This is a genomic window from Shewanella electrica, from assembly GCF_022321485.1.
Taxonomy (GTDB): Bacteria; Pseudomonadota; Gammaproteobacteria; order Enterobacterales; family Shewanellaceae; genus Shewanella; species Shewanella electrica.
In genome coordinates this window covers 57,672-115,342 of record NZ_JAKOGG010000010.1, presented here as the reverse complement: position 1 = coordinate 115,342, position 57,671 = coordinate 57,672, and the positions used below count along the sequence as shown (strand labels likewise).

The window sequence follows — 57,671 nt, the reverse complement described above, 5'->3', positions numbered from 1 at the left end:
ATTTCATTCATCCAAGGATGTAACATCGCGCCCGTGCGTGTCAGAAAAGAAACTACTACGTCCATTATCAATCACTGTTGAGAAAACATCGCTCGACAGCATAAAGGGGAAGCCAATGCCACACAAGCTGTTGTTACTGACGCGAGAAAACGCCATTTATCACCAGTTAATCACCGCACTGGCACTACCTGAGTTAGAGATTGTGGACGAGCAACCCGCGCACGTGGCCGAAGCAGATATCTGGCTCGCCGAACCTGCCATGGCGGCCCCGCTGATCCCAGTGGCACACTCGCTCAAGTGGCTCCAAAGCACCTTTGCTGGGGTCGATAAACTAATGCAATTAAAACGACCACTCACCTGCCAACTCACCAATGTTAAAGGGGTATTTGGCCCGCTGATGAGCGAATATGTGTTTGGTTATCTGCTCAGCATCTACCGCCAGCAGCGAGAATATGCCGCGCAGCAAGCTGAACGACGATGGCAAGAGGGGCGATATTGCACTCTGCAAGGCAAAACCTTGTTGGTATTAGGCACCGGTTCCATCGGCAGCCACTTGGCACAAACGGCACATCACTTTGGCATGAGCGCCATCGGTGTCAGCCGTCGCGGCCGTCCCAATGCACATTTCGATGCAGTGTATGACATCAGCCAACTAACAAAATTAGTCTGTCGTGCTGATGTACTGGTGAATGCCCTGCCGCATACACCACAAACCGTGCATCTGATTGATGGTGAACTGCTAGCGCAACTGCCACGCCACGCGAGCTTTTTCAATGTCGGGCGCGGCTCGGCCGTCAAGTTGGATGAGCTGTATCAACTGCTGCAACAGCGCGCCGATCTCACTGCCGTGCTTGATGTGTTTGAGCAAGAGCCACTGTCAGCCGAGCACCTCATTTGGCAGCAAGCCAACGCCATCATCACGCCACACATTGCTGCACCCAGCTTTCCTGAGCAGGTGGTACAAATTTTTGCTGAAAATTATCAGTATTTTTGCCAAGGCCAGCCATTGGTGAATCTGGTGGATGTTAATGCAGGCTATTGATTTACAAAGCATGCTATTCAAGGCCAAAACAAGAGCACTAACACAGATGTGATGAAGTTTAAAAAATCCGCAAAACAGAGTTGTGAATGAGAATAGTTTTCACTTATAATCCTATCCACAACGATGAATTTGATTTTCACTGCGGAGATATCGCCATGTACGTCTGCCTGTGTCATGCAATTACCGACACCCAAATTAAGCAGGCCGTTAGTCAAGGAGATACCAGCTTAAAGGATGTAAGAAAACGGCTGGGTGTAGGTGATCAATGCGGCAAATGCACCAAGATGGCTGCCATTATTATTGAGCAGCAGTTAGAGCTAGAACCCAATTATTACGAAGTGGCATAAGCCTGCACAGCATTGTGTAAACGGCTCAAGCCTAGGTGAGCGTTTGACGAACTTAGGTTTATCTCCCAAGTCACTGAGCAAAACATCCTTTACAACAAAAAGCCCCGACATGCGGGGCTTTTTGTTGTCTATGAGACAGATAACAGCAAGTTATTCCTCACTGTCTGGCGTTGGCGCGGCAATATCTGCACTTGCTTCTACAGTCACTTCCACACTATCAACGCGTTGCAAGCCACGAGGCAACTTACTACCACGGCGACCACGTTCACCACGATAATGCTCGATGTCTGATGGCTTGAGGGTCAACTTACGCTTACCAGCCCACAAGGTCACACTGGCGCCTTGTGGCAACAGCTGTAAATGGCTAAGCAACTCTTCGCGGTTAGCGGCACGTTCCGATGGAATACCAATAATCTTGTTGCCTTTACCTTTGCCTAACTGTGGCAAGGCGGCGACATCAAACACCAACATGCGGCCTTCATTGGTGATGGCGAGAATATCGTTCGGCACCGAATTATCTAGCTGCTTAGGCGTTAGCGCTTTGGCATTTTTAGGCAGGCTCAACAACACCTTACCCGCTTTATTGCGCGATACCATGTCTTTGTATTCGCAAATAAAGCCATAACCGGCATCACTGGCTAGCAAGTAGCGGCTGCTATCATCACCAAGCAGCACATGCTCCATCTGCTCACCTGGTGCGAGGTTAAAGCGGGTGGTGATTGGTTCACCCTGGCTACGCGCCGATGGCAAGGTATGCGTGTCAGTAGCAAAAGCACGGCCAGAACTGTCAATAAACACCGTTTGCTGATTGCTGCGTCCCGGTGCTGCACAGAGGAACTGGTCGCCAGCTTTGTAAGATAGCGCAGTGGCATCAATGTCATGCCCTTTGGCGCAACGTACCCAGCCTTTTTCCGACAGAATGACAGTCACTGCTTCGGTCGGTACCAAATCTTGCTCAGACAATGCCTTAGACTCGGCGCGTTCAATCAGCGGTGAACGGCGGTCGTCACCATAGGTTTCGGCATCTGCTTTTAACTCTTTCTTAATCAGCGTTTTTAGACGACGTTCGGAGCCTAGCAGTTGCTGCAATGCGTCACGCTCTTTGGCTAATTCATCTTGTTCGCCTTGGATTTTCATCTCTTCCAATTTGGCGAGATGACGCAGTTTTAACTCAAGGATCGCTTCGGCTTGCTTGTCACTGAGGTTAAAGCGACGCATCAACTCCGCTTTTGGGTCATCGTGGAAGCGAATAATCTCAATCACTTCATCAATGTTGAGGAAGGCGATCATCAAGGCTTCAAGAATATGCAGGCGTGACAGTACTTTGTCTAAGCGGAACTCTAAGCGGCGACGTACCGTTTGAGTACGATATACCAGCCACTCGGACAGCATCTGTTTTAAGCCTTTCACCTGCGGGCGGCCATCTAGGCCCAGCACGTTGAGGTTAATGCGATAGTGCTTTTCTAGCTCAGTGGTGGCAAATAAGTGCGCCATCAACTGCTTACAATCGATACGGTTAGAGCGCGGTACGATCACCAAGCGCACGGGGTTTTCGTGGTCGGACTCATCACGTAAATCTGTCACCATCGGCAGCTTTTTAGCCTGCATTTGCGCAGCAATCTGCTCGATGATTTTGGAAGAGCTGGCTTGGTGCGGCAACGCTGTTACCACAATTTCACCATCTTCCATGGTGTACACCGCCCGCGCTTTAACCGAGCCGCGGCCAGTTTCATAAATTTTGGCAATGTCTGCCGAAGGTGTGATGATTTCCGCCGCCGTTGGATAATCCGGCCCAGGCACAATCTCCATCAACTGCTCAAGGCTCGCATTAGGATTGTCGAGCAGCTCGATACAAGCGGCAGCGACTTCACGTGCGTTATGTGGCGGAATATCGGTCGCCATACCAACCGCAATACCGGTGATACCATTAAGCAGAATATGCGGCAGCCGTGCTGGCATGGTTAATGGCTCTTTTAAGGTGCCATCAAAGTTGCTGCCCCACTCTACCGTGCCTTGCCCCAGCTCACTGAGCAGCACTTCAGAGAAACGCGACAGGCGCGATTCGGTATAACGCATTGCCGCGAACGATTTCGGATCGTCTGGCGCGCCCCAGTTACCTTGCCCATCCACCAGCGGATAGCGATAAGTAAATGGTTGCGCCATCAATACCATGGCTTCGTAACAAGCGCTGTCACCGTGCGGATGGTATTTACCCAGCACGTCACCCACGGTACGCGCCGACTTTTTGTATTTGGCAGTGGCCGATAAACCCAGCTCACTCATGGCGTAAATGATACGACGTTGCACCGGTTTCAGGCCGTCACCAATATGTGGCAAGGCGCGATCCATGATGACGTACATCGAGTAGTTCAGATAGGCATCTTCGGTAAAGCGCCGAAGTGGCATCTGCTCAACGCCATCCATGCTTAGATCAATTGAATCACTCATTTAATTGTTATTCCTGTCGGTGCTTGGTACCGCTTAGTCCTGACTTTCTTGTTCGCTATCTTCAGCGCTGTTGCCTTTGTAATACAGACGATAAATATTGCCTTTCAGATCGTCTGATATATACACCGATCCGTCGGGTGCCATCGCCAAACCATAAGGCCGCGCCATTGGAAACTCACCATCAAGGAAACTCAGCACTGTGGTGCGTTCAACCACTTTCTCGCCCGCCATTTTCAACATAACCACTTGATAGCCGACCTTGCTAGAGCGGTTCCACGAACCATTCTCCGCCACCAGTAGTTGGTTATGGTATTCCTCAGGGAATTGCTGACCGCGATAAAATAGAATATCCCGCGGTGCGACATGGGCGGGTAGTTCAAACACTGGCGCCACTGTTTTGAGACTTTTTGGCATCTCGTACGCTGGCTCTTCAATATCTTTACCGTGGATGTACGGGAAACCAAAGTTACTGCCCGGCGCATCAATACGATTGATCTCATCCGGTGGAATATTGTCACCCATCCATTCACGGCTGCTATCTGCAAACCATAACTTGTTGTTTTGCGGCGACCAATCCATGCCGACAACCTGACGAATGCCGGTGGCGATTTGGCGCGCTTCGCCCCCACGCTGTAAATCGATCGCAATAATACTGCCAAATGGCGATACCGGTTCACAGACGTTACACGGCGCCCCAATAGCGACATAAAGTCGACCGTCAGGACCAAACTTCATACCGCGGACACTCTTCTTTGCCTGGCTTGGTAGGCGGTCGTAAACCTCTACCGGACGTACCGGACGCCTAAGACGTTGTTCAATATTATTGAACACCACGATTCGATCATTCACGGCCGCATAAAGATTGCCGTCGTGAAACGCTAACGCCTCTGGAAAATCCAGATCTTTGGCCACTAAGTAACGGCGATCAACGCGACCGTCATTGTTACTATCCACTAGCGCAGTGATTGAGCCACTTTTATGGGAACCAACAAACAGCGTGCCGTCATCTCCGACGGCAATCTGTCTGGCGTCACCAAGATCAGTGGCGTACAACGTCACACCGAAGCCTTTGGTAACGGTAATAATGACCGATTGCGCTGCAGCGACGGTCATGCTCATTAATGAGGTTCCAAGCAGTAACAAACCCGCACCGGCCTGTAAGCCAGTTCTGTTACATAGATTCTTCATACCCCAGCCTTGTGATGGTTCTAACGCAATTAAAACTGGGCTAAGTCTCCCTTAGCTTCCAGCCACGATTTGCGATCCCCCGCTCGCTTCTTAGAGAGCAACATATCCATCAACGATGCGGTTGCTTCAGCATCATCAATGGTCAGTTGCACCAACCGTCGAGTGTTGGGATCCATGGTCGTTTCCCGTAATTGCAATGGGTTCATTTCGCCCAGACCTTTAAAGCGGGTCACTTGGACTTTGCCCTTTTTCTTATCTGCTGCAATACGGCCTAGGATGCCTTGTTTTTCCTCTTCATCGAGGGCGTAAAAGACTTCCTTACCCAGGTCAATTCTGAACAATGGTGGCATGGCAATGTAGATATGGCCTTGCTCCACTAACACTTTAAAGTGTTTTAAAAACAACGCACACAACAAGGTGGCGATGTGCAAACCGTCGGAATCCGCATCGGCCAGCACACAAATCTTGTCATAGCGTAGTTCAGAAATATCATCACTGTCAGGATCACAACCGATAGCCACCGAAATATCGTGCACCTCTTGTGAACCTAACACTTGCGAAGCGTCAACTTCCCAAGTATTCAAGATCTTACCGCGCAGCGGCATGATCGCTTGAAATTCTTTATCCCGTGCTTGTTTCGCACTACCACCCGCCGAGTCACCTTCCACCAAAAACAGTTCGGTGCGGTGATTATCTTGGCTGGTACAGTCAGTCAACTTGCCCGGCAACGCAGGGCCAGCGGTGACCTTCTTACGCGCGACTTTCTTGGCCGACTTCAACCGGCGTTGCGCATTGCTAATGCACATATCAGCCAATAATTCAGCTTGGTCGGTGTTCGAGTTCAGCCACAATGAAAACGCATCTCGCACCACGCCAGCAACAAAAGCGGCACATTGGCGGCTGGAAAGCTTCTCTTTGGTTTGGCCGGCAAATTGCGGGTCTTGCATCTTTACCGATAACACAAATGAGGCTTTATCCCAAATATCATCAGGGCTTAACTTCACACCGCGAGGAATAAGATTGCGGAATTCGCAAAATTCGCGCATTGATTCCAGCAATCCTTGACGAAAACCATTTACGTGGGTGCCACCAAGCGGAGTTGGGATCAAGTTAACATAACTTTCGTTGAGGCATTCACCGCCTTCGGGTAACCAAGTGATGGCCCATTCTGCGGCTTCTATTTGACTAGAGAAACTGCCCACGAACGGTTCGGCAGGTAAACATGGATTGTCGCTGACCGACTCTTTGACATAATCGGTCAAACCGGCCTCATAGCACCACTCTTGCTGTTCATTATTTTGTTTATTAACAAAGGTGATTTTTAGGCCGGAACACAGCACCGCTTTGGCGCGTAATAGATAAGTTAACTTAGAGACAGAGAAATTTGCCGAGTCAAAATACTTTTCATCAGGCCAAAAACGCACCCGCGTACCGGTATTACGACGACCACAGGTACCGCTGACACGCAGTTCTTCCACGCGGTCACCGTGTTCAAAAGCGATGTCATAGACTTGCGCATCACGACGGACTGTGACTTCAACGCGTTTAGAAAGGGCGTTGACCACTGAAATCCCCACCCCGTGCAAACCGCCTGAGAACTGGTAGTTTTTGTTAGAAAACTTACCGCCCGCATGCAGTTTGGTCAGAATAAGTTCTACGCCTGGGATCTTCTCTTCTGGATGGATATCCACTGGCATACCACGGCCATCATCGATGACTTCTAACGAGTTATCGGTATGCAGAATGACATCGATCTTAGTTGCATATTTAGCTAAAGCTTCATCGACGCTGTTGTCGATAACTTCTTGGCCGAGGTGGTTGGGACGAGTCGTATCGGTATACATCCCCGGACGTCGTTTGACAGGATCAAGTCCATTAAGAACTTCAATGGCATCGGAGGTGTATTGATTGGTCATAGCGCGTACTTGTTATTGTTTCAGGCCATGTTGGGCCGCGATGGTTTGAATGTCAAGATAAGCCTAAAAAACGGCAGACATCTGCTAATTGGTGTTCGAAGCCGTCAAAACTGTGGTTTCCCCCAGCCTCAACCAGCATGCGACAACAGTGATATTTATGCATAGCTTGTTGGTAATCAAGCACTTCATCACCCGACTGTAATAATACAAAAAATCGGTCAGGATTGAATATTATCGGTGTATCAAAACGTAACAGTTGTTGCTGATGCTCAGCCACTATTTGATAGTGTTCGCCAGTGTAGGGGTTTATCTGCTCGCCCAAGTAGTCTTTAAACAATTCATAGGGCTTTACTGCGGGGTTGATAAGCACCGCTTTGCCACCGTACTGCTCCGCTAAATAGCTCGCGAAATATCCCCCCAAAGACGAACCGATAAATCGTAATGGCTCACCAGCGGCAACCGCCGCCGTAACACGTTGAGTTAACAGCGCGACGGCATCTTGTGGTGTACTGGGAAGCTGAGGGATCTCCAGTCGCTCATCAGCATGGTGCTCAGCAAAATACGCTTTAGTCTGCTGCGCTTTATCTGATAGCGATGAACTGTTAAAACCATGGATGTAGAGCAGCATAATCCCTCAATAGTCAGCCACTCTGATGAAGACGATTTAGTAGCCGCTGGATTGTACGTCCGGAGAGAAACGCTCGCCGGGGACACGATAAACATTAGTGATAATGCTACCATCGGCGCGTAGCTCCAGCAAACGATAGCCCGGCTGCACCATGTCTAACGCAAAATAACTCGATTGCGGTTTGAATTGAATACAAGTGGATGGCGTAGCCATGAGCTTAATCATGCCATCTTGGCTTGGGTAGTGCTTATCAAGCTGCTGATGCACATGGCCCCAAAGCACCCCTTTAATTTGCGGGTACTGCGCCAGCTCGGCCAGTAGTTCATCACCATTATCTAACCAATGCTGATCTAGCCATGCACAGCCCACTTTAATCGGGTTATGGTGCATCACGATCAACACATGGCGATCAGGCTCGGCAGCAATGGCATCGCGGATCAATTGCCACTCAGCGTCGGCTAAATGCCCTCCCGGCTTACCACGCACGGTAGAATCAAGCAGCAGTAATTGCCAGTTGCCGATGAGAATGCGTTGTTGACCATAGATGCGCTCACCTTGCATATGCAGGTGCATAATTCGCGGATCATCATGGTTACCGGGCAAGTAGTGACAAGGAAGTTGCAGCGGTTGGATCGCTTCAACAAAATTACGATATGAACTCGCAGAAAAATCTTGGCTAATATCGCCAGTGGCTAACAGCAGATCGGCAGGATAACTCAATGCCTTCACGGTACTGATAACCGCTGCAAGGCTATTGGCAGTATTAACGCCTAAAAGATGTCCTTCATCATCAGCAAACAGATGAGGATCGGTGAGCTGCACCAAACGGACATGTTGATCTCTTGCAATACTGTAGGTGATAGCCTCTTTCAGCACATTGATTACCCAAAACTGTGACTGGCATGAAGCGACGCATGGCAGTCAATTTTTAATAAATCTTCCAGAAACGCATTTACCTGATATTTTTCATCAGGATGATGCATACGCAGATTTGGGTAATCATACACTGCCTTAAGCCTGAAGATCTGTTGACTGCTTAACACTTCTGCTAATTGAGCATCGTGATAAACACGAACGGTTACTTTAGGTACAGGTACTATACCTTGTGTATCAACGGTTCTAGTGATACTGACTAACTGGGTGTAGGGAGTATTTTCGAGCAGTTCAACATCTAAACGACCAAAATTGCCACTAACCTGCCACTTATCACCCAAGGCGCATTCATCGGGCAACCACCGCTGGATCAGCGCATAGTTACGCCCACACAACGCCAGAAATTGGTTGACGTTAGGTTGGTAGCGTTCTTTTAAAGCCGTTTTAGCCATGTTCACCCAGTATATTGTTGATAATTTAGCTGTAGCCACTGAATGCCTAACACCGTGGAGGCGTTATCAATGGCACCATTTTGTGTCATCTCATACGCTTGTTGCCGAGGCACCACCAGCACGCGAATATCTTCATGTTCTTCTACCAGCCCGTGAATACCCTGCGCTTGGTTGGCATCCACTAGCGCACAATAAAGATAGTAGCGTTCGGTACAACCACCAGGGCTAGACAACAAGCTGCTAATAAAATGCAGTGATTTGGCTTCTAGGCCACTCTCTTCCTGCAATTCACGCAGCGCAACATCCTCAGGCGCTTCATTAGGCTCAAACATGCCCGCCACCAGCTCATACAGCCAAGGATGTTCACTGGTTTCACAGGCGGGAAAGCGCAGCTGTTCAATGAGGACAACTTGATCCGTCACGGGATCATAAGGCAACACCACCACCGCGTGACCACGCTCAAACACTTCGCGACGAATCTCACCACTCCATCCTCCCGCAAACAAACGGTGACGGAAGCGGTATTCTTCCATAGAAAAGAAGCCCGAATAAAGCGTTCTTTTTCCTAAAATCTCTACATCTGCCTTAGAGAATTTTTTATCTTCCATAACAACCTCCTAAACGCTGTGCGCCATCATACCTTGATGTGGCGAAGGTTTCACTGTGTGAAATATTCACTTAACTGATTAAACATAAAATCTGTTACACTTAGGAGTTGACTATAAATTGGTTCATTTTTAGTATTTTGACCAACAAGTTTTGCTGTATCAGGAAGCGTCGGGAAGCGCGAACCGCCTTAATTTAAGGCATTGAACAGTCTAACAAAGTTAAACAGCCCTTTCAGGGTGTTTGTCTATAAGGACAGCTAATGAAATTCAAGATCCGCACGTTATGTGCTGCGTTGGCTTTCGCAGCATCGGCAAATACGGCGTCTGCTGACGATTTGCTCCAGATTTATCAGCAAGCCCTGACCAACGATCCTGTTGTATTGCAGGCAAAAGCTAGACGTGATCAGACCTTTGAAGCTATCGAAGAAAACCGCGCTCCTTTGCTACCAACCGTTAGTGCTCAAGTGGGTTATAACAAGGGTTGGCAAGATCCAGGTAATGACACTCGTGGCTTATCCGGCACCGTGAACCTTAATCAAGTGATCTATGATCATTCTGCTTGGGTTGGTTTGAATCTGGCAGAAAAAGCCGCTTCGCAAGCTGATACTGTCTATGCAGCATCACTGCAACAACTGATTATTCGTGTGACTACCGCATATTTTAATGTGCTGTCAGCCAAAGATACCTTTGAATATCAACAAGCTGAAAAACGCGCTATCGAACGTCAGTTGGAACAAACCAAACAACGCTTTGCCGTGGGTTTAACTGCAATTACCGACGTACACGAAGCACAGGCGCAATATGACTTGGCTACCGCTGCGGTAATTGCTGCGCAAAACGATCTGACCAACAGCTATGAAGCGTTGCGTGAAATTACCGGTATCGATCATAAAGATCTGAAAGTGCTGGATACCCAACGTTTCTCTGCCTCAAAACCAGCGCCAGAAATGCCAAATGAGTGGCAGAAACTGGCTGAAGATAACAACTTATCTATTTTGAGTAACCGCTTGGCGAAAGACATCGCCAAAGAGACAATCAAGTTACGTGAAGCAGGTCATTTGCCATCGCTGAGCTTGAATGCATCTTACTCAAAAGGCTTAGATCGTAATATTGATGGTGTTTCACAACCAGATTTAGACGACAGCTCCGTTGGCGTGATGTTAAGTGTGCCAATCTTCCAAGGTTTCTCAGTGACTTCGCAAGTAAAACAAGCGAAATACGCTTTTGTTGAAGCAAGCCAAGCACTAGAGCAAACACATCGTGAAGTGGTGCGTAGCGTACGCAGTAACTTTAATGATGTGACGGCATCAATGAGTTCTATCAGAGCTTATGAGCAGTCAGTTATCTCTGCTGAAAGTGCGTTGAAAGCAACTCAAGCAGGTTTTGAAGTGGGTACACGTACCATTGTTGACGTGCTGAACAGCACCTACAACCTGTACAATGCTAAACGTCAGTTGTCTACTGCACGTTACAGCTACATCAACTCTATCCTAGCGTTGAAACAAGCAGCGGGTACCTTGACCGAAGCTGATGTCACCAACATCAACAACGGTCTGACTGAAGAAGTGGCACCGCAATCTTAATTGCAGTGTTTCACGCATAAAAAAACCGCCGATTGGCGGTTTTTTTATGTCAGTTCACGATGCAGTGGCAACGCATTGAGCGGCCACACCACGCTGGGCTGTTAAGCAGGTGATTAAAACACCAACTCAACACCAGCGAACACGCCGTCGATATCCACGTTAGCTTTCACGCCAGAGAACGAGTTATCTTGGAACTGCAGTTTGCGGTAGCCCACACGCACACGTGTATCAATGGCAACACCATCGAATTGCCAACCTAAACCCGCTTGATAATCAACGATGTCGCTATGGTCAACACCGGCCAACACGTCGGCAAAACCATATAAACCGGTACCGATAAGACCCACTTCGGCACTAAGATAGCCCATCAGTACGCCGTCATCGATATCAATACTGTCACGGTAGCTGCTACGAGAAACTTCCAACGAGCCATTGAACTTCTTATAAGCCGCACCAGCATCAAGCGACAGAATATCGTTGTCGAACAGTTCGTAATACAAGACAAAGTCGGTGTTGGACAGATCGATGTTGTTATGCACCACGTCTGTCAGATTAACGCCACGGAAGCTAAAGTTAGCGTCAGTTAACACGCCGTTGGCTTCAAAACGGTTTTCACGGACCTTCAGGTTCGGCAGAAATGGCACAGGATGCTCAACGTTAAACCAAACGCTGTATTGTGCTTTGTTATCATAGCTAAATTTTGGGGTGTCGCCGCCCTGTTGTCCGGTGGTACCAGAAGCATCGGCGTGCATCGCATCAACACCGACCTTAAAACCTAATACTGTGGCAGCTTGCGACGGCAATGCCACCATCGCTGCTACGGCTAATGCTGCTAAACTGAGTTTTTTCATGCGTCCTTACCTTACCCTTGAGAAAGTAGATTAGTCAGATCGATCACTGCGGCGTTAGCGCGTGAGATGTAATTTGCCATCACCAGTGAATGATTTGCCATGAGGCCAAAACCTGAGCCATTGAGGATCATCGGGCTCCAAACGGTTTGTTGCGTGCCTTCCAATTCACGAATGATCTGGCGCAAGCTTACCTCGGCATTTTTCTTTTGCAAAACATCGGCGAAATCAATTTCGACCGCCTTCATAAAATTCAATAGCGCCCAAGTTGACCCACGTGCTTCATAAAACACATTGTCAATTTGCCACCAGCTGGTTTTGATCTGGGTGCTGCTTTCGGTAGGGGTAGATTGTCTATTGGCGCTATCCCCCACTAAATCTAAATTTAACCGTTCTTGTCCCACACTGGCCGACAAACGTTGTGACAAACTACCAAGGCGCTTTTGTACCTCTTTGAGCCACTCATTGAGGTTGTCGGCGCGGGCATAAAACTGTGCATCTTTGTTGTTTGGATCAGCCATACGCGCGCGATAGAGTTTCAGTAACTTGATGGCATCGCGGTATTGGCTCTCAGCACTTGGCACCAACCAACTGGTATGGCCGATATTCAGCTTAGAATGTGCATCTAGCAGATCTTTGTCCGCAGTAGATTGCGATTGTGAGCGGCTAAACTCCTTGCGCATCACCAGCGCCATATCGCGGATCTGCTCTAACGCGCCAAATTCAAATGACGGCATATTATCCATCAACACTGACGGCGGCATAATATCGTTAGCGAGCCAACCGCCCTGCTTGTCCAATAGCGTTTCCATCGACTCGATCATTGCCGTTGTGGTTGCATAACCAGTCAAAGGTTTACCATCTGCCGAATTCATCGTTTTTGGCGTTAATACATCAGGCTCAACGCTCCACCAAACACTCACCGCATATAACGCAATAACCAGCGCGACTATCGTGGTTATCAGATATTTCGAATTCCATTTTACTTGCATACACACCTCCACACGCAGAGAGATATTAATTGGCATGGGCCATTAACTGGACACATCCTACCATCATTGTGTCCACATAAAAATTAAACACACGTTTGAATTGTACCGATATTGTCATACACTGCCATACTTATCGTTTGAATTGCTATGCAGGTGGTTCCTATGTCGTCAATTAACGTGACCGATACCGACGGTATCCGCGTCTTACAGTTTAATCGCCCAGAGAAACTCAACGCGCTGAATTTGGATATGTACCAACAACTCAATCTCGCACTCCACAGTGGTGATAACGATGAAAGTATTGGTGCCTTTCTCCTTTGTGGCACGCCCCACTGTTTTACTGCTGGCAATGATATTGGCGACTTCCTCAACAGTGAAAGCTTGGATGCAGAACATCCCGCTATCAAGTTTCTGTTTACGTTAGTCGATCTAAAAAAACCGTTAATTGCTGCCGTCAGCGGCCCGGCCATCGGTATCGGCACCACCATGTTGCTGCACTGTGATTTGGTTTTCGCCGATACCACCGCAGAGTTCCAACTGCCGTTTGTTGATCTGGCACTGGTGCCCGAGGCAGGGGCCAGCATGTTATTGCCAAAAATCATGGGATATCAACGGGCAGCCGAATTACTGCTGACAGGAGAGCGCTTTAGCGCCATGCAAGCCAGAGGTTATCGCATCATTAATGAAGTGATTGATGATGAAGAGTTGCAAACACATGCCTTTAATAAAGCGAAATTGATTGCCAGTAAATCTGCCGCAGCGGTGCAGCAAACCAAAGCCCTCATGAAGCCTTGGCGTACCCAACTGCGCCAACATATGCAGCTGGAACTCACCTGCTTTGAAAAACGTTTGCAGAGTGATGAAGCTAAAAAAATCTTTCAGCACTTTTTGCTCAAGCAGTAATGTCTGAAACGGTAAACATACACGCGACGTAGTTAACATGGCAGCCTGTTAAACGCCCTTGCTAAAAGGTATTAAACAGGCCGTCATGACTGTTGTAAGGCGCGATTAAAGCCCCATAAAGCCAGCAGAATGAGTGCTAGCGGCCAGAGTAGATTGGCACTGACGGCTGCCGCAGCGCAAACTAAGGTCGCCAACGCCAATAAACTAAATACCACGGCACACCAAACCATCAACAGCAGCGCCGCTACTCCAGCGATGCTCAGCCCCCAAGTAAACTCATCTACAACCATTAAGGGAGAACTCAATACCCAAGACAACATAGCAGGTTGGGTAATGATAAAAGCTAGCGTAATCAACAAAGCAACCAGTGCCCACACCAACAGCTGCGAACTACGCCGATAACGTCGATAGTGTTGCATCAGCGATTCCTTATCCATGGATAAACCGCGCTAACGATGGCATAGGCCAGCACTGTGGTTACTGGCTGGATAATACCTAAGACGATCCAACCCAACCGAATCAGCGTGACTGACCATGCAAAATCTTGCGCCAGCTTGCTACTACTTCCAAACACTAATTTGCCTTGCTGACGCATACGTTCCGCAATTGTCATCCTTAGCTCCTTAGTGATTATCTTGAGCAACAATCACATCAGTGCTCACACGTGTCGCAGTGCCAGCGGCAGTATCACCAGCTATCAAATTAACAGCAACGTCACTGGAAGCCTTTGTCGCTGCCGCAAGTTGATGCAATTGCTGTTGTACTGACGCCAGAATTTCTGCTTTGGCACCATAGTACATTTCGTTTGCCTGCTGTTTTATACCGGTACTGATAGTACTCACTAGCTGTTGTTCTACGCTGGTATTGGTATCAGCGGCAAATGCGCTATGAGTAAATAATGCACTCGCCATTAATAGGCTGCTTAGCAGTGTTGAAGTTACGGTTTTCATGTTGAATCATCCTTTTATTCAGTGCTGAACCATTCAGCTTTCGAGCAAGGTAATTCAAATGATGTGCCAACATTAAAAATAAAATATAACAGTATGATTTTGTTATATTTTAACTCTAAAGCTGCAAAGAATTTCTACAGAACTGTAGCGATTTATCGGTGAGAATATTCAGGAAAGTTAAACAGTGGTGAATCTCACCACTGTTGTAGTATTTTTAGCCAACTGAAGGAGGAAATGAACTCACACTATCACGTGCGGCTAACACAACCTCGATGCCAGCGTCAGCTTTATGCGCATTTTCACTCAAATAACGGCGCCAGCGACGACCACCCGCAATGCCTTGGTACAACCCCGTCATATGGCGGGTAATGTGATTTAAGCGGCCGCCTTGCTGCAGGTGACGCTCAATATAAGGCAGCATCAAATCCACCACTTCATCACGGGTTAATGTCGGCTTGTCGATGCCATACAAACGCTGATCAACCTCCGCCAACAGATAGGGATTTTGGTAAGCTTCACGCCCGACCATTACCCCATCAAGTTGTTCGAGGTGAGTCGCCATCTCCTCAAAACTCTTTATGCCGCCGTTAACACTGATATTTAGCTGCGGGAAATCCTGCTTCAACTGATACACGCGCGGATAATCCAACGGCGGAATTTCCCGGTTTTCTTTTGGGCTCAAACCGTTCAACCACGCCTTGCGCGCATGGATAATAAAGGTGTTACAACCCGTGGCACTGACGGTGTCGATAAAGTCAGTCAGAAATGGGTAGGAATCTTGTTCATCAATACCAATGCGGGTTTTCACCGTCACCGGAATATCCACCACATCTTGCATCGCCTTGACGCAATCAGCCACTAACTGTGGCTCCGCCATCAAGCAAGCCCCAAAGCGCCCATTCTGTACCCGATCGGATGGGCAACCTACGTTGAGGTTGATTTCATCATAGCCTCGCTCAGCGGCAAGTTTGGCGCACTGCGCTAATGCTTGCGGATCGCTACCGCCAAGCTGCAACGCCAACGGATGTTCCTCTGTGTTGTACTCAAGGTAATCGCCCTTGCCAAACAGGATCGCCCCCGTGGTGACCATTTCGGTATACAACAAAGTTTGTGACGACATCAGCCGCGCAAAATAGCGGTAATGACGGTCGGTCCACTCCAGCATCGGTGCAATGCTAAAACGGCGATAGTGATGTAAAGGCTGTGGCAATTTCACTCGTTATCTACCTGTATGGTGCTTGGTATTCGCCACTTGCAGTAACACAAGCGACATCAAGATTCGGGCGGGCGATTATACACAGGAAAGCAAACCAGCTCAAAATTGCGCTAAGTCTACAAATAAATGAGGGGAATTTTGTTTAAAACCTCTCAGCGAGTAACTATTCATGAATAGCGACTTGGTCAATCTACGCCGCCACTTAGCGATAAATTTGTTTAGTTAAGGTGGAAGCCGTTGGGGAGCAGGCAAAGAAAAACCCGGCACAAGACCGGGTTTTGCAAAGCTTAGTTAGCTGAAATTAGAAGGTGTATTTAACACCGACTTTCAGGTACCAAACTGATTGGTCATCGTCAAAATTGTTCTCAGTTCTAAAGCCTGAGTTCGGACTATATATTGTAGTACCATCAGGCAAATAGTTAGCGTCAGCTAACGTCTTATAACTGTTGCTAGTATACTCTTGACGTCCCCATTTTTTATTCAACAAGTTAGCAAAGTTCTGAACTGTCAGGTAGATTTGCCCCTTATGACCTTCCATAAACCCAGGGATTTCTTGAGAAACAGAAATATCCAAGGTCGTTACCCAAGGAACATTGGCAGACATTTTAGGAACATAACCACCAGCATATTTACCCAGACCAGCAGGAATCACATAGTCATTCATGAACTGCTCATAAGAGAAGCCATCAGCATACGTTACACTAGGATCATTCGGCCCTGTAGGAATGTATGGAGCATAGTTACCATATACGCCATTTTGGTCACCGATTGCATAAGCATTTTGATATGTCAAGTTGTTACCATTCGCATCTTGGTAAGCACCACCCATCAACCAACTATATGGCAGACCTGAACGGCGTTCAAAGAAGGCATTGAACTTAGTAGCATAGCCAGAGAAGAACTCATGGGTGTAACCAAGCGTTACTTTGAAGCTATGTTCAATCTCGTAATAACCGTTACCAATATAATCATCGTTTCGGTTAATAACGTGGTTAAATCTCCAATTAGATGCCGCTTGTGAACTGGTGCCAAAATTGCCTTCTTCGATATCTTGATGGGTATATGACATAGTCAAATCAACGCCACTTTCCCAAGATTTAGCTAGGCTAGTGGTAAAGATCTTAGACTTACCATCTTTATCAGCATTCGTTAGCAGAATATCAGGCGAGTTACGACCAGCATAGTTGGCATAGATAATACGGCCATCAGTTGCACGTTCGCCGGTATCATAGCGGTTAAGATCGCGCCACGCTAAGTCATCTTGTTTTTTCACATAGATGAATTCACTTGACCAAGTGAAGCCGTCACCTAGAACAGGCAAATCAAATTGATAATCAAAACCTACGCTAGCGCGCCAGTCGGAAGGGATCTCAAAGTCAGGGTCAATAGCGTCGGTTTCACCACGGTTACCTGTTGCCAGCATATCTTGATATACCGGAGCAACAGTAGTGATATCTGAATTGGGGATAACTTGTCGACTAGAGTTTAAAGAGAAGTCGGAGACAGTGACGCCATCTTTACTGAATGAGTTAGATACCCATACGTTAGGCTTGCCACCCGCAAAACGACCGACACCACCGCGAACGGTCAACGCATCAGTTGCATACCACTGAATACCTACGCGAGGCAGCCAAATATCTTTACCATCTAAGTTCTCTTGGTTAGAGAAACCATAGGTAGTTTCAAAACCTTCGTTATATGCTGGTTTATCGTTTGAGAAGGTACGCTCATAACGCACACCATAGGTCAAATCGATACTAGAACTCAGTGCCCATTCATCTTGAATATAAGCAGCATAAGTGCCCATCACCAAATCAGCAGCACCATCATTAACATTATTCGTTACCGCATTGCGGTATTCAAATGCCGATGGATTACCATTTTGGAAATCTGCAAAATTGTTAAAGGTCCACACACCTAGCGAACTGTTAACGAACAGATTGAAGATATCCAGTCGCTCATAAGACGCACCAAAACCTAACTTATGATCCGCCAAAAGATAGGTAGCATCGATAGAGGCATTGAAATTCTTCGTCTCTAGATAGTTGGCATGACGGGCGCCATCAGCACCGAAGTTGATAGCATGTCCATCTCTACCCGCGAAGTTTCGAATAGTCACGTCACCCATCGCACGAGTATTGGGCTCAGAGATTGCTTCGTTGTGCTTGTAAGACAACGCCATTTCAGTTGAAAAATCAGAATTCCAATCAGAATACAATTGCAGAGAATATGCATCCATCTTGTTTTCACGGGTGTACCAACTTGAGGTTGGGTTTAACGTGTTGCGACTGCTAGTCATACCATAAGCTTGACTATCACGGCCGCGTTTGTAACTGAATGCCAAGCGCTGATCTTGGTTGATGTTCCAATCCAGCTTAACCAATGCATTTTTGCTATCTTCTTCTGGAGAAGCGTTCCAGTCACCAATATCAACACCGTAGCGTTCTTGAGTAAAATCTCGAACTTGGGTGTACTCGTCCGTGGTCATTCGGGTGGTATTAGGCGCACCGCTGCCATCTGGTCCCCAATCAGCTACCAAAGGTTTATTGTACTTTTCGTAGTTAACGAAGAAGAACAACTTGTCTTTGATCAACGGACCACCAACATTAAATGCCCAAGTATCGCTGTCGATACCTTGCACTTCGGTTTCATTACCGGTGTATGGGTTTTTCGCTTTACCAGCCCAGCTATCATCGGTACGTTCGTAAGTCACGCCACCGTGGAATTCGTTAGTACCAGACTTAGTTACCGCGTTGATACGTGCGCCACTGAAACCGCCGTATTGTGCTTTGTATGGATTGGTTTCAATAGACAGCTGATCAATAGCATCAATACCAATTGGAGAACGGTTAGTTGGGTAACCATTTGAACTCAAGCCAAAGTCATCGTTTAGGCCTACACCATCAACGTTGATACTGTTATAACGTGGGTTTTGCCCCGCAACAGTCAAGGAATTACTGCTTCCACCAAGAGCATTCGCCAATGGATTCTGACGAATAATATCTTTCATATCACGATTGAATGATGGCGAGTTCTCAATTGCATCACTGCCGAAAGTACTAGAACTACCAGCATTTGAAGTATATGCAACGCGGCTACCAGTTACAGTAATACGTTCAACATTTTGTGAAGCTTGCAACTGCTCGTTCAAACGGAAGGTTTGACCCAGTTGCAGATAAATATCGCTTTCAACTGTATCTTGGTATACATCTGAATCGATAATAATCTGATAAGGACCGCCCACACGCAGACCTGATGCACTGAATGCGCCAGCTTCGTTGGTGGTGACTTCGGTCACGGTACCAGATGGTTGGTGAATCAGTGTAATTTTAGTATTAGGAGCTGGTTGACCCTCTGGGCCAACGATTGTGCCACGCATAGCAGACGTCGTGTCAGCAGCGTAGGCCATTGAAGATGCGCCAATGGCAAGTGTCAGTGCCAAGGCTAAACGGCTTTTGGTAAATCCCTGAATCATCATTTGATCCCCTGAGTTTTTATATTGATGTTTGTTACGTAAACCGTTACGTTCGTAACTAAACCTCCGAAGGCCACGGGTACTTCCGGCCAACGAGGGCGTGTTATACCACAAAAGCGTTACACTTTTGTTTAACACTGCATAATCATACACACAATTGTTGCATTTTTGAGCGGAAAATTTTTCTTACGCACAATTGCTGTTCGATCTTTCGATGAGGCTCCCAATGAAACCGGCTTGGTTAACTTCCCTTAAAATTACTTTACTGTTTTTATTATCTTTTATTGGCATGAATACTTTTGCAGCAACTGAAAAACACATAAAAATAGCTACCTTCAACGTCAGTATGGAAGGCAGTAACTACTTAGAAAAAGGTCAGAAAACACCTTCTGCGGATAAATTACAAAATTTGTTACAAAATGATGACAACCAGCAAATACGCAATATCGCGGAGATTCTGCAACGGGTACGTCCAGATATTGTGCTGTTGAATGAATTTGACTACATCGCCGATGCAGATAAAGGCGTAAAAGCCTTTATCAAACGTTATCTGAATCAATCACAAAATGGCGCTGAGCCAATTGATTATCCCTATTTCCATATCGGCCCCGTCAACACTGGCGTTCCATCACCGTATGACTTAGACCATGATGGCGTCGCCTCTGGTGTAGGCGGCGATGCTTGGGGTTTCGGTTTCTATCCGGGGCAGTACGGCATGGTGGTGTTGTCACGTTATCCTATAGATGATGAACATATTCGTACCTTCCAGCTGTTGAAATGGTCGGCGATGCCCAATGCTCAGCAGCCAATCGACCCTGCCAGCAATCAACCTTGGTATAACACTGAGCAATGGCAAGCACTGCGTTTATCTTCCAAGGCGCATTGGGATATTCCAGTCAATGTTGACGGCGAATGGTTGCACGTGTTGGCCGCGCATCCAACGCCACCAGTATTTGATGGCCCAGAAGATCGCAATGGCAAACGCAATCATGATGAAATCCGTCTGTGGGCTGATTATCTGACGGGCGGTACGGCAGCGTCATATATTGTTGATGACCAAGGGCGCCAAGGTGGTTTTAGCCAGAATGCTCGCTTTGTATTGCTTGGCGATATGAACTCAGCCCCGTATCCAACGGCCGATCAAAGTGGTGCGGTTAGACAGCTGATTGACCATCCGTTAGTGAATGGCAGCTTTGTGCCTATGAGCCAAGGCGGCGCTGAATATGTACCGGATGTGGAAGAATCCAAAAGTTATACCGCCTCTTGGAAAGAACGCGCAGACTATGTATTACCGTCCAAAGCGGGTATGAAAGTGTTAGATGGCGGGGTGTTCTGGCCTGAGAAAGCTAGCCCGTTATATCGCTTGATTAAAGATCGCAGTGACTCTTCTGATCACCGTTTAGTGTGGCTATCGGTTGCGCTAGCGCCAATCGACAAATAGCACTGCGGTTAAAGCATAAGTAGTAAAAAACCCCGAGACATCGGGGTTTTTTAATGGGCGAGCAGGCGTGATATTAAGTTTCAGCAAGCCCGATCAAGCTCGCACAATACCGCGGTGCACGTTACGCCGTTATTTCTGCTGCCAAGGCTTGAGGCTTTGCTCACGCACCCGCACTTTGTCGGCATCATTCAACTGATAATAACCTTTGGTCAAACCTGGCTCCCAGTCGCCGTATGATGGGTTCGGCAGCATAATAAATTTATGGCCAAAGGCATCCTTGTTGGCATCAGCAACGGCGTTACGGTCTTGGTTTAGCTGATGGTAAGTGTTTAGCTCTGGGAAGTCGTTCAGGTTATCGCCCATAAACACCACCACGTTATAACCATCATCTTTGATGGTTTGCAGACGAGGCGCTTTGTTAGAGGTGTCTTTTTTCAGACGCAGGGTAAAATCGGTAACGTTTGGGAAACCCAACTTTTGCAGGTTTTCTTTAGTCGCTGCAAAGGTACGTTCTGAACGGTTAGACACATAAAACATGGTGCCGCCCTGTTCGGTCACATAGTTAGCTAACTCTACCGCACCGGGTAACGCGGGCGTTTGTACGCTGTTAACCCACTCATCCCAACCTTGGTCGGTAAAACCTTGATGATGCAGAATTTGCCACGCAGCATACGGTGAGTTATCCACCATGGTTTCGTCCAGATCGACCATCACCGCCAACTTGCCTTGATGTTGGCTCTTTGCCAAATCAAATGCCATTTTGGCAGTGTTATACGCTTGATAACACAATGCACGGTACTCGCCCGCGTTTTGCATCCACACCACGCTTTGGGTGTTTTGTGCGACCAGTTCCATGGTGGAGTGATTCACTGGCGCTTCGGCATGCACCGCAGTTGCTAGCAAGGCCAGCGGCAGAAAGAACTTAACTGCTTTCATAGTTTCCTCAAAAAAACTCAAAATAGTCGTTTACGGCTTATTTGCTAAGCGCTGGTAACAACGAGTTAATAGTGCCATCAACTGGCGTGTGTAATGGCAGACCTAAAATATGGGCAACCGCTGGATACACATCCACATTATCAAACGGCGGTAGCGTCACTCCGCGTTTAAAGGCTGGACCTTCAGCAACAAACAAGGCGCCCATCTCTTTGGTGTAACTAAAGCCGTGCGCACCATGGTTGTCACGTTCGGCCAGTGTTTTTTTAGTGAAGAATGCTGGGGCATCCACTTCCAAAATCACATCGGCGATACGTGGGCTATCCACATAATGGCGCGCAGCTAAATACGCTTGATCCAGCAGACGATAACGGCCGTTGGCGGCATCACTCAGTTGCTGGCGTAGTTTGTCGATATCGGCGGCGGAGGTGGTTGGTTTGGCGTACATCATCAGACGCGTTTGCACATTCACCACGTCGAATTTCTGTTCATCAATCGGTAATTTGCGGAAGTCGATACCGTCTTCAGCGTTGATGGTCGCCATGCCATGGTCCGCCACCACAATCAGGTTAACCGGATACTTCAGCTCTTTTTGCATCCGCTCACGCAGCTCACCAATCAGCGCATCCACCTGCTGTACCGCTTGGTATGTCTCGGGAGCATCTGGGCCATAAATATGGCCAGCCGTATCAACGGCAGAGAAGTACCCCATGATAAAGTGCGGTCGAGCCTTAGCAGGCATCTTCAACCAATTCAGAATTTGCTCAATACGGGCGTGGTAATCGGCTTGTTTGGAGTAATGGTAATAATAAGACGGTGTCATGCCATTAATACGCGCATCTGACTCCGGCCAAAAATAGGTGGCAGCTTTAACACCGTTCATTTCGGCCAGATTCCACAACGGCGTGCCATTCAGCCAAGTGGAGTCTTTCAGTCCCATGCCCATTTTGTAGCACTGCTGCCGCTCTTTATCACAAAAGTCATTATCGACAATGCCGTGATGGGTCGGATATAACCCAGTGGCTAAACTGATGTGATTGGGAAACGTCTTAGTAGGATATTGCGGTCGCATCTGCTCGGCACGTACGCCATGTTTGGCTATCGCTGCGAGATTGTTGGCATGGTGCTTTTCAATGTAATCCCAACGAAAACCATCAATAGAGATCATCACTACCGTAGGTTGTTGTTTGCTGTCCTTGGCTTGGGCAACGCCAGTACTAACGCTCATGGCTGCCACAGCCATCATGGCTAAGAGTAACTTTTTCATATAGCGATTGAATTAAGAACAATAGTCTTATAGTGCGAACAGTATAGCGAAAGAATGTGACAGCACTGAATGATTTATTTGTGAAAAATAATGTTTTACTGCCACTGACTGAGTTACCTGCATCACAATCATGTGCGCTTGCCCTTGAATTCAATCCATTTGATCCCCAACTGCTATCTATCTGAGCCGCAACTGGCTCAAATTATTGCGTCGGCACTCAACCGTCATCGCCCATGGTTACCATGTGTTGTGCCTTGAGATAAGAACATCGATAACTGATTACCAGGCGCTTATTTTCACAACGACATAAGAATGACTATGCAACTTAAATCAACTCTGAATGAGCATCAGTTGGTGCAATCTCTTGGCGATATTCTGTTCCGTCCCGGCAGAAACCCTAAAGACCTTATCAAAGCAAACTTCAAACAAACGGCGATTATCAGCAGTATTATGGCAGTGGTGTGGTTACTGCTGGCGGGTGTAATTGTTAGTTTCATTGGTGACTGGCGTACTTGGTATGTCTCGGTCGCGTTGGTTATCGCATTGGTGCTGTGGCTGTTTTTGAGCAAAATGTTGTGGAATACCTTGCAGATGCTCAACTCCACCCAATGGGAAATCATCGGTAGAAAGGGCATTTTGTCACAGCGTCGCGATAAAAGCGGCAAAGTGCTCAATCAAACCTTGATCCGTTTTAGCCAAGCCATGCACTATCGGCAGATGGGTAAAACTTTAGAAGTTCGTCTCGGCAAGCAACGTTTGCTATACCGCGATGGGCCTAAAGGCACCTACGCTGCCATGACGTATCAGGCGGCGTTAGAGGCCGTACTCAACTATCGACCAAGTCACAGCAGCAAAGGCGGCAGCCGTCCGAAGAAGCGTAGAAAATAAACTACGCAATGCGCCTGCCCTTTGTTGTTAATAGATAAAGATAAAGGGCAGCGTATGACCATAGAAGTCACTTTGCGGCTGGCAGCTAGCCGCACTACTCGCAAATATCAAACCGAAGATCGCGCGCGCCGCGGTATCTACCAATGGTTAGTCAAACACTCAGATATTAGCGATAAAAAGGCCAGCTTTTTCTCCCCCATCGATGGTCATCAAGTCTACGAGCATATCGAGCAACTCGCCGAATTTGCACCGAGTAACAACACCAGCTTTTATCTGTCTCCGGCGTGGTTAAACCTGCGTGAAGAGGTACTGGCAACGCGCGAACATCGCTGCGCGCTGTGTAATAAAACCCGCGCCGAACATAACATCGCCCTTGAAGTGGACCACATTTTGCCGCGCTCCAAATACCGTGAACTCGAATTAGACATCAACAACCTGCAGATCCTCTGCTTCGAGTGTAACCGTGGCAAACGCGCCAAAGTGCGCGGCTGAGTCACGCCAATCGATGCCGCGGTTAAGCCTAAATTCACACTATTACTGAACAATAGCGCCCCACATTGCCGCAGCCTGACACCATCTGTAACACAAGTGTTAAACATCATAGATGCAGTTTGTCGCATAACCTCTTAGGATGTAGCGGTAATCAATCTACAGCAGCCGGCAGTCATTGCTGCTGGCCCACGATAACAACAGTACAAGGATAACCATGGCAACGACCTCTACCGGACGCTGGCCACGCCAGATCCCGTTTATTATCGCCAGCGAGGCCTGTGAGCGCTTCAGCTTTTATGGCATGCGTAACATTCTCACCCCGTTCTTAATGACCGCCCTGCTGCTCTCAGTGCCAGAAGAGTTACGCCAAGGCGAAGCCAAAGATGTGTTCCACTCGTTTGTGATTGGGGTGTATTTTTTCCCACTATTGGGCGGCTGGATCTCCGATCGCTTCTTTGGCAAATACCACACCATTTTATGGCTCAGCATTGTCTACGTGATTGGTCATGCCTTTTTGGCGATCTTTGAGACCAGCAAAACCGGCTTCTATTCGGGGCTATTTTTGATTGCGCTTGGCTCCGGTGGCATTAAGCCGTTGGTGTCGTCGTTTATGGGCGATCAGTTCGATCAGAGCAACAAATCCTTGGCACAAAAAGCCTTTGATATGTTCTATTTCACCATCAACTTCGGCTCGTTTTTCGCGTCACTGTCAATGCCGTTGATTCTCAAATTCTGGGGGCCATCGATTGCCTTTGGTATTCCCGGATTGTTGATGCTGATTGCCACCTTGTTCTTCTGGTATGGCCGTAAACGTTATGTGCACATTGAGCCACAAGCACGCGATCCGCATGGTTTCCTGCCAGTGATCAAGAGCGCGATTTTGACGCCAGAGCCAGGCAAAGCGAATAAAGGCTTATTGCTGAGCGTTGTCGGCGTGGTGTTAGCGGTATTCGCCTTATCACAAATTCCGACGCTGGGATTGGTCACGGCGCTGTGTCTGGCGTTGGTGCTGATTATGGGCTTTGTTGGCACCGGCGCATCAATGCAGTTGCAACGGGCGCTGACTAGCCATCCCGCTGAGGCGGTTGCTGGCGTTAAATCGGTATTTCGCATTCTGATTTTATTTGCCTTGGTCACGCCGTTTTGGTCGCTGTTCGACCAGAAAGCATCAACATGGATTTTGCAAGCCAACGACATGGCAAAACCCGAGTGGTTTGAACCCGCGATGATGCAAGCATTGAACCCATTATTGGTGATGTTGCTGATCCCATTTAACAACTTTGTGCTGTACCCGATGCTGCAAAAGGCTGGCATGGAAGTGACCGCACTGCGCCGTATGGGCGCGGGCATTGCCTTCTCTGGTTTGGCGTGGATTGTGATTGGCACCATTCAGTTGGCGATGGATGGCGGCAGCGTGATGTCAATCACTTGGCAAGTGCTGCCATATGCGCTGCTAACATTCGGTGAGGTGTTGGTATCGGCCACCGGTTTAGAGTTTGCCTACAGCCAAGCGCCGAAGTCGATGAAAGGTTCGATCATGAGTTTTTGGACCTTGTCAGTCACTATCGGTAACTTGTGGGTGCTGCTGGCGAACGCCAGTGTGAAGCATGATTCGGTGACCGCCAAAATTGCCGAAACGGGGATTAGTGTTACCGCGTTCCAGATGTTCTTCTTTGCTGGATTTGCCCTGTTGGCAGCGTTGGTGTTTGCACTTTATGCGCGCTCGTACACTATGCAAGACCACTATCGCGCAGCAGAATAGCCCCGTAGAAGACTTGAAACACTAAGGCCAAGCAACTGCTTGGCCTTGTTATTTGCGATGCTTGAAGCTGTATTATTTATCGGCAATAAACCGCGCCATCAGCTCTGCCACCCAGCGGCCTTGATGTTGCTGTTGATAGCTCGCTAATGCCGTTGCGGCTTTATCTTCGCCGATATCCTGCCAACGTTTGCGCAATAAGGCTTCAGCGTAATCTTTGCTAAATTCAGGATGCGCCTGAAACCCTAACACTCGCTGGTCGATATAAAATGCCGCGTTTGGACAAAAAGCATTACTCGCCAGCAAGGTAGCGTGTGGTGGTAACTCGACGACTTGATCGCGGTGGCTACACAGCAAACTGACATCACTGCTGCGGTTGTGGAGCCAACTTGGCGTTGCCTGCCATTGATAATGCATGATGCCTACGCCCCAGCCACCTTCGGCGCGCTGCACCCGACCACCCAAGCTGTGCGCCAGCAGTTGATGCCCAAAGCAGATACCAAGCAGCTTTTGCCCTGCATTGAAGCGCTGTTGAATATAGCTGGTTAAGGTGACAATCCACGGCTCCGCGCTAAAGGCATCGGCCTTGGAGCCAGTGATTAACATGGCGTCGAAAGCGTCCGGGTCAGTTGGATAAACACCGTCAATCACACTAAAAATCTCACTCTCTAGCGCAATATTCGCCTCAGCAAACATGCGTTGAAACATCACCCCATAACTTTGATATTGTTCGATAAACTCAGGGTGTAGTACATCAGTTTGTAAAATTGCCAGCTTCACTCAAGCCACCTCCGGTCCTGCATTAGCATGCCTTCATACTAGCGCGGATTTACATTGTGTCACCACAAAAATGCATTGGTTTATGCGCCAGTTGAGGCATCATAAGCAGCTACCTTAATAATAAAAATCGTGTTGTTGAGCAAAACTGTTGCGACTCAGAGTTTAGTGAATGCACCTCGTTAATTAACAGGACACACTATGAGCACAGCAAAAAACTTAGCGCAGCAGTTGCGCTGTCCAAACGGCGAACAAGCCATCGCTGTTGGTTCGGGTATGAATCAAGCTAACGGCCTGCTTAACCAACGTTGCATTGAGCGCTTACAACTGAGCGATACCGATGCCGTACTGGAAATTGGCCCCGGCAATGGTGCATTTGCGGCGCAGATATGTGCCGCGGCTAATAATATTCATTACACCGGCGTGGATTGGTCGGCCGAGATGGTGACCGCCGCCGAGCAGTTAAATCATGATCTCATTCGCAACGGCTACGCCCAGTTTCTTCGCGCCGATGCCGCAGAGCTGCCTTACGCCAAGAATAGTTTTACCAAGTTACTGGCCGTGCACGTGATCTATTTCTGGCAGCCATTAGCCCGTTATCTCGCAGAGCTACAACGCGTCTTAACACCGCGAGCATTGTGCTGTTTCGCCTTTGGCGATCGCAGTTTTATGCAACAACTGCCGTTTACGGCTTATGACTTTACCCTCTATGATGCGCAGCACGTGCAACACCTATTGCACCAGCACGGATTTACCGTTGAACAACACTGGCAACATGAAGAAACCGGGCTAAGTAACACTGGGGAAATGGTGCAAAAAACTTTACATATCTTGATATGTCGTAATCGAAAGGATGCCTTATGACTGACAGCGCAATTGCTGGCAAATACCTGATTGAAAACTTTAGCTGTAGCTCCTACCTCACCGGGTTTGCGCACGGCTATGTCAGTGATGATCAGCAACTACTGATTTACCCAACCGCAAACGCTAGGTTGCAGCAAAATCACCAGCAACTGGTGCTTGGTGAACTACAACTGGCGCAGCAACGATTCGAGCTGTGCTATCTGGCGTGGCAAGATGGTGCGATTTACGCCGTGAGCGAACAGTTACAGCAGCCGCAGGCAATCGCGGCCGATATTCACCAGTTGATAGCACAGTTCGGTACGCCCTCTGCCACACGGCCATTGCAGCGGTTAGTGCAGCTTTATCAATTGTGGGACGATGAGGTGATGCGGGCGGATGAAGAGGACTGTTGGCAGCAACAAGCAGAAATCATGGCACAGATCATTCAATTACTGGGCGCCACCGCACCGGCGCCGACCGCAGCGTTGCGCTCATCAGTGATCGAATTTTTGGTGCAAAACTGCGGCTGTAGTGAAGACCTTGAGCTATTGGAACAACACACACCAAGCGATTTAAGCGAGGCCGAATTGCAGCATATTTGCCAGCATTCGGCGCTTAATCGCTGGTTGTAAGCGGCGGCTACCACACGGTTTTCATCTTGCCGCCATCCACCGCTAACGTGGTGCCGGTGATGTAACTGGCGGCGTTAGATAGCAAAAATACCGCAGCGTTGGCAAACTCTTGCGGCTGACCATAACGCCCCATCGGCAGTTGTGCTTCTTGCTGCTGACGTACCTCGTTGGTGGAAATGGCTAACGCTTCGGCACGTTTTTGATTGAGCGTGGTTAACCGATCGGTATCGATCAGCCCAGGTAGCAGATTGTTGAAACGAATATTTTGCGCCGCATAGGCTTGCGACAAACTTTTCACTAGTGCGGTCACGCCTGAGCGCATCACGTTGGACAGCAACAAAATATCAATCGGTTCTTTTACCGATGATGAAGTGATGGTTAATACCGAGCCAGAACCCGCTGCCAACATCGATGGCAACGCCGCACGAATTAACCGCACCGCACTCATTAACGTCAGTTCAAATGCAGCTTGCCAATCTGCATCGGTAAAATCGATAAAGTCACCACTTGGCGGGCCACCAGCATTCACCACTAAACCGGAGACATTACCAAAGTCGCTCACCGTAGCACTCACCCATTGCTCAATGCTGGCGCCATTGGCGGCATCAAACTGATAGCCCTGCACTCTAGCGCCAGTTTCGGCGGCAATTTTGGCCGCCGCAGCGGTGATGGCCTGATGATCACGGCTTGCCATTGAGACATTGGCCCCTTCACGCGCGCACTGCAATGCGATGGCGTAACCCATGCCTTTGCTCGCCGCGGCCACCATAACGGTTTTACCTTTGAGTTGTAGATCCATGCTGATGTATTCCTCTGATAACCAAGATCACACAGTAGCACTTTGTCGTAAGTGCCGTGAATATCGCCGACCTAGCGACTGTTTATTGTGTAAAACGCTATTTTCCGATAATCAAATTGTATTAAATAGCCGCAAAAACAGATATTAACCCAATATAAAAACAGTTAATTAAAGTATCAAACTAACACCTATAAAATCAGTCAACTAAACAAAAACAAACTAATAAAAGCTGCTAATCCACCACAAATAAAATTATTGATTATCAATCAGTTAAAAATAACACCTTAAAAAACAAGCTGCGTTTTTTATCCACATTTTCCTCTCCATTACCAAAGTAAAGTTTTCTCTGACAACGCACCGCAAATTCTTGTCATCAATTAGTCGCGAATATTGATTAGAATGCGCCTCGCTAAATGGCTATCGATAATAAAAATTCACAGGTAAGCCACGTTGTTCGTTTGCATCATGGTGAGTGGATGCACCAGCCTTGAGATAACTACATAAAAACACCTAAAAACAAACAACCCATTAACAAATGGCAGATATTTAGCAGTTGTGACTTTTATGTAACCAATTTGTATTGGTTATTCATTAGAATGCACGCGGGAATATGGCGACATATTCCCTGACACAAAACATGACGCCATGGATATGGCTAGTTAACACTGAGGGTAGAATGAAAATTAATCTGGCACTACAGCTATCGGCTGTGCTTGTTTCTGCTTCCGCCTTCTCCGCAGATATGGTCATCACAGGTGTGGTAGATGGCCCATTATCGGGAGGCGTTCCTAAAGCAGTTGAAGTATATGTCGTGAACGATATCAGCGATGCGAGTCGCTGCGGCATCGGATATGCCTTTAACGGCGGCAATTCTCAAGGACAACGTGGCGCCTTTGCCGCAGCACCAGTCTCCGCTGGTTCCTTTTTATATGTGGCGACTGAAACTGCGGGATTTAACGCCTTTTTTGGCTTTAATCCCGATTTAGTGATCAGTTCAGGCACCATCAACGGTGACGACCGGGTGGAACTGTACTGTGATGGCACTATGGTGGATAGCTTTGGTGAACAAGGCGTCGATGGCACGGGTCAACCATGGGAATATCTCGATGGTTGGGCACACCGCAACGCGGCCACCACTGCCGATGGCGCTAACTTCAATCTAAGCCATTGGAGTTTCAGCGGCATTAACGCGCTCGATAATCAAGCAACTAACAGCAGCGCTACCACGCCATATCCGTTACAAAGCTTCGTCTACGGCGAAGAGAGCGATGGCGGCTCAGACGATGACACTGGTTCAGGTGACAACGGTGGCGGCTCTGGCAACAACGGCGGCGGCACCGGTGGCAACGGCGATACTGGTGGTGATACTGGCGGCAACGGCGATACTGGTGGTGATACTGGCGGCAACGGCGGCGATACTGGCGGTGGTTCAGGCAGCGGCGCACCTTGTTTTAACTGTAACGCAATCGATCCGGTGGCCGACCCGGCCAACTTCAACGATGCCAGTTACTATAGCGCAGCACTGACGGCGGCCAGCAACGGTAGCGACGCAGCCACCCTGAAAGCGGCCATCAACAGCGCGATTAGTCATGGTCAGCGGGTACTCAGCTACAGCCAAGTGTGGACCGCACTAACACACACCGATGAAGACCCAGAAAACGCCAACAATGTGATTTTGTTGTATAGCGGTCGCTCGATGTCGAAGCAGCTCAACGGTTCTGGCTCGCAAAGTAGCAATCCAGACAACTGGAACCGCGAGCACGTGTGGGCCAAAAGCCATGGTTTCAGCGATCAAAGCAACGAAGCTTACACCGACATCAACCACTTGCGCCCTGCGGATATCTCCATCAACGCTTCGCGCGGCAATTTAGACTTTGATAATAGCGACAACCCACTGGCCGAAGACCCAAAAAACCGCATCGATAACGACTCGTTTGAGCCTCGCGATGCCGTGAAAGGCGATGTGGCCCGTATGCTGATGTATATGGACACTCGCTACGAAGGTAATGGTGATATCACGCCAGATCTGGAACTGGTAAATCGTCTCACCAGTACCAGCGAACCAAGATTAGGCCGTTTGTGTCGTCTGCTCGAATGGGCCAAGGCCGATCCGGTTGACAGTTTTGAGATCAAACGTAACAACGCGATCTACAAATACCAAGGCAACCGTAACCCATACATCGACCATCCAGAATGGATCAGCCAAGTCTATGGCGACATCCAATGTGATGACAGCGGTGACACTGGTGCGACCCCAGGCGATGGCGATAATGGCAACACCGATCCTGTAACACCACCGGAGCAACCTGTAGTGCTCGGTCAGTGTAGCGATCCAGCCACCTTGATCAGTGCCGTACAAGGCAGTGGTTTTGCCTCACCGTTGGTTGGTCAAACTGTGGTGGTTGAAGGTGTCGTCACCGCAGTTAATGCCAGTGCAAATGCATTCTTCCTGCAAGAAGAGGCCGAGCACAGCGACAATAATCCAGCCACGTCAGAAGCGGTGTATATCTACAACCGCAACCAACCTATGCCAGCGGTAGGTAGCGTGGTGCGGTTGCTAGGTAGCGTGTCTGAATACTACGAAAAAACCGAAATCACCTTGAGTGGTGAATACCGTACTTGTGGTAGCGGCAGCGTGACCCCACTGGCCATCAAACTGCCATTTAGTTCTGCAGCCGCAATGGAGCAGATTGAAGGCATGTTGGTCAGCGTTGATGGCGATCTGCTGGTGACTGACAACAGTTCACTCGGTCAATACGGTGAAGTCACCTTGTCGAGCAAACGCCTGTTTACGCCAACCAACGTGTATCGTCCGGGCTCAGCGGAGGCCACAGCACTGGCGCAAGCTAACGCGTTAGATCAACTGGTGTTGGACGATGGCAACAGCCAAACCTATCCAAGCAGCCAACGTTATCCAAATGGGGCGTTCTCAGCCAGCAACAGCCTGCGTACTGGCGATAAAGTCAGTAGCTTAGTTGGGGTGATTGACTACAGCTTTGATGCGTATCGCTTGATCCCAACACAAGAACCGCAGTTTGTGGCGAGCAACCCACGTCCAGCGCAACCCGGCTTAGCCTTAGGCGATGTAACGGTTGCCAGCATGAACGTGCTTAACCTGTTTAACGGTGATGGCAACGGTGCCGGTTTCCCCACCTCACGCGGTGCCAACACGGCGGCAGAATATGAGCGCCAAGTAGCAAAAACCGTGGCGGCTATCGTGGCCAGCAACGCCGATGTCATCGGCTTGATGGAGCTTGAGAACGACGGCTTTGGTGACAACAGCGCCATTGCGGATTTGGTCAAACGCGTCAACACCGCATTGGGTGACAACAGCTATGCCTTTATCAACGCTGGTGGCACTGTCGGTACCGACGCCATTACCGTGGGCATGTTGTATCGTCCGGCCAAACTGACCACCGTGGGCAGCGTACAACTCAACATGGATAGCGTGTTTAACCGTCCACCAATGGCACAAACCTTCCAGTTGGCTGGCCGCAACGAGCAGTTCACTGTGGTGGTTAACCACTTCAAGTCGAAACGCTGTAGCAACGCCTCGGGCGCAGATGCCGACCAAAACGATGGTCAAAGCTGCTTTAACGCCACCCGCGTTAAACAAGCCCAAACCTTACTGCAGTGGTTTGCCGCAGATACCAACTTGAGCCAACAGGCTAACAAGGTGATCATTGGTGACCTGAACAGTTACGCCAAAGAAGATCCAGTAACTACCTTGATTAACGGTGGCTTTGTTGACCTGATTAATCAGTTCCACGGTGCTGAAGGTTACTCATATCAGTATGACGGTTTGCTGGGTTACATGGACCACATGTTGGTATCGCCAGCATTGGCGCAAACCGCAGTCGATGCCGCCGATTGGCACATCAACGCCGATGAGCCAACCATTCTGGATTACACCGTTGCCAACAAATCTGAACAGCAACAGCTGGATTATTACGCCGCCGATGCTTACCGCATGTCGGATCACGATCCCGTGTTAGCGTCACTGAAGCTGATCAATCAACTGGCGCCAGCGAGCTGTGTGCATGAAATCACTAACCGTTGGCAAAACGGCTTCCAAGGACTGGTACGCATCACTAACCAATCGGATAACACTATCAAAGGTTGGCAAGTGCAATGGGGTTACAGCAACGGCGATAGCATCAACAGCGCGTGGAATGGTCAACTGAGTGGTAACGGCCCATACACCGCCAGCAACCTGAGCTGGAACCAAGATATTGCGCCGGGGCAATCTGTCGAAGTGGGCTTTACTGGTCAAGGATATGGTGACGATACCAGCGTGACGGGCGATATCTGTCAAACCGCGCCAGTGACACCACCAAGCGACGGTAACGCCGATACACCCACAGCACAATGCCAATATCAGTTGACTAACAGCTGGCCGGGCGGCTTCCAAGGTGCAGTGACCATCACCAACACCGGCAACAGCGACATTCGCGGTTGGCAAGTGGCATGGTCATTTAGCGATAACAGCAGCGTCAGCAGTAACTGGAGTGCCTTGCTGAGCGGCCAAAGTCCCTATACCGCCACTAACCTCGAGTGGAACCGAGTGATCAAACCGGGACAAAGCGTCCAGTTTGGTTTCATCGGCCAAGGTAGCGGCCAAGCGGGTGAGGTGACTGGCGCTATTTGCCACTAATCCATCCTCAACAAAAACGCCCACAAGCAATTGTGGGCGTTTTTATTTGGGCGTAACAATGTGGGCTTAAACGATCTCCACCAGCACATCTCCCGGGGTGATGCGGTCGCCTTTGGTCACATGCACCGCCGCCACTTTACCAGCGATAGGTGCCGCCACTTCCGATTCCATCTTCATTGCCTCGGTCACCAGCAGGGATTGACCGGCAGTCACGCTATCCCCCACGCTCACTAATACATCCACTACGTTGCCCGGCATTGATGTGGTTACATCGCCCGGTGCCGATGCTTGACGACGCAAGCCTTTTTGTCCTTCGTTGACGTACAGATTCAGCGGTTCATACACCACCTCTTCTGGCAGGCCATCAATCGACATGTAGAAATGGCGCTTGCCAGTGCCTTTGATACCAATACCGGTAATATCGATGTGATAGCTTTCACCGTGCACGTCGATAATAAATTCCGTCGGAGCACCGTCTTGTTTTGCCACTGGTGCAGTCGTTTGCTGCGCCGCCGCTGGCAGCAATGGCTCAGGCGTCAACGTGCCTTCGGCGCGATCACTCAGGAACTGGCGCCCCACTTCAGGGAACATGGCAAAGGTCAGTACATCTTCTTCACTCTCGGCCAAATCCGCCACTTGCGCCCGTAATGCGTCTAACTCTGGTGGTAGCAGATCCGCTGGGCGCACGTCGATGATCTCTTCTTTGCCGATGGCACGCTGTTGCAGCTCAACATTCATCTGGTTTGGCGCTTTACCGTAACGGCCTTGCAGATAGAGTTTCACTTCGTTGGTGATGGTTTTATAACGCTCACCCGCCAGCACGTTAAACACCGCTTGAGTGCCCACAATCTGCGAGGTTGGCGTTACCAATGGCGGATAACCTAAGTCTTGTCTTACCCGTGGGATCTCGGCAAATACTTCGTCAATGCGGTCTAACGCGCCCTGCTCTTTCAACTGGTTAGCCAAATTAGACATCATGCCGCCCGGCACTTGATTGACTTGCACGCGCGTATCTACGCCGGTGTAGCTGCTTTCAAACTGATGATACTTTTTACGGATCTCAACAAAGTATTGATCGATCTCTTGCAGCGCGGCTAAGTCTAACCCGGTGTCATATTCGGTGCCGCGCAGTGCCGCCACCATCGATTCCGTACCCGGATGGCTAGTGCCCCACGCCATGCTGTTAATGGCGGTATCAATATTATCGGCGCCGTTTTCAATCGCTTTCAGTTGGCACATTGCCGCCACGCCAGCGGTGTCATGGGAGTGCACAAAAATCGGCAAATCCACATTATCTTTCAACGCCTTGACCAGCTCACCGGTGGCAAATGGTGTCAGCAAACCGGCCATGTCTTTCAGGGCGATAGAATCCACACCGAGCGCGGCCATCTCTTGCGCTTGCGCAACAAATTTACTCACGGTATGCACTGGGCTGGTGGTGTAGCAGATGGTGCCTTGGGCATGTTTACCGGCGTCTTTTACCGCCGCGATCGCGGTTTGCAGGTTACGCACGTCGTTCATGGCATCAAACACGCGGAATACATCCATGCCGTTCGCGGCAGCGCGGGCCACAAATGCACGTACCACATCATCGCTATAATGGCGGTACCCCAGCAGGTTTTGGCCGCGCAGTAGCATCTGCAAGCGGGTATTGGGCAATGCAGCACGCAATTGGCGTAAGCGTTGCCATGGGTCTTCTTTCAAAAAACGTAAACAAGCATCAAAGGTCGCGCCGCCCCACACTTCTAGCGACCAAAAGCCAATCTTGTCCAGTTTGCCGCAGATCGGCAGCATATCTTCAGTGCGCATCCGCGTCGCCAACAGTGACTGATGGGCATCACGCAAAACGGTTTCGGTTACATTGATTTTTTTCGTCATTTTTCTATCTCTCCACTGGCTGCTCACCACCAGCTCTGATTCTTTTTATAAACCTGCGTAAGCCGCAATCGCGGTAGCAATGGCAATCGCCAACTGCTCTGGCGCGCGTTTTTCCGAGTAATCCAACAGCTCTGGATGATTTTCCACAAAGCTGGTGTTGAACTCGCCGGTACGAAACTCCGCGTTTTTCAAAATTTGTTGATAGTAAGTCGCGGTGGTTTTCACCCCTTGTAAACGCATGTCATCCAACGCGCGCAAACTGCGGTCCAGTGCGTCTTCCCAATTCAGTGACCACACCACTAATTTGAGGCACATAGAGTCGTAATACGGCGGAATGACATAGCCGGTATAAATCGCGGTGTCGGTGCGCACACCAGGGCCACCGGGGGCGTAATAACGGGTAATACGTCCAAATGAAGGGAAAAAGTTGTTTTTAGGATCTTCGGCGTTGATGCGAAATTGCAGCGCAAAACCGTGAAAACGAATATCTTCCTGTTTCACAGACAACGGCATACCGGAGGCAATGCGGATCTGCTCCCGCACGATGTCGATACCAGTGATCTGCTCGGTGATGGTGTGCTCTACCTGTACGCGGGTGTTCATCTCCATAAAGTAGATTTCATCGCCCGACAGCAAAAACTCTACCGTGCCAGCATTTTCATAGTTCACCGCTTTGGCGGCGCGCACCGCCATTTGGCCGATATAGGCACGTTGTTCGGGTGTGATCTGCGGGCTTGGCGCAATCTCAATCAACTTTTGGTTACGGCGCTGAATCGAGCAATCACGCTCAAACAGATGCACCGTATTGCCGTGGCTATCGGCCAAAATCTGCGCTTCGATATGTTTTGGATTCACGATGCATTTTTCCAAAAACACTTCGGCGGAGCCAAAGGCTTTGGTGGCTTCGGAGATCACTCGCGGATAAAACTGTTTCAGTTCGTCGACATTGTTACAGCGACGAATCCCACGACCACCGCCGCCAGAGGTCGCTTTCAACATCACGGGATAACCGATGCGCTCGGCTTGCTCCAACGCTTCGTCCAAATCACGCAAGTTACCTTCGGTGCCCGGCGTTACTGGTACACCCGCTGCGATCATGGTGCGGCGCGCCTCGGTTTTATCACCCATGCGACGAATAATGTCGGCATTTGGGCCAATAAACTTCACCCCACGTTCGGCGCACAACTCGGCCAGTTCTGGATTTTCAGATAAAAAGCCGTAGCCCGGATGCAACGCATCACAGCCAACTTCCACCGCTAAACTGACTAAGCGTTGTGGGCTAAGGTAGCCCGCTAACGGATCGTCTCCCAAGCTGTAGGCTTCATCGGCACGTTTTACGTGCAATGCATGCCGGTCGGCGTCTGAGTATACCGCGACAGATCGAATCCCCATTTCGGCGCAGGCGCGAATAATTCGCACTGCAATTTCACCGCGGTTAGCGATTAGAATTTTCTTGATCACAAATCGTAACTCCGTTGTTACATAATTTTTAAGATCCCTAAGCTTTTTTAAGCTACTGCTATTTCAAAAATAATTAAAATTAATAATAATTTTATCCAGCATAAGTAATTAGTTATAGATAGGTAGAGTTTGTGCAAAAATCGTACATGCGTATCACCCTGCGGCAGTTGCAGGTGTTCCAAACAGTGTGTGAGCAACGCTCTTATAGCCGCGCCGCAGAGCTACTGGCGTTAACCCAACCCGCGGTGAGCCAGCAGATCCGCCAGTTAGAAGAGTTATTGGAGCAACCGCTGTTTGAATATGTCGGCAAAAAGTTATACCTGACCCACGCTGCCGAATATCTGCGCAGTACGGCTAAGGATGTGTTTCAACGGTTTGATGTGTTGGACATGCAGCTGTCGGAGCTGAGCGGCACGCTCAAGGGCGAGCTGCGCATTGCGGCTGAATCGAGCGCGAAATATGTGTTGCCGCATATCATTGCTGAGTTTCAACGGCTGCACCCCAATATCACGCCGATTTTGAACGTGTTTAACCGCGCCCAACTGTTGCGGCGGCTCAACGATAGCCGTGACGATTTAGTGATCATGACCGATGTGCCCAGTGAGATGGCGCTGGAGTTTATGCCGTTTTTGAGCAATCCGATTGTGGCCGTGGTCAACAGTGATCATCCACTGCTGCAAATCACGCCGCTCACTTTGCAACATTTAGCGGATTACACCTTGCTACAACGGGAGATTGGTTCTGGCACCCGGCGCGCGAGCGAGCTGTTCTGCCAGCAAAAACATCTGCAATTTAACAGTTTTGTCGAGTTCAACTCGTCAGAAGCCCAGCGCGAAGGCGTTAGCGCTGGACTGGGCATCGCCTTTCTGCCGCGCTATTGCGCCTTTCGCGAACTACAAGCTGGCTCGCTCAGAGAGTTACAGCTGAAAGAGTTGCCGATTGTGCGCAGTTGGTGTTTAGTGCATCCACAGCAACGGCACTTGTCGCCCGCCGCACAGGCATTTGAAGACTTTATTGTGCAGCAGCGCCAGTTGATTAGCCGCATAGCAGCCAAGTTTGCCGTGATTGCAGCATCCTAAACACGATGGCGCACAGGCACGATTAGCATTTTTGAAAGGCCAATCTTGGCGAACCATCGCGCACGTAAATCACGCCGCAATATTGAAAGCCCAGTTTGCTCAGCACGCGACGCATCGGTACGTTATCGGCATGGGTATCGATGCGCATATTTCCAGCAATGTCATAACACCAATTAATGCAATGACTCGCTACGCCACGTTTCCCCGTGCGTACCGCCACGCGATGCAACACCCCGTAAGGCCGGTCGTTCAGCCAAGCACCATCTTCGATGATACGGTAGGTGGGTTCTTCCTCAATGGCGAAGTAAAACGTGCCAATAATCTGCTGCTCTTCCACACACACGTAACAATGCCCAGAGGCAATATCTTGCTCAATCAGTGCCGCTGGCGGGTAGTTATTGCCCCATTGTTTGGCATTGCCATTGGCGGCCATAAAGGCACGCGCTTGGTGATAGATCGAGACAACTTCATCTAAATCAGACAGTTTCGCTTTAGTGATTTTCAATTATTGCTCCGGTTCGCTGCGACTGACATCAGAGTAACCACGCCTTATGCCTAAGTCTATCTATTGCTTTATGCCACTCACATAAAATCAGCCTGTTGGGATGCAGATCTGAATGACAGCTTCTACATCAGTTTGCTGATTGACAGCTAACCACACCGATAAAAACGGTAAAATAACATATTTTTCATATGGTTATTTTAATTGGCACGGTTCACTCATTTCTACCAAAGTCTAAGATGTAACGCCATTGTTAATATAATACTTTTAATGGGTTCACGGCCGCTATGGGGAGTGTGTCGGAACAGCAAACTCTCACAAGGAGATAACCATGAGAGCTTTTTATACCTTAGCGCTAGGCAGTGTACTACTCACCGGTGCTGCACAGGCCGATGTTGCCAATGGCGTTTACACCATTCAATCGAAATTCAGCGGCAAGTTGGTGGAAGTTGCCAATGCCGACAGCAGTAATGGTGCCAATGTCAGCCAGTGGCCGAGTAACGGCCATAACACGCAACGCTGGCTGATCACTAAACGCGATGATGGCTACTATTCCGTCCTTAACATCAACAGCGCGAAAGCGTTAGAGGTGTACAACAACAGCAGTAGTGACGGTGCCAACGTCGATCAGTGGCAATATTGGGGCGGTAACACGCAAAAGTGGAACATCAGCGATCAAGGCAACGGCTACTTTTTACTGATTAACAAAAACAGTGGTAAAGCGCTCGATTTACTGGGCTGGGATGACAGTAACGGCGCGAATATCGGCCAATGGTCTGTTAATCAGTTAGATTCACAGCAATGGCAACTGAATCTCATCCAACGCTCTGGCAGCAAACCGGTGGACACATCCAGCACCAACGGCGCCACCAACTTTTGGCCGCTGAGTGGCAACTTAGGGACGCACGACCCAACCATCGCTTACGAAAATGGTTCATGGTGGGAGCTGCAAACTGGCGTTGGCATTTACGGCAAAGTCAGCCATGACGGCTTAGTGTGGCAACCGCTGCCATCTATCTTTCCCAATCCGCTCAGTTGGTGGAAAAACTATGTGCCCAACCATGCCAACAACGATGTATGGGCGCCCGATATTAAACACTACAACGGCAAAGTGTGGCTGTACTACGCCATCTCTACCTTTGGCTCTCGTGTCTCTGCCATCGGTTTGGCGGTAGCAGACAGCTTAGCGGCGGGGAATTGGCAAGATCGTGGGTTAGTGATTAATACCACCGCTGCCAACAACTACAACGCCATCGATCCCGATCTGGTGATCGATAAAGATGGCGATCCTTGGCTAACGTTTGGTTCGTGGAATTCAGGCATCAAAGTGGTGCGGTTAAACCCCATCACCATGAAACCAATCGGCGAGCTTAGCAGCATTGCCAGCCGTTCAGGCGGTATTGAAGCACCGACCATTATCTATCGTCGCGGTTATTACTACCTGTTTGTATCGGTAGGTAAATGCTGTGATGGCGTCAACAGTACCTATCAAATCCGTTATGGCCGGGCCACAGATGTGACTGGGCCGTACTTAGATAAAAATGGTACCGACATGATGAATGGCGGCGGTTCACTGTTTGATGGCGGTAACAATCAATGGGTTGGCCCAGGCGGGCAAGATATTGCCAATACCGATGTCATCATTCGTCATGCCTACGACGCCAATGATGGCGGTAATCCTAAAATGCTGATCAGTACCTTAAACTGGGATAGCAACGGCTGGCCTAAATATTAGGGGTTGTCGAGCTGTAGTTTCACAGCACGACAGCAGCAAGGGGCGCTAATTGCGCCCCTTGGTACAGCGTAAAACTATTTACTTTGGTGCAGTGATGGCATGTTGCGTTAGCCACTGCTGGATCTGCTGGCCGCTACGGCCACCGACAATTGCCGCGCGGCGTTGTAACTCTTGATGCCAAACCGTATCGGTTAATGCCGCATGGCTGTAGGGCGCTTTTCGTGCGGTAGAAGCAAGAAACTGATAAGCATCCGCCACATCTCGTAGCAACGCTGGTTCACTGCCACCGACACGCGCAGTGATATGACTAAATGGCTGTGCACCAAGGGCCGAGCTTGCTAGCGGCAGCAGATAAGGCGCTGTCGCTTGGGCACTGACCTTGTCACCAGCGATACGCGGCCACACCGTATAAATGTCAGCGTCTTGTTGTTGACGTAACAGCGCGACCAGCGAACTAAACGACTCACCGTTTTGCATTACCACCGGTTGTTTCATCATGTGGAACGTACCAAACAGCAAAATACCGCGACGTTTAGGTTGCAGCACTTGCTGGGTGATGATCTGCACATAGCCCTGCTCGCGCTGCGCCACCTGCTGTTGCCAACCTTGCGCGGTTAGACTGGACCAATCCAGTGGCGGCTCGGCCAATACCAGCCGCACTTTATGGGTGCGGGTTTGGTTCCACTGCCGCAGTTGCTGTACGAGCTGTTCATACACGTCATACTGCCATGCCATAAAGTACAGCGTATCGCGCCAAATCGGCCGCACTTGGCTCAGGTCCATCGCTGCGCCATCGACCACATAACGATCAGCCACGGCTTGATAGCGCGAGTTACCAAACTCCACCGCAATATCATCCACTTGCTGCCAATGTTGTGGCTCAGCTAAAAACGCTAACAACTGCTGCACAATCAATGGCGAGCCATGCACATCGCCCAAAGCGACCAATTTACCGTCAGCTAATTGCTGCGCCAGCAGCTCGTTAACAGGCTGTGGCTCAGACTGTTCAGCAACACTGATTGGGCTGCAACACAGCAACATTAGCCCACAAAAAAATCCACTCCAGCGGGTGTTCATTCGATAGTTCTCAACGACAGAGACAAAAATGGCGGGCTACTGTAACTTGCCCGCCATGTTAATGACAATAATTCTCATCTACCTTTACAAAACGGCGGCCTCGGCACCAACGGCGTGTGCTTGCTGGCGGAGCTGCTGGTTACTGCTGATGACCCAACTGCCCAACGGTAACTGGAGGTGTTCTGCCAGCACCACGCATTTAATTTGCAGCAGAAAATACACTTCGCGGCTGACATCACTGAGGGTTTCGTAGTTAGCTTGGCCTTTGGCAATCACCACATCGGCGCTATCAAAATAGTGTTTAAAACTCACCGAACACTGTGCCAGCGGAGTACCGGGCGCATCACAACCGCTATCGATCACTTTTGCCACCGCGGCAATGCCAGCATCGAGCGTATCAGCCACGGTGGCATCGTTGATCACCGGCGCAGATTTAACCGCGTATATCACTTCAACATGCGGTGGCAGTTGCTCAATAAATAGCTTATCAAAGAAGGTTTCGCCGACATTATCGGCCAGCAGTAGTACCCGTTTGGCATGGGTTAAGTCCGTGTGCAGTTGTTGCACCATGGCGCGATCAATAGCTTGGCTTAATGCTTGGGCAATGGCTTCGTCGGCACTGGTGGCAGCATCGATAGGAAAAGCGGAAAAATCGATAACATTGCCCGCAATGGCAAAGCGCAGCGCCGCTTCAAACGGATTGCTAGCACGAGCTATCGCGGCTTTGGCACGATGGGCAAGACACAGCGCTTGCGCCGCCGATTGCGCCTTGAGCTGGGCATAAGGATCGTCACAATGGCTTTCTTGTCGCAGGCGCCGATGAATTTGTTGTGCTAACTCAGGTGGCGATAACGACAGATCTAACGTGGCAATATCGGCCAGCACACATTGGAGCACTCGCTCGACGCTGGCAGGATCATCACAGGCTTGCTGTGCCGCCTCCATCGCTTGACGGGTAATGCAGGAAATACACGCTGTATTGGCTTTCACCTAGTACCATCCTTATTTGATTGGCTGCAATGACAGGAGGTACCAACCGCCCTAAGGCCCTGAATTTGCGCAAGGTAATAATCAGCCTATAACGTAGCCGTCGCGCGCAAATCCCCTGCAAAGCCGCATGGGATCTATTGGTACTGATTAAGCTTAGGACAAAACCGGAGCACAGCGCAGAGCAAAGTATCAGAACGTGAGCTATCGCAAGCTCAAGGTAAAAACGTTGGGGAATATCGCAAAATTATCAGCTAATACAGCGTATTAACTGATAATAATGCAACTGAAACACGCGATGAGGTGAAGGCTATTTCTTACCAGCTAACCAAGGGTTAAACGCTTGGTCATCAGCTTTATTTGGTTCACGTGCTGGCTCGCGCGCGGGTTTACGCGCGGCTTGGCTGTCGCTATTTTCGCTGCGGCTACGACGCGTTTCCATGCGCTCACCACGGGCTGGGCGCTCGGTGTGGCTTTGTGGCAGATGTTGGCTCTTTGGCTTCGCTTTGGCACTGCGGTGCTTCTTCGCTTGGCGACTATCAAAACCGCCTTCACTGCTGCGATACACCTCAGGCGCATCAGCATCGCGGGTTTTGGCGTGGCTCGGTTTGGTCGATTTATTTTTAGGCACAAAGTTGAGCACCGACACCGGCACTGGTTTTTTCGGCGCAAAACCATCCACTTCACGACGTTCAATCAGTTGATTCAAGCGGCGTTCAATGGCGCACAGATTGCGAAAATCGTCTTTGGATAGCAGCGATACCGCTTCACCACTGTGACCAGCACGGCCAGTACGGCCGATACGGTGAATATAGTCATCGGCTTCGTCGGGCAGGTCGTAGTTAACCACCCGCGACAGGTTTTCAATGTCAATGCCGCGCGATGCCACCCCAGTAGCAACTAAGAAGCGCAACTTGCCTGCTTTAAAGTCTTCCAGCAGTTGCTCGCGCGAGGCTTGGCTACGGCCTGAGTGGAACGCTTCAGCAACAATGCCGCGTTTTTCCAGTTGGCTCACTAGCTTAGCCGCACCTTGTTTTGTGCGGATAAAGATCAGCGCTTGTTGCCAGCCATGCTCGTTGATCAAATGGCTCAGCAGGGCTGATTTGGTGTCTTTATCAACCGTCACCAACCACTGCTCAATCTTAGGCGCGCTGGCTTTGTTGCGGGAGATTTCGATCTCTACCGGATCGATGACGGCGGTTCTTGCCAATGCCCGCACTTGGTTCGATAACGTGGCTGAGAACAACAGGTTTTGTCGCTCTTCTGGCAGGCGTTCGATGATTTTGTTGATCGCTTCAATAAAGCCCATATCGAGCATGCGGTCGGCTTCATCCAGCACCAATACTGAAGTTTCATCAAAGCGGATAGCGCGCTGAGTGTACATATCCAACAAACGGCCGGGAGTCGCCACCAGAATATCGACGCCCTCAATCAAACGCTGCTTTTGTGGCGCTTCGGCGACACCGCCGTACATTGCCATCGACGTAAGGTTCAGATGTTTGGCGTAGTTGCTGATGTTGTCATGCACCTGCACCGCCAGCTCACGGGTTGGCGTAAGAATGATGGCGCGCACACGCTTAGGGCGGATTTTGTCACAATCGGCAAAGCGCTCTAATAAAGGCAGCACAAAGCTGGCGGTTTTACCGGTACCCGTCTGCGCCGCAGCGAGCAAGTTTTTCCCCGCCAATACCACCGGAATCGCCTGCTGTTGGATCGGCGTTGGTTGGGCATACCCCAATTCAGTTAAAGCAGTAACAATAGATTCGCGTAATCCAAGGGCGGCAAATGACATGGTAAATCTCGGGTAATAAGTGCGTGAAGTGCGGCGCGGTCAGCAAGACCTGATACGCCAATGGTGCGCGGCTAACCGCGATGGGTCAGCAGCGGCGCAAGTATAGTTGAATGTTGGGGTTAACGATAGCGAAACCCCAACGGCGCCAGCATAATAATGGGCTGGCGCAACCAAGGTTTAACGATATTGCAGCAACATCACTTGCTGTTCGTGGCCGAAGTGTGACGCTGAATAGACCACGCCGATCCGCTCCTGCTCGCTCTCACCGATAGTGTCACCATCATTGATCACCGGGCCATTTTCGATGGTATAAACCGCCAAGCTGGTCAGCCGTTCTCTTAATTCGGCCACCGGTTCGGGCGTTTGCAGCGCTTCAATTTCCATCAGTCCCAATGCCTCAAGCCCGGTGGTAAAGCCGCTACTGCCGCCCTCATCTTGCCCAGCGCGCACATCCACCCACAGATAAATAGGCACTTCGTTAGGTAACACTTGCACAGCAAAATCGATAAACAGTTGTTGCGGCACTAACAAAGCTGCATTGCACCAATACACGCCAAGTGCCTTGTCGGTGGTCGCCAAAACCGCCGCAGTGACTTGCGTCAGTAACGCCGATAGCGGCACAGGTTCGAGCGCATCATCACTCACAGTAATCACCAGATGGTGACAATGTTGCTTAACCTCAGTGAGCGCTTCAGGCCACAGCCAACTGGTGTGACACGGCCCTTCTAATTCACTCCACGGCAACGCGGCAGGCATGATCGCGAGCAGCACCAGCGTAGTGCCACAGTAAAACGATACTGACCGATCATCCGCTTCTACCGCAGTAATCTCGGCGATATCAGCCCAATGCTGGCGTAGATAGACACAGAGTTCATCCGGCTTGAGCTTAGGTACATCGGTAAACAATGGCATCGACAGTAACAGCGGCATGCAAAATCTCCTTATTTGCGTCGGTGAGGTGCGGTATCGACATTACCGCACCGCAAAAACAAAACTCACCGCGTGGGTGAGTTTTGCAATCATCATCAGGCTTAGTTGTTCAGTTTCCACTGACCATCTTCGGCTTTGGTGAAGGTCAACGGTTTGTGCATTCCTTCCACGGCAATCTCAGCGCGCGTGTTGTCTTCGTTCATCTCTGGCGCTTGGTTTTCAGCCTTTACTAAAACCTCTTTCAGGCGATCGAGATTTTCCTGCTGTAGATCTTTGGCGGTGATGTTGTATTTCCCCATATCCACGTACTTGTCGAGCAGCAGTTGCTTCTCGCCGTTATCGATCGCAGTAACAATCTCTTTCATGGTCTGTTGCACTTGTTCTTGCGGGGTGGGTTGGGAACAAGCAGACAATATCAAGGCGGTAATCAGCACAAAAAACTTTTTCATGAGCACTCCAAATTTGCAGTTGTGACTAACCAAGCTGGCTAGTTGTTCTATTCAGTCCATGAAGATCAATATGAATGACAAAAGCTATGTTTATCAGCCAGATAAAACTACTACTGGACAAAGCGATTGACATAATATGACAAAAACATGCTAAAAATCCAGCGCAATGCCGTTGTTTGACGAGAAAAGAAACAAAAACGCTAAAGACAATCCCTAGCCTTTAGCGTTTTTAAACCATGTACGAGTTAATCGCCGCGGCTGGCGATCAACCTCAGCAACCGCTTACCATTCGACGCACACTTTACCAAAGTGCTTACCGGCTTGTTGATGCGCAAACGCATCGGCCAGTTGTTCAAATGGGAAGGTGGTATCAATCACCGGGCGAATCCCATTGACTTCCAGCGCGGTAACAAACTCTTGCTGATCACGGCGACTCGCTACAATCAAACCTTGTAAGCGCGCCTGTTTGGTCATGAACAATGCCGATGGAATATCACCTTGCACACCAGTCAACACACCAATCAACGCAATATGACCACCGACTTTCACACACTGCATCGATTGCGACAAGGTGCCCGGACCGCCTACTTCCACAATGTGGTCAACACCCGCGCCGTCAGTTAAACGCAGCACCTCTTTAAACCACTCTGGATGGGTTTTGTAGTTAATCACGGCATCGGCACCGAGTGCTTTAAGCTTTGCCAATTTGGCGTCAGAAGAAGACGTGGCAATCACCCGTGCACCCATGGCTTTTGCCAACTGCACCGCCGCAATGGATACCCCACCGGTGCCGAGGGTTAATACGGTTGCGCCCGCTTTTAATTGACCATCAACCACCAGCGCCCGCCACGCGGTTAATCCTGCAGTGGTGATGGTGGCACTTTCGGCATGACTCCAGCCTTTAGGCGCTTTGGTAAAGGCACTCACCGGACGTACCACATATTCCGCCGCCATACCGTGGGCGCCATCGCCCGGGGTGTGACCAAAGTGACTAACGCCAGCAAACGGCGTACCCGCAGGCCAATTAGGGAAGAAGGTGGAGACCACGTTATCGCCCACGGCGAACTCTTCGACGCCAGCGCCAACAGCTTCAACCACACCGGCACCATCAGACATCAAAATACGGCCGTCAGCCGTTGGCGAGGTACCATTGGCAACCAGTAAATCATGGAAGTTAAGCGAGCTGGCTTTAATCGCCACACGGATTTCACCCGGGCCAGGCTGACCAGGGTCGGCCAATTCAGCCACGGTAATGTGCTCAAGTCCGCCGGGTTGCTTCAGGGTTAACGCTTTCATATTCGCTTCCTTATTTGCGGTGGTTTGCTCTTGTGAGCGGAAAACATGTTGCAGCTTAGCGACAAGCTATTTATTCAATATTGGGATGCGCTGGCGTATCACAAGGGTGAGTATCAATTTTAGAAGATTGACTGGGCCTAAAGTAACCACGTCATCAGCAAGTGAAAAGTGCTATCCAGCGCTGAGTTTTCGCCCTGCGTTTGGTGGAGATTATTTAACCAACACCCCGTATTCAACCGACAATCGCAGGTAAGCTCATGGACGATAACAACAAATTAGTCAGCAATGCGTTTCAAGTGTTTATGCAACAAGCGCCCGCTTATGCCCAAGTTTGGCTGGGCACCGCACAAGGGTTAACCAAGGCCTCTGCGCTCGATCGCAAAACCGAATGTCTTGGCTACCTCGCGGTGCTTTCAGTGCTGGGATTAACCAGCGGTATACCATTCCACGTTACCGAGGCTAAACAAGCGGGCGCTTCGCGTGAGGAGATTATCAGTGCGGTGTTATTGGGGCTGCCAGCGGCGGGCAATATCGTCATTGCCGCGTTGCCTATTGCACTTAATGCATTTGATAATTCTGATTAGCTAGGGGCAGATAAAATGACCTCCTTGGTGTTATTACCAAGAAGGTCATGCTTCATCTGTTGCTGTGAGGCAAAACGATTCAAATGCCGCACAGCCAAGTGATGGTGGCTACAGCAATTGCGCCCAAACTGGGTTGTTTTACCGCGGACGCTATTTGGTCAGTTTCTCCATCGCTTCGCCAAGTAACTTGTCTGCGGGTGAGCCCCAATAATTGAAAAAGAAGATACTGAAGCTAACACCAGCCCACATGGCGAATATCATCGGTAACTCATCGGAAATACTGCTGAGCCAATCGTGACCAAACACTGTGAGTACCAATAGTGCACATCCCAATGCGAGCGAGTGCAATTTTGATTTTTGCTGCTTGCAATAGTACTGCTCAACCTGTGATACAAATTCTCTATCTGATGTCATCTGTATGTCTCCTTGCTCAGGTACGCCAACAGTCCATTGTCTTAGGCGCAATAGCATAACCTTAGTGCATTCCTGCCAAGTTATGGATGAACAAATTGTCGATTTTTAAAGCAGATCACAAGCCGCAAGCATTATGCGTCATAGCTAACAGCAGCAGGCGCTAAAGTACCTACGCCATCACAACCGACTATTTACCTACACACTTCAAACTGCTCACTCACTTACACCCAGAGGTAACAGTTGCAGCAACTACGGCAAACCGAGCGATTGAGCCACATCTCAGCTCGCCACCATTCGCTGGTTTGATATTCCTCTGCTATAGCTTTAGCTGCAAGGATCAACTATCAAGGGAGCGATGCAATGAAACTCATACCTACCATAACACTAGCCGCTATGACCACGCTGTTTAGCCTACATGCGGTTGCTGGTGATAAAGATTGGGAAAAGATCGCTGATAAAAAAGTCAGCTTTCAAGCGGAAACTGATACAGTAAAACCGCTATCTCCATTTGCCGACAGCCATTTTAGCCAGCTCAAAATCAAGTGCACTCAAGGCACGGTGAATCTGAAAAAGATCAAAGTGCATATGTCAGACGGCAATACTAAGGAGTTTGACAGCTTGGGCACGCTCACTAAGGGTATGTCGTCACGTAGTCTCAATCTGCCAGATAAAGATGGTGCTAAGCTGCAAAAGTTGGAACTGACCTACGAGTCAATGGGCAGTGCGGCACTGAATGTGGCGGGGGTGACGAAACACGCCGAGGTGGAGATTTTAGCCAAGAAGAGTGGCGATAAATAAGCTAAAAACACAAAACCCTCGAACCTAAGTCCGAGGGTTTTGTTGAGTCTGGGTGATGAACTAAAGCTAAGCCTTAGTCATCGGCCAGCAAGATGGATTACATCATGCCGCCCATGCCACCCATACCGCCCATGCCACCCATATCAGGGGCACCAGCGCTTTCTTGTGGCAGTTCAGATACCATCGCTTCGGTGGTGATCATCAGGCCAGCAATAGACGCTGCAAATTGCAGTGCGCTACGGGTTACTTTAGTTGGGTCAAGGATACCCATTTCCAGCATGTCGCCGTAGGTATCGTTACCCGCGTTGTAACCGTAGTTGCCTTCACCGTTTTTCACAGTGTTAGCCACAACTGAAGGTTCTTCACCAGCGTTGGCTGCGATTTGACGCAAAGGTGCTTCCATCGCGCGCAGAGCGATAACCACACCGTGTTTTTGGTCTTCGTTAGCCACTGCAACATCTTTGATTTTTGAAGCAACGCGAACCAGCGCCACACCACCACCTGCAACCACACCTTCTTCAACAGCGGCGCGAGTTGCGTGCAGAGCGTCTTCAACGCGGTCTTTTTTCTCTTTCATTTCAACTTCGGTAGCGGCACCGACTTTGATAACTGCAACACCGCCAGCCAGTTTAGCCATACGTTCTTGCAGTTTTTCTTTGTCGTAGTCTGAAGTTGATTCAGCGATTTGTTGTTTGATTTGTTCAACGCGCGCTTTGATTTGGTCTTGTTCACCGACACCGTCAATGATGGTGGTGTTGTCTTTGGTGATAACCACGCGTTTAGCGCTACCCAGATCTTCCAGAGTGGCTTTTTCCAGTTCCAGACCGATCTCTTCAGCGATAACAGTACCGCCTGACAGGATAGCGATATCTTGCAGCATCGCTTTACGACGGTCGCCGAAACCAGGTGCTTTAACAGCAGCTACTTTCACGATACCGCGCATGTTGTTCACTACCAGTGTTGCCAGCGCTTCGCCTTCAACGTCTTCTGCTACGATCAGCAGTGGACGGCCCGCTTTAGTCAAACCTTCAAGGATTGGCAGCAATTCACGGATGTTGTTGATTTTCTTGTCAACCAACAGGATGAATGGGTTGTCCAGTTCAACAGAACCAGTTTCTGGTTTGTTGATGAAGTATGGCGACAGGTAACCACGGTCGAACTGCATACCTTCTACTACGTCCAGTTCGTTTTCCAGCGCTTGACCTTCTTCAACAGTGATCACGCCTTCTTTGCCAACTTTTTCCATCGCAGTCGCGATGATTTCGCCGATAGATTCGTCAGAGTTAGCAGAGATAGTACCTACTTGGGCGATAGCTTTTGAATCTGAGCAGTCTTGCGACAGGGCTTTCAGTTCAGCAACCGCTGCAACAACCGCTTTGTCGATACCGCGTTTCAGGTCCATTGGGTTCATGCCAGCGGCAACCGCTTTCAGACCTTCGTTAACAATAGCTTGTGCCAGTACGGTAGCGGTAGTGGTACCGTCACCTGCTGCGTCGTTAGCTTTAGACGCAACTTCTTTTACCATCTGTGCGCCCATGTTTTCGAACTTGTCTTCCAGTTCGATCTCTTTAGCTACAGATACACCGTCTTTGGTGATCAGCGGCGCGCCGAAGCTTTTATCCAAAACTACGTTACGGCCTTTAGGGCCCAGAGTCACTTTAACTGCGTTGGCTAAAACGTTAACACCCGCCAGCATTTTTACGCGTGCGTCGTTACCAAATTTTACTTCTTTAGCTGCCATGTTGATTATCCTTTAATACGTTAATTCGTTGGAATGTCGTTATGGTTAAAAGCGGCTTACTCTACGATAGCCATCAGATCTGATTCAGACAGGATCAATACTTCCTGACCGTCGATCTTCTCTTTTTTCACGCCGTAACCTTCGTTGAAGATCACTACATCACCAACTTTCACATCCAGTGGCCGCACTTCGCCATTTTCCAAAATCCGGCCATGGCCGACTGCCAATACTTCTGCTCGGCTAGATTTTTCGGCCGCGCTGCCAGTCAATACAATGCCGCCAGCTGAAGTCGCTTCGACTTCCAGACGTTTCACAATTACGCGGTCATGTAATGGACGAATATTCATTTATGGATTCTCCTAATGACGTTTTGCCCAACTTCAGGCGAATTTTTAAGTTAAGAAAAGCGATAACGTTCCGCGTCATCGCCAGATGGTTCCTATATGGGGCCGCATTTTGCACTTCCAAGTGTTGAGTGGAAAAAATTTTTAAATTTTTTGGTGCTAAATCAGCCTTTACACAATCAATTTTGTCGCCGTCTGCGGAATGCTGATAAACTCTGAGCCCACGCCGCTGCTGGGCATTTTTCTTTTTTTCTCTTCTCACGGGGTCGTACACACAATGAGAGACAGACACGGGCTGCTAAGTCAGCCAATTGGTCGTGTGCTGCTCAACATGAGCCTGCCCAATATGCTGGGGATTTTGACCGTACTGGGCTTTAATCTGGTCGACACCTTTTTTGTCAGCCGTTTAGGGACTGACGCCCTCGCCGCCATCAGTTTTACTTTTCCCGTGACCTTAGTGATCACCAGTATCGCCATCGGCATTGGTGCTGGGGTGGCCACCAATCTTGGTCGCCTGATTGGCAGTGGTCATGCGCCGCTGGCCAAAGTGTTTTTGCACGATGCTTTGTTACTCAGTTTTCTGATCACCGTGGCGCTGTCGCTGCTCGGCAGCTTACTGTTTGCGCCGCTGTTCACGCTGCTGGGCGCCTCGCCTGCGCTGTTGCCATTAATCCAACAATACATGCAGCCGTGGTTTATCGGCGTGCCGCTGTTAGTATTGCAGATGGTCGGCAACCAAGGCCTAAAAGCGACCGGAGATACCAAGTCGCCGGCAAAAATTCTGGCACTCGCAGCGCTGATTAATTTCATCCTCGACCCGCTGCTGATCTTCGGCATTGGGCCGTTTCCTCGACTAGAGCTGCAAGGTGCGGCGCTGGCTTCCGTACTGTCTTGGCTGGTTGCGCTGGGATTATCCGGCTATTTGCTGATCATCAAACGTCATCTGCTAACCACCGCCCGCATCTGCAGGAAACGTTATCAAGCTAACTGGCGCCGCTTGGCGCACATTGCCCAACCCGCCGCGTTGATGAACCTGATTAATCCGCTCGCCAATGCGGTGATTATGGCGCTGCTGGCACGTATGGATCACACCGCGGTAGCCGCCTTTGGTGCAGGCATCCGCTTGGAGTCAGTATTGCTGATTGTGTCGATGGCGCTGTCGTCCAGCGTGGTGCCGTTTGTGGCGCAAAACCTCGGTGCGGGGCAGCCACAACGCGCCCGCCAAGCAGTGCTGTTATCGATTCGATTTGTATTGGTGTTTCAAACCTTGCTGTATCTGCCGTTGGCCTGTTTTGCCGCACCGATAGCGGGCTGGTTTAGTGACGATCCACAGTTGCTGCAATGGCTGACGTTTTATATTCAATTTTTACCGTTGGCCTATGGCCCGTTGGGGATGGTGATCATTGTCGCCACCGCGCTTAACGCCTATCACCGCCCGATGGCCTCGCTGGCGCTCAATCTGGTGCGGCTATTTGCGCTGATGCTACCGCTGGCCGCCATCGGCGCATTTACAGCGGGGATTCATGGCGTGTTATTGGCACTGCCAATCACCAACGTCATCATGGGGTTAGTGAGTTATTTCATCGCGCTGCGGATTAAAGAGCCGGCGCATCTGCCCCATAGCCAACCTTATATTCCATCTTAAATTTCAGTTATCAACGCCGACAAACCAAGGAGTGATGTATGGCTAAGCGGTTAACGCGCGACCAATTTTTACGAGCATTTGAATGTAGCGAAGCGGGGGCCATAGCAAACCCAGAGAGAATCACGGAGTGGTTAGCGGATGCCGACATGGCCGATGTGCTGACCAGCATTGCCGCCGAGTTTGCTAAAGCACCTGAGCAACTACAGTGCATCAACCAACTGCAATCGATGGAAGAGTTGCATTATGTCGCCGCTAACCTCAATTGGGATGACGGTATCACCGCCGCCCAAGCGATTATCAATCATCCACTGTGTGATGCTGGCACGGCGCTGCTGTTGTACTGGCGCGGCCAAGGTTACTGGTACAGTAAGCCTGATAGTCCCGCCGCCGAGAAGCAGTTTTTTGCCGATATTATTGAGCGCTTCAGCAACAACCGCTTTGCCAGCTATCGCATCGCTTACGATGCGGTGGGTGAGATGATGTTGCCGTCACTGAAAGAGTTACAACAGAATCAGCTTAGCTTTCCGGGGATTTTGCTGTGCCAATACAGCACCATGCAAGTGGCGGTCTACCAAGGTGATTACGATCAGTATTTGAATTGATGCCGATTGGCGGTGGTGGATAGTTGCTGTGGCAGAGAGCCAAACAGCAAGTCGGCCATGTGGTAACTTGCTGCTTTTTTGTCGTCTTATTGCCGCTTATTATCGTCTTGTTGGTCGTCACCGAGTTGATGGCTTTCAGGACGTTTCTCTGATGGATCCGGCTTACGTTCATATTCCCCATCAATCACATTGTCATCTTCTGGTTTCGGGCGCTGAAACGGCCCTTGCCCAAACGGATTATTGGATTGACTAAAGCGCGACGTGACCACGTTAAGTTGCAGGCGTTTCAATACAAAGGCGGCAATCGGCGCGCGCGTGAACGGCGTTAATAGCAGTAGACCGACTAAATCGGTGACAAATCCCGGAATAAAAAGCAGCACCCCGGCCAATGCCAGCATCATACCTTCAACAATCTCTTGGCCGGGCACTTCGCCGGTGGCGAGCTTGCGCTGCACGCTCATCAAGGTCACTAATCCTTGGCTGCGCACCAATGACACGCCCACTGCGGCGGTCAGGATAACTAAGGCAAAAGTGTTCCAGCCACCCACGGCATCGCTGACGCGCATCATTACCGACACTTCAACGGCAGGGACTAAAAATAGCAGGAAGATAAAAAGAAAAGGCATGTTGGGCTAACCGTGGGCAATCTATGTTTCTGCTAATTTGGGGCTATTGCGTCACAATTTCAACCCCTATCAATTACTGGTTAAGCTCACTGTTTCAGTAAACGCTTAATGCACTTTTACTGTAAAACACGTAAAGTAAGCGCTCATTCAAAGATAGCGTTTAACGCTAACACTCAGTTTTCAGGAACTTTATGGCACATGAGAACGCTGAGGCACTGCTGGTGTTTTGTAGCTTTCCCGAGCGGGAAACGGCACAAACAGTGGCTGATATTTTGGTCAGTGAGCAATTAGCGGCCTGTGTGCAAATATCAGCGCCGATGACCTCCACCTATCGTTGGCAAGGCAACATCTGCCATGACACCGAAGTGGCGATGCAGATCAAATGTCAGCGCAACGGTTATGCCGAGTTAGCACAGCGCATCGTTGCCCTGCATCCTTATGATGTCCCTGAAATATTGGCTGTAGCGGTGAGCGACGGTTTACCCGCGTATCTGGACTGGATCAAAGACAATACAAAATGATGAAACGACTGCTCCCTCTGTTGCTTGGTGTACTGGTAATTGTTGCTGGTGCGGTACAGGCAGATAACAGCTTCGCCAAAAAATTCCCCTTTTTAACCAGTGAACCTGAGCTGATGCCAGTGGAAAAGGCGTTTGCCTTTGAAGCAAAGCAAGACGGCAATAAAGTTACCCTCAGTTGGGTGATTGCCGATGGTTATTATATGTATCGCGATAAGCTCAACATTGCCGTTAGCAATGCCGAGCTGGGCGATATCGCTAAACCTGTAGGTGAAGATCATCATGATGATTATTTTGGTAATCAGGCGGTGTATCGCACCTATATTGAAATCCCGGTCGCGCTGAAACAAGCCGCCGCTGATGGCAAGTTAAGTGTTACCTTTATGGGCTGCGCCGAAGGCAAATTGTGCTTTCCGCCCACCACCCGCGATGTTGATCTCACCGAAGTGGCCGCCAATGACGGCGTCCTCGCTGGGGTTGCGACCGATGCTGCCAGCGCCGATACCGCCACCTCACAACCGTTGACTGAGCAAGATTCACTGCTGCAACAGTTAGTGCATGGCGATAGCTGGTTGCTCACCTTGCTGTCATTCTTCGTGCTCGGTATTGGCCTTGCGCTGACGCCGTGTGTGTTCCCTATGTACCCAATTTTGTCCGGCATTATTGTCGGCCAAGGCGGCAAGGTGTCTACCGCGCGCGCCTTTACCCTGTCGATGACTTACGTGCAGGGCATGGCGATCACCTACTCGGTGCTGGGGCTGATTGTGGCGACCGCAGGGATGAAATACCAAGCGGCACTGCAAAGCCCACCGGTACTGATTGCTATCGCGATATTGTTTGTGCTGCTGAGTTTGTCGATGTTTGGCATGTACGAGCTGCAACTGCCATCGCGCTGGCAGGAAAAACTCACCGGCCTGTCGAACAAACAACAAGGCGGTAAGCTCGGTGGCGTGTTTGTGATGGGCGTGCTTTCTGGCTTAGTCGCTTCACCATGTACCACCGCCCCGCTGTCAGCAGTATTGGTATATGTGGCGCAAAGTGGCGATCTGCTGCAAGGCTTTGTCACGCTGTATGTGCTCAGCATGGGCATGGGCTTGCCCCTGCTGTTGATCGGTACCTCTGGCGGTAAACTGCTGCCACGCGCCGGTGCGTGGATGAACATCATCAAGCATATCTTTGGCTTCCTGCTGATCATGGTCGCCATCATTATGCTCGGTCGCATCTGGCCGGGGCTGGTATCAGATCTGCTGTGGTCGCTATGGGCAATCTGTTTTGTTGGTTATCTGCTGCACCAAAATAAACTGACACCAGTGAGTTGGAAACATACCAGCCGCGAAGTCGTGCTGTTGCTGGCACTGCTCGGTAGTTTCTCTTACGGCCTGCAAGCGGTAATGGGCTACTTGGGTTACTCAGTGAGCAATCATGCCGCGACCAGCGAGCAACATGGCGGCTTTAACACCATTAAAACGTTGCCGGAGTTTCAAGCGGCGCTGGCACAGGCCAAGGCCGAAGGTAAGCCAGTGATGTTAGATCTGTACGCCGACTGGTGCGTGGCCTGTAAAGAGTTTGCCAACATCACCTTTAAAGATGCTGCAGTCGCCAGCCGCATGAGCAACTTGGTGCTACTGAAAGCGGATGTGACAGCCATGGATGATGAAGACCAAGCACTGCTAGATGCTTACAACGTGCTCGGCTTACCCACGCTACTGTTTGTCGATGCCGATGGCGAACTGCGTGACGACTTGCGCGTTACCGGTTTTATGGGGCCAACCGAGTTTGCTAACCATTTAGATCATCTGTTGCCACAATAACAGCGCTCAACTGTTGAAAATAACGGCTCCCAGTGCGGAGCCGTTTTTATTTATCTGGCTGAATCGCTTATAGTTGGTGCATTCAAAAATCAACCAGCATCTCTATGGAACCCGCAATTCTTATCATCACCCTTGCCTGTGGTATGGCAGTCAATAGTATTAATCTGCCGCCACTGATTGGCTATCTGGCGGCGGGTTTTGTGTTATACGTGCTGGGCGTTCAGCCCGACAGCTTGCCGATTCTGCATTCGCTGGCCGACCTCGGTGTAACCCTGCTGCTATTTGCTATCGGTTTGAAACTCGATGTTCGCAGCCTGTTTAAAGCGGAGGTTTGGGCCGGTTCGAGTCTGCATCTGATCATTTCGATGTTAGTGTTTATGCCGCTGCTGATGTTACTTGGCGCACTCGGCGTTTCACGCGTGACGGACCTCGACTGGCAACAACTGGCACTCATCGCCTTTGCCTTGAGCTTCTCTTCCACCGTATTTGCGGTGAAAGTGCTGGAAGACAAAGGCGATATGCAATCGCTCTACGGCCGCGTAGCGATTGGTATTCTGATTATGCAGGATATCTTTGCCGTACTGTTCCTCACCATTTCCAAAGGTAACTTCCCATCACCGTGGGCGTTTGCTTTGTTAGCGTTGCCATTGCTCAGGCCGCTGCTGTATCGCCTGTTTGACCGTGTGGGTCACGGCGAATTGTTAGTGTTATTTGGCCTATTTATGGCATTGGTGGGCGGCGCTTGGTTATTTGAACTGGTCGGCATGAAACCCGACTTAGGCGCGCTGATCGCCGGTATGCTGCTAGCAGGCCATAAAAAAGCATCAGAACTGGCCAAGTCATTGTTCTATTTCAAAGAGCTGTTCTTGGTCGCCTTCTTCCTCACGATTGGTCTCAATGGTTTGCCATCACTGGAAGATATCGGCATGGCCGGCATTCTGCTGTTCCTGATTCCGATCAAAGTGGCGCTGTTTATCTGGTTGCTGACCCGTTTTCGCTTGCGTTCGCGCACCGCCATTATGGGTGCGTTTAACTTAGGTAACTTCAGTGAATTTGGTTTGATTGTCGCCGCGGTTGCCACCAATAAAGGCTGGCTGCCATCGCATTGGTTGCTGATCATCGCCGTGGCATTGAGCGCCAGCTTCTTGATTGCGGCACCGCTAAACAACATGGTGGCGCATATTTATGGCCGCTTCAGTCAGCAGCTAAGTCGATTAGAAAAATCGCCGCTGCATCCAGAAGACCGCCAGATCTCTTTGGGCGATCCACGTTTCTTGATTCTAGGGATGGGCCGCATCGGTAGCGGCGCTTATGATGAACTGCGTGCTAACTTCGGTGACACCATTTTGGGTATCGAACACAAGCAAGATTTGGTGGAGTTTCATCGCAATAAAGGCCGTAATGTGGTGCAAGGCGATGCGTCTGATACCGACTTTTGGGAGAAGCTG

General features: G+C 49.6%; 52 protein-coding genes (2 of these 52 cut by a window edge). 20 read left to right on the top strand and 32 right to left on the bottom strand.

Features of this window, described 5'->3' with window-relative positions; all coding sequences use genetic code 11:
• Positions 1-65, bottom strand: the 5' end (the start) of a protein-coding gene (locus L9G74_RS14155) for a DUF3392 domain-containing protein (RefSeq protein ID WP_238897063.1). Its footprint begins 268 nt before the window's first position; only the first 65 of its 333 coding nucleotides appear in the window; its start codon is at positions 63-65; the stop codon falls past the left edge of the window.
• 50 nt (positions 66-115) lie between these two features.
• Between L9G74_RS14155 and L9G74_RS14150 the strand changes: the two genes are divergently transcribed.
• Both L9G74_RS14150 and L9G74_RS14145 read left to right on the top strand, forming a co-directional pair.
• Complete coding sequence (locus L9G74_RS14150) at positions 116-1,042, top strand: D-2-hydroxyacid dehydrogenase (RefSeq protein ID WP_238897062.1); 927 nt, start codon at positions 116-118, stop codon at positions 1,040-1,042.
• Positions 1,043-1,197: 155 nt separating this feature from the next.
• Complete coding sequence (locus tag L9G74_RS14145; protein ID WP_238897074.1) at positions 1,198-1,389, top strand: bacterioferritin-associated ferredoxin; 192 nt, start codon at positions 1,198-1,200, stop codon at positions 1,387-1,389.
• 150 nt (positions 1,390-1,539) lie between these two features.
• Here L9G74_RS14145 and parC read toward each other — a convergent pair whose 3' ends face one another.
• Genes parC through nudF form a run of 7 tightly spaced genes read right to left on the bottom strand, consistent with a single transcriptional unit; the run spans position 1,540 to position 9,502 of the window.
• A complete protein-coding gene (gene parC / locus L9G74_RS14140) occupies positions 1,540-3,837 on the bottom strand; it encodes a DNA topoisomerase IV subunit A (protein WP_238897061.1) in 2,298 nt (765 codons plus the stop codon).
• 33 nt (positions 3,838-3,870) lie between these two features.
• On the bottom strand, positions 3,871-5,025 hold the full coding sequence (locus L9G74_RS14135) for a PQQ-dependent sugar dehydrogenase (protein WP_438944575.1): 1,155 nt from the start codon (positions 5,023-5,025) through the stop codon (positions 3,871-3,873).
• Between the two features lie 29 nt (positions 5,026-5,054).
• Entirely contained in the window at positions 5,055-6,941 is a 1,887-nt protein-coding gene (gene parE / locus L9G74_RS14130) for a DNA topoisomerase IV subunit B (protein ID WP_238897060.1), read from the bottom strand.
• 52 nt (positions 6,942-6,993) lie between these two features.
• Positions 6,994-7,569: a YqiA/YcfP family alpha/beta fold hydrolase gene (locus tag L9G74_RS14125; RefSeq protein WP_238897059.1), complete on the bottom strand. Its 576-nt coding sequence runs from the start codon at positions 7,567-7,569 to the stop codon at positions 6,994-6,996.
• Between the two features lie 36 nt (positions 7,570-7,605).
• Positions 7,606-8,445, bottom strand: a complete 840-nt coding sequence (cpdA, locus tag L9G74_RS14120) for a 3',5'-cyclic-AMP phosphodiesterase (protein WP_238897058.1) — start codon at positions 8,443-8,445, stop codon at positions 7,606-7,608.
• A gap of 5 nt (positions 8,446-8,450) precedes the next feature.
• Positions 8,451-8,894, bottom strand: coding sequence for a DUF1249 domain-containing protein (locus L9G74_RS14115; RefSeq protein WP_238897057.1), 444 nt, complete (start codon positions 8,892-8,894; stop codon positions 8,451-8,453).
• A 2-nt stretch (positions 8,895-8,896) separates the two neighbouring features.
• Positions 8,897-9,502: an ADP-ribose diphosphatase gene (gene nudF / locus L9G74_RS14110; protein ID WP_238897056.1), complete on the bottom strand. Its 606-nt coding sequence runs from the start codon at positions 9,500-9,502 to the stop codon at positions 8,897-8,899.
• Between the two features lie 260 nt (positions 9,503-9,762).
• Between nudF and tolC the strand changes: the two genes are divergently transcribed.
• Positions 9,763-11,085, top strand: coding sequence for an outer membrane channel protein TolC (gene tolC, locus L9G74_RS14105; protein ID WP_238897055.1), 1,323 nt, complete (start codon positions 9,763-9,765; stop codon positions 11,083-11,085).
• A 113-nt stretch (positions 11,086-11,198) separates the two neighbouring features.
• Here tolC and L9G74_RS14100 read toward each other — a convergent pair whose 3' ends face one another.
• Complete coding sequence (locus L9G74_RS14100; RefSeq protein WP_238897054.1) at positions 11,199-11,936, bottom strand: TIGR04219 family outer membrane beta-barrel protein; 738 nt, start codon at positions 11,934-11,936, stop codon at positions 11,199-11,201.
• Positions 11,937-11,947: 11 nt separating this feature from the next.
• A complete protein-coding gene (locus L9G74_RS14095) occupies positions 11,948-12,925 on the bottom strand; it encodes a DUF2333 family protein (protein ID WP_238897053.1) in 978 nt (325 codons plus the stop codon).
• Between the two features lie 162 nt (positions 12,926-13,087).
• On the opposite strand from L9G74_RS14095, the gene L9G74_RS14090 reads away from it, so the two are divergent.
• Positions 13,088-13,828 carry an enoyl-CoA hydratase-related protein gene (locus L9G74_RS14090; RefSeq protein ID WP_238897052.1) on the top strand — a complete coding sequence of 247 codons (741 nt, stop codon included), beginning with the start codon at positions 13,088-13,090 and terminating at the stop codon, positions 13,826-13,828.
• Positions 13,829-13,911: 83 nt separating this feature from the next.
• Here the strand turns inward: L9G74_RS14090 and L9G74_RS14085 are convergent, their stop codons facing one another.
• The 5 genes from L9G74_RS14085 to L9G74_RS14065 all read right to left on the bottom strand — a co-directional run bounded on the left by L9G74_RS14085 (position 13,912) and on the right by L9G74_RS14065 (position 19,472).
• A complete protein-coding gene (locus L9G74_RS14085; RefSeq protein ID WP_238897051.1) occupies positions 13,912-14,247 on the bottom strand; it encodes a hypothetical protein in 336 nt (111 codons plus the stop codon).
• Positions 14,247-14,441 carry a PspC domain-containing protein gene (locus tag L9G74_RS14080; protein ID WP_238897050.1) on the bottom strand — a complete coding sequence of 65 codons (195 nt, stop codon included), beginning with the start codon at positions 14,439-14,441 and terminating at the stop codon, positions 14,247-14,249. The genes L9G74_RS14085 and L9G74_RS14080 overlap by 1 nt, the downstream gene beginning before the upstream one ends.
• Positions 14,442-14,451: 10 nt before the next feature.
• On the bottom strand, positions 14,452-14,778 hold the full coding sequence (locus L9G74_RS14075; RefSeq protein ID WP_238897049.1) for a hypothetical protein: 327 nt from the start codon (positions 14,776-14,778) through the stop codon (positions 14,452-14,454).
• Between the two features lie 214 nt (positions 14,779-14,992).
• The gene (gene dusA, locus L9G74_RS14070) at positions 14,993-15,988 is read right to left on the bottom strand and encodes a tRNA dihydrouridine(20/20a) synthase DusA (RefSeq protein WP_275297439.1); all 996 of its coding nucleotides are present in this window, start codon (positions 15,986-15,988) and stop codon (positions 14,993-14,995) included.
• A gap of 307 nt (positions 15,989-16,295) precedes the next feature.
• Complete coding sequence (locus L9G74_RS14065) at positions 16,296-19,472, bottom strand: TonB-dependent receptor (protein WP_238897048.1); 3,177 nt, start codon at positions 19,470-19,472, stop codon at positions 16,296-16,298.
• 286 nt (positions 19,473-19,758) lie between these two features.
• Here L9G74_RS14065 and L9G74_RS14060 point away from each other — a divergent pair, with 286 nt between their 5' ends.
• The gene (locus tag L9G74_RS14060; RefSeq protein ID WP_238897047.1) at positions 19,759-20,910 is read left to right on the top strand and encodes an endonuclease/exonuclease/phosphatase family protein; all 1,152 of its coding nucleotides are present in this window, start codon (positions 19,759-19,761) and stop codon (positions 20,908-20,910) included.
• A 129-nt stretch (positions 20,911-21,039) separates the two neighbouring features.
• Here the strand turns inward: L9G74_RS14060 and L9G74_RS14055 are convergent, their stop codons facing one another.
• Together L9G74_RS14055 and L9G74_RS14050 are read right to left on the bottom strand one after the other, a co-directional pair.
• Positions 21,040-21,846, bottom strand: coding sequence for a 5'-nucleotidase, lipoprotein e(P4) family (locus tag L9G74_RS14055; RefSeq protein WP_238897046.1), 807 nt, complete (start codon positions 21,844-21,846; stop codon positions 21,040-21,042).
• Positions 21,847-21,883: 37 nt separating this feature from the next.
• The gene (locus tag L9G74_RS14050) at positions 21,884-23,110 is read right to left on the bottom strand and encodes an alkaline phosphatase family protein (protein ID WP_238897045.1); all 1,227 of its coding nucleotides are present in this window, start codon (positions 23,108-23,110) and stop codon (positions 21,884-21,886) included.
• A 318-nt stretch (positions 23,111-23,428) separates the two neighbouring features.
• On the opposite strand from L9G74_RS14050, the gene L9G74_RS14045 reads away from it, so the two are divergent.
• The 3 genes from L9G74_RS14045 to L9G74_RS14035 all read left to right on the top strand — a co-directional run bounded on the left by L9G74_RS14045 (position 23,429) and on the right by L9G74_RS14035 (position 26,252).
• Positions 23,429-23,998 carry a hypothetical protein gene (locus L9G74_RS14045; RefSeq protein ID WP_238897044.1) on the top strand — a complete coding sequence of 190 codons (570 nt, stop codon included), beginning with the start codon at positions 23,429-23,431 and terminating at the stop codon, positions 23,996-23,998.
• A gap of 54 nt (positions 23,999-24,052) precedes the next feature.
• The gene (locus L9G74_RS14040; protein ID WP_238897043.1) at positions 24,053-24,490 is read left to right on the top strand and encodes an HNH endonuclease; all 438 of its coding nucleotides are present in this window, start codon (positions 24,053-24,055) and stop codon (positions 24,488-24,490) included.
• A gap of 214 nt (positions 24,491-24,704) precedes the next feature.
• Complete coding sequence (locus L9G74_RS14035) at positions 24,705-26,252, top strand: POT-type proton-dependent oligopeptide transporter (RefSeq protein ID WP_238897042.1); 1,548 nt, start codon at positions 24,705-24,707, stop codon at positions 26,250-26,252.
• Between the two features lie 72 nt (positions 26,253-26,324).
• On the opposite strand, the gene L9G74_RS14030 is transcribed toward L9G74_RS14035, so the two are convergent.
• Positions 26,325-27,029 carry an amidotransferase gene (locus tag L9G74_RS14030; protein ID WP_238897041.1) on the bottom strand — a complete coding sequence of 235 codons (705 nt, stop codon included), beginning with the start codon at positions 27,027-27,029 and terminating at the stop codon, positions 26,325-26,327.
• Positions 27,030-27,227: 198 nt separating this feature from the next.
• Between L9G74_RS14030 and L9G74_RS14025 the strand changes: the two genes are divergently transcribed.
• Positions 27,228-27,890: a class I SAM-dependent methyltransferase gene (locus L9G74_RS14025; protein ID WP_238897040.1), complete on the top strand. Its 663-nt coding sequence runs from the start codon at positions 27,228-27,230 to the stop codon at positions 27,888-27,890.
• On the top strand, positions 27,887-28,501 hold the full coding sequence (locus L9G74_RS14020) for a hypothetical protein (protein WP_238897039.1): 615 nt from the start codon (positions 27,887-27,889) through the stop codon (positions 28,499-28,501). The genes L9G74_RS14025 and L9G74_RS14020 overlap by 4 nt, the downstream gene beginning before the upstream one ends.
• A gap of 7 nt (positions 28,502-28,508) precedes the next feature.
• Here L9G74_RS14020 and L9G74_RS14015 read toward each other — a convergent pair whose 3' ends face one another.
• The gene (locus tag L9G74_RS14015; RefSeq protein ID WP_238897038.1) at positions 28,509-29,300 is read right to left on the bottom strand and encodes an SDR family oxidoreductase; all 792 of its coding nucleotides are present in this window, start codon (positions 29,298-29,300) and stop codon (positions 28,509-28,511) included.
• Between the two features lie 676 nt (positions 29,301-29,976).
• Between L9G74_RS14015 and L9G74_RS14010 the strand changes: the two genes are divergently transcribed.
• Positions 29,977-33,954, top strand: coding sequence for an ExeM/NucH family extracellular endonuclease (locus L9G74_RS14010; protein WP_238897037.1), 3,978 nt, complete (start codon positions 29,977-29,979; stop codon positions 33,952-33,954).
• 66 nt (positions 33,955-34,020) lie between these two features.
• Here the strand turns inward: L9G74_RS14010 and oadA are convergent, their stop codons facing one another.
• Together oadA and L9G74_RS14000 are read right to left on the bottom strand one after the other, a co-directional pair.
• On the bottom strand, positions 34,021-35,832 hold the full coding sequence (gene oadA / locus L9G74_RS14005) for a sodium-extruding oxaloacetate decarboxylase subunit alpha (RefSeq protein WP_238897036.1): 1,812 nt from the start codon (positions 35,830-35,832) through the stop codon (positions 34,021-34,023).
• A 45-nt stretch (positions 35,833-35,877) separates the two neighbouring features.
• On the bottom strand, positions 35,878-37,293 hold the full coding sequence (locus L9G74_RS14000; RefSeq protein ID WP_238897035.1) for an acetyl-CoA carboxylase biotin carboxylase subunit: 1,416 nt from the start codon (positions 37,291-37,293) through the stop codon (positions 35,878-35,880).
• A gap of 131 nt (positions 37,294-37,424) precedes the next feature.
• Here L9G74_RS14000 and L9G74_RS13995 point away from each other — a divergent pair, with 131 nt between their 5' ends.
• Positions 37,425-38,372 (top strand): LysR family transcriptional regulator, encoded by a 948-nt coding sequence (locus L9G74_RS13995; RefSeq protein ID WP_326521517.1) that lies wholly within the window; start codon positions 37,425-37,427, stop codon positions 38,370-38,372.
• A 22-nt stretch (positions 38,373-38,394) separates the two neighbouring features.
• On the opposite strand, the gene L9G74_RS13990 is transcribed toward L9G74_RS13995, so the two are convergent.
• Positions 38,395-38,877 (bottom strand): GNAT family N-acetyltransferase, encoded by a 483-nt coding sequence (locus tag L9G74_RS13990; RefSeq protein ID WP_238897034.1) that lies wholly within the window; start codon positions 38,875-38,877, stop codon positions 38,395-38,397.
• A 328-nt stretch (positions 38,878-39,205) separates the two neighbouring features.
• On the opposite strand from L9G74_RS13990, the gene L9G74_RS22330 reads away from it, so the two are divergent.
• Complete coding sequence (locus L9G74_RS22330) at positions 39,206-40,609, top strand: family 43 glycosylhydrolase (RefSeq protein WP_275297438.1); 1,404 nt, start codon at positions 39,206-39,208, stop codon at positions 40,607-40,609.
• A 78-nt stretch (positions 40,610-40,687) separates the two neighbouring features.
• Here L9G74_RS22330 and L9G74_RS13975 read toward each other — a convergent pair whose 3' ends face one another.
• The 6 genes from L9G74_RS13975 to L9G74_RS13950 all read right to left on the bottom strand — a co-directional run bounded on the left by L9G74_RS13975 (position 40,688) and on the right by L9G74_RS13950 (position 47,140).
• On the bottom strand, positions 40,688-41,686 hold the full coding sequence (locus L9G74_RS13975) for a TraB/GumN family protein (protein WP_238897033.1): 999 nt from the start codon (positions 41,684-41,686) through the stop codon (positions 40,688-40,690).
• An 84-nt stretch (positions 41,687-41,770) separates the two neighbouring features.
• Positions 41,771-42,676 carry a damage-control phosphatase ARMT1 family protein gene (locus L9G74_RS13970; protein WP_238897032.1) on the bottom strand — a complete coding sequence of 302 codons (906 nt, stop codon included), beginning with the start codon at positions 42,674-42,676 and terminating at the stop codon, positions 41,771-41,773.
• Positions 42,677-42,983: 307 nt separating this feature from the next.
• Positions 42,984-44,465, bottom strand: a complete 1,482-nt coding sequence (locus tag L9G74_RS13965) for a DEAD/DEAH box helicase (RefSeq protein WP_238897031.1) — start codon at positions 44,463-44,465, stop codon at positions 42,984-42,986.
• Positions 44,466-44,642: 177 nt separating this feature from the next.
• The gene (locus tag L9G74_RS13960; protein WP_238897030.1) at positions 44,643-45,395 is read right to left on the bottom strand and encodes a DUF4261 domain-containing protein; all 753 of its coding nucleotides are present in this window, start codon (positions 45,393-45,395) and stop codon (positions 44,643-44,645) included.
• A gap of 101 nt (positions 45,396-45,496) precedes the next feature.
• Positions 45,497-45,844, bottom strand: coding sequence for a hypothetical protein (locus L9G74_RS13955; RefSeq protein WP_238897029.1), 348 nt, complete (start codon positions 45,842-45,844; stop codon positions 45,497-45,499).
• A gap of 282 nt (positions 45,845-46,126) precedes the next feature.
• Positions 46,127-47,140, bottom strand: coding sequence for a zinc-dependent alcohol dehydrogenase family protein (locus L9G74_RS13950; RefSeq protein ID WP_238897028.1), 1,014 nt, complete (start codon positions 47,138-47,140; stop codon positions 46,127-46,129).
• Between the two features lie 257 nt (positions 47,141-47,397).
• Between L9G74_RS13950 and L9G74_RS13945 the strand changes: the two genes are divergently transcribed.
• Positions 47,398-47,724, top strand: a complete 327-nt coding sequence (locus L9G74_RS13945; RefSeq protein WP_238897027.1) for a carboxymuconolactone decarboxylase family protein — start codon at positions 47,398-47,400, stop codon at positions 47,722-47,724.
• A 150-nt stretch (positions 47,725-47,874) separates the two neighbouring features.
• Here L9G74_RS13945 and L9G74_RS13940 read toward each other — a convergent pair whose 3' ends face one another.
• The gene (locus tag L9G74_RS13940) at positions 47,875-48,138 is read right to left on the bottom strand and encodes a hypothetical protein (RefSeq protein ID WP_238897026.1); all 264 of its coding nucleotides are present in this window, start codon (positions 48,136-48,138) and stop codon (positions 47,875-47,877) included.
• Positions 48,139-48,498: 360 nt separating this feature from the next.
• On the opposite strand from L9G74_RS13940, the gene L9G74_RS13935 reads away from it, so the two are divergent.
• A complete protein-coding gene (locus L9G74_RS13935; protein WP_238897025.1) occupies positions 48,499-48,936 on the top strand; it encodes a DUF2541 family protein in 438 nt (145 codons plus the stop codon).
• Positions 48,937-49,033: 97 nt separating this feature from the next.
• Here L9G74_RS13935 and groL read toward each other — a convergent pair whose 3' ends face one another.
• Positions 49,034-50,677 carry a chaperonin GroEL gene (groL, locus tag L9G74_RS13930; protein WP_238897024.1) on the bottom strand — a complete coding sequence of 548 codons (1,644 nt, stop codon included), beginning with the start codon at positions 50,675-50,677 and terminating at the stop codon, positions 49,034-49,036.
• Positions 50,678-50,733: 56 nt separating this feature from the next.
• Positions 50,734-51,024: a co-chaperone GroES gene (locus tag L9G74_RS13925; RefSeq protein ID WP_238897023.1), complete on the bottom strand. Its 291-nt coding sequence runs from the start codon at positions 51,022-51,024 to the stop codon at positions 50,734-50,736.
• A gap of 274 nt (positions 51,025-51,298) precedes the next feature.
• Between L9G74_RS13925 and L9G74_RS13920 the strand changes: the two genes are divergently transcribed.
• Entirely contained in the window at positions 51,299-52,666 is a 1,368-nt protein-coding gene (locus L9G74_RS13920; RefSeq protein ID WP_238897022.1) for an MATE family efflux transporter, read from the top strand.
• A gap of 38 nt (positions 52,667-52,704) precedes the next feature.
• Positions 52,705-53,268 carry a DUF4274 domain-containing protein gene (locus L9G74_RS13915; RefSeq protein WP_238897021.1) on the top strand — a complete coding sequence of 188 codons (564 nt, stop codon included), beginning with the start codon at positions 52,705-52,707 and terminating at the stop codon, positions 53,266-53,268.
• 86 nt (positions 53,269-53,354) lie between these two features.
• On the opposite strand, the gene L9G74_RS13910 is transcribed toward L9G74_RS13915, so the two are convergent.
• Positions 53,355-53,894, bottom strand: coding sequence for an FxsA family protein (locus tag L9G74_RS13910; protein ID WP_238897020.1), 540 nt, complete (start codon positions 53,892-53,894; stop codon positions 53,355-53,357).
• Positions 53,895-54,085: 191 nt separating this feature from the next.
• Here L9G74_RS13910 and cutA point away from each other — a divergent pair, with 191 nt between their 5' ends.
• The 3 genes from cutA to L9G74_RS13895 all read left to right on the top strand — a co-directional run.
• Positions 54,086-54,415 carry a divalent-cation tolerance protein CutA gene (cutA, locus tag L9G74_RS13905; RefSeq protein WP_238897019.1) on the top strand — a complete coding sequence of 110 codons (330 nt, stop codon included), beginning with the start codon at positions 54,086-54,088 and terminating at the stop codon, positions 54,413-54,415.
• Positions 54,415-56,223, top strand: a complete 1,809-nt coding sequence (locus L9G74_RS13900; protein ID WP_238897070.1) for a protein-disulfide reductase DsbD — start codon at positions 54,415-54,417, stop codon at positions 56,221-56,223. Before cutA ends, L9G74_RS13900 begins: the two co-directional genes overlap by 1 nt.
• A gap of 104 nt (positions 56,224-56,327) precedes the next feature.
• Positions 56,328-57,671, top strand: the 5' portion of a protein-coding gene (locus L9G74_RS13895; protein WP_238897018.1) for a cation:proton antiporter domain-containing protein. Its footprint extends 288 nt past the window's final position; only the first 1,344 of its 1,632 coding nucleotides appear in the window; it begins with the start codon at positions 56,328-56,330; its stop codon lies off the right edge, out of view.

Bases quoted from the DNA above. Each gene is read 5' to 3' on its own strand.
- L9G74_RS14150 (WP_238897062.1), top strand. From the start codon at position 116: ATGCCACACAAGCTGTTGTTACTGACGCGAGAAAACGCCATTTATCAC.
- L9G74_RS14145 (WP_238897074.1), top strand. From the start codon at position 1,198: ATGTACGTCTGCCTGTGTCATGCAATTACCGACACCCAAATTAAGCAG.
- parC (WP_238897061.1), bottom strand. From the start codon at position 3,837: ATGAGTGATTCAATTGATCTAAGCATGGATGGCGTTGAGCAGATGCCA.
- L9G74_RS14135 (WP_438944575.1), bottom strand. From the start codon at position 5,025: ATGAAGAATCTATGTAACAGAACTGGCTTACAGGCCGGTGCGGGTTTG.
- parE (WP_238897060.1), bottom strand. From the start codon at position 6,941: ATGACCAATCAATACACCTCCGATGCCATTGAAGTTCTTAATGGACTT.
- L9G74_RS14125 (WP_238897059.1), bottom strand. From the start codon at position 7,569: ATGCTGCTCTACATCCATGGTTTTAACAGTTCATCGCTATCAGATAAA.
- L9G74_RS14115 (WP_238897057.1), bottom strand. From the start codon at position 8,894: ATGGCTAAAACGGCTTTAAAAGAACGCTACCAACCTAACGTCAACCAA.
- nudF (WP_238897056.1), bottom strand. From the start codon at position 9,502: ATGGAAGATAAAAAATTCTCTAAGGCAGATGTAGAGATTTTAGGAAAA.
- tolC (WP_238897055.1), top strand. From the start codon at position 9,763: ATGAAATTCAAGATCCGCACGTTATGTGCTGCGTTGGCTTTCGCAGCA.
- L9G74_RS14100 (WP_238897054.1), bottom strand. From the start codon at position 11,936: ATGAAAAAACTCAGTTTAGCAGCATTAGCCGTAGCAGCGATGGTGGCA.
- L9G74_RS14095 (WP_238897053.1), bottom strand. From the start codon at position 12,925: ATGCAAGTAAAATGGAATTCGAAATATCTGATAACCACGATAGTCGCG.
- L9G74_RS14090 (WP_238897052.1), top strand. From the start codon at position 13,088: ATGTCGTCAATTAACGTGACCGATACCGACGGTATCCGCGTCTTACAG.
- L9G74_RS14085 (WP_238897051.1), bottom strand. From the start codon at position 14,247: ATGCAACACTATCGACGTTATCGGCGTAGTTCGCAGCTGTTGGTGTGG.
- L9G74_RS14080 (WP_238897050.1), bottom strand. From the start codon at position 14,441: ATGACAATTGCGGAACGTATGCGTCAGCAAGGCAAATTAGTGTTTGGA.
- L9G74_RS14075 (WP_238897049.1), bottom strand. From the start codon at position 14,778: ATGAAAACCGTAACTTCAACACTGCTAAGCAGCCTATTAATGGCGAGT.
- L9G74_RS14065 (WP_238897048.1), bottom strand. From the start codon at position 19,472: ATGATGATTCAGGGATTTACCAAAAGCCGTTTAGCCTTGGCACTGACA.
- L9G74_RS14060 (WP_238897047.1), top strand. From the start codon at position 19,759: ATGAATACTTTTGCAGCAACTGAAAAACACATAAAAATAGCTACCTTC.
- L9G74_RS14055 (WP_238897046.1), bottom strand. From the start codon at position 21,846: ATGAAAGCAGTTAAGTTCTTTCTGCCGCTGGCCTTGCTAGCAACTGCG.
- L9G74_RS14050 (WP_238897045.1), bottom strand. From the start codon at position 23,110: ATGAAAAAGTTACTCTTAGCCATGATGGCTGTGGCAGCCATGAGCGTT.
- L9G74_RS14045 (WP_238897044.1), top strand. From the start codon at position 23,429: ATGCAACTTAAATCAACTCTGAATGAGCATCAGTTGGTGCAATCTCTT.
- L9G74_RS14040 (WP_238897043.1), top strand. From the start codon at position 24,053: ATGACCATAGAAGTCACTTTGCGGCTGGCAGCTAGCCGCACTACTCGC.
- L9G74_RS14035 (WP_238897042.1), top strand. From the start codon at position 24,705: ATGGCAACGACCTCTACCGGACGCTGGCCACGCCAGATCCCGTTTATT.
- L9G74_RS14025 (WP_238897040.1), top strand. From the start codon at position 27,228: ATGAGCACAGCAAAAAACTTAGCGCAGCAGTTGCGCTGTCCAAACGGC.
- L9G74_RS14020 (WP_238897039.1), top strand. From the start codon at position 27,887: ATGACTGACAGCGCAATTGCTGGCAAATACCTGATTGAAAACTTTAGC.
- L9G74_RS14015 (WP_238897038.1), bottom strand. From the start codon at position 29,300: ATGGATCTACAACTCAAAGGTAAAACCGTTATGGTGGCCGCGGCGAGC.
- L9G74_RS14010 (WP_238897037.1), top strand. From the start codon at position 29,977: ATGAAAATTAATCTGGCACTACAGCTATCGGCTGTGCTTGTTTCTGCT.
- oadA (WP_238897036.1), bottom strand. From the start codon at position 35,832: ATGACGAAAAAAATCAATGTAACCGAAACCGTTTTGCGTGATGCCCAT.
- L9G74_RS22330 (WP_275297438.1), top strand. From the start codon at position 39,206: ATGAGAGCTTTTTATACCTTAGCGCTAGGCAGTGTACTACTCACCGGT.
- L9G74_RS13975 (WP_238897033.1), bottom strand. From the start codon at position 41,686: ATGAACACCCGCTGGAGTGGATTTTTTTGTGGGCTAATGTTGCTGTGT.
- L9G74_RS13965 (WP_238897031.1), bottom strand. From the start codon at position 44,465: ATGTCATTTGCCGCCCTTGGATTACGCGAATCTATTGTTACTGCTTTA.
- L9G74_RS13960 (WP_238897030.1), bottom strand. From the start codon at position 45,395: ATGCCGCTGTTACTGTCGATGCCATTGTTTACCGATGTACCTAAGCTC.
- L9G74_RS13955 (WP_238897029.1), bottom strand. From the start codon at position 45,844: ATGAAAAAGTTTTTTGTGCTGATTACCGCCTTGATATTGTCTGCTTGT.
- L9G74_RS13950 (WP_238897028.1), bottom strand. From the start codon at position 47,140: ATGAAAGCGTTAACCCTGAAGCAACCCGGCGGACTTGAGCACATTACC.
- L9G74_RS13945 (WP_238897027.1), top strand. From the start codon at position 47,398: ATGGACGATAACAACAAATTAGTCAGCAATGCGTTTCAAGTGTTTATG.
- L9G74_RS13940 (WP_238897026.1), bottom strand. From the start codon at position 48,138: ATGACATCAGATAGAGAATTTGTATCACAGGTTGAGCAGTACTATTGC.
- L9G74_RS13935 (WP_238897025.1), top strand. From the start codon at position 48,499: ATGAAACTCATACCTACCATAACACTAGCCGCTATGACCACGCTGTTT.
- groL (WP_238897024.1), bottom strand. From the start codon at position 50,677: ATGGCAGCTAAAGAAGTAAAATTTGGTAACGACGCACGCGTAAAAATG.
- L9G74_RS13925 (WP_238897023.1), bottom strand. From the start codon at position 51,024: ATGAATATTCGTCCATTACATGACCGCGTAATTGTGAAACGTCTGGAA.
- L9G74_RS13920 (WP_238897022.1), top strand. From the start codon at position 51,299: ATGAGAGACAGACACGGGCTGCTAAGTCAGCCAATTGGTCGTGTGCTG.
- L9G74_RS13915 (WP_238897021.1), top strand. From the start codon at position 52,705: ATGGCTAAGCGGTTAACGCGCGACCAATTTTTACGAGCATTTGAATGT.
- L9G74_RS13910 (WP_238897020.1), bottom strand. From the start codon at position 53,894: ATGCCTTTTCTTTTTATCTTCCTGCTATTTTTAGTCCCTGCCGTTGAA.
- cutA (WP_238897019.1), top strand. From the start codon at position 54,086: ATGGCACATGAGAACGCTGAGGCACTGCTGGTGTTTTGTAGCTTTCCC.
- L9G74_RS13900 (WP_238897070.1), top strand. From the start codon at position 54,415: ATGAAACGACTGCTCCCTCTGTTGCTTGGTGTACTGGTAATTGTTGCT.